The organism is Brevundimonas mediterranea, from assembly GCF_011064825.1.
In the GTDB taxonomy this organism is placed as follows: domain Bacteria; phylum Pseudomonadota; class Alphaproteobacteria; order Caulobacterales; family Caulobacteraceae; genus Brevundimonas; species Brevundimonas mediterranea_A.
Window position 1 is genome coordinate 1,346,628 of record NZ_CP048751.1, and the last position, 57,671, is coordinate 1,404,298.

At 66.0% G+C, this 57,671-nt stretch carries 47 protein-coding genes, 2 tRNA genes and 1 riboswitch (2 of these 50 cut by a window edge); of the genes, 30 read left to right on the plus strand and 19 right to left on the minus strand.

All coding sequences use genetic code 11. The annotated features are described in order from the left end of the window. The 3 genes in view from GYM46_RS06615 to GYM46_RS06625 are tightly spaced (at most 2 nt apart) and all read left to right on the plus strand, a layout consistent with a single transcriptional unit that may run on beyond the window. A protein-coding gene (locus GYM46_RS06615; RefSeq protein WP_040349180.1) for a TolC family protein crosses the window boundary here: on the plus strand, window positions 1-765 show its 3' portion. The gene continues 489 nt to the left of window position 1, outside the view; 765 of the gene's 1,254 nt are visible here — the last part of the coding sequence; its start codon lies off the left edge, out of view; the stop codon is at window positions 763-765. Continuing rightward, window positions 762-1,928 (plus strand): efflux RND transporter periplasmic adaptor subunit, encoded by a 1,167-nt coding sequence (locus GYM46_RS06620; protein ID WP_008260310.1) that lies wholly within the window; start codon window positions 762-764, stop codon window positions 1,926-1,928. The genes GYM46_RS06615 and GYM46_RS06620 overlap by 4 nt, the downstream gene beginning before the upstream one ends. 2 nt (window positions 1,929-1,930) lie before the next feature. Beyond that, window positions 1,931-5,158, plus strand: a complete 3,228-nt coding sequence (locus GYM46_RS06625) for an efflux RND transporter permease subunit (RefSeq protein WP_008263480.1) — start codon at window positions 1,931-1,933, stop codon at window positions 5,156-5,158. Between the two features lie 213 nt (window positions 5,159-5,371). On the opposite strand, the gene GYM46_RS06630 is transcribed toward GYM46_RS06625, so the two are convergent. Both GYM46_RS06630 and GYM46_RS06635 read right to left on the minus strand, forming a co-directional pair. Continuing rightward, a tRNA-Arg gene (locus GYM46_RS06630) sits at window positions 5,372-5,510 on the minus strand. 66 nt (window positions 5,511-5,576) lie between these two features. Then, window positions 5,577-6,299, minus strand: a complete 723-nt coding sequence (locus tag GYM46_RS06635; protein WP_164952626.1) for a hypothetical protein — start codon at window positions 6,297-6,299, stop codon at window positions 5,577-5,579. A gap of 76 nt (window positions 6,300-6,375) precedes the next feature. On the opposite strand from GYM46_RS06635, the gene GYM46_RS06640 reads away from it, so the two are divergent. The 5 genes from GYM46_RS06640 to GYM46_RS06660 all read left to right on the plus strand — a co-directional run bounded on the left by GYM46_RS06640 (window position 6,376) and on the right by GYM46_RS06660 (window position 15,801). Continuing rightward, the gene (locus GYM46_RS06640) at window positions 6,376-6,642 is read left to right on the plus strand and encodes a helix-turn-helix domain-containing protein (protein ID WP_164952735.1); all 267 of its coding nucleotides are present in this window, start codon (window positions 6,376-6,378) and stop codon (window positions 6,640-6,642) included. 102 nt (window positions 6,643-6,744) lie between these two features. Next, window positions 6,745-9,921: a helicase-related protein gene (locus tag GYM46_RS06645; protein WP_164952627.1), complete on the plus strand. Its 3,177-nt coding sequence runs from the start codon at window positions 6,745-6,747 to the stop codon at window positions 9,919-9,921. Next, window positions 9,918-10,682, plus strand: a complete 765-nt coding sequence (locus tag GYM46_RS06650) for a DUF4391 domain-containing protein (protein WP_164952628.1) — start codon at window positions 9,918-9,920, stop codon at window positions 10,680-10,682. The genes GYM46_RS06645 and GYM46_RS06650 overlap by 4 nt, the downstream gene beginning before the upstream one ends. Before the next feature lie 32 nt (window positions 10,683-10,714). After that, window positions 10,715-12,781, plus strand: a complete 2,067-nt coding sequence (locus GYM46_RS06655; RefSeq protein WP_208861706.1) for a site-specific DNA-methyltransferase — start codon at window positions 10,715-10,717, stop codon at window positions 12,779-12,781. Next, window positions 12,778-15,801 carry a type III restriction-modification system endonuclease gene (locus GYM46_RS06660; RefSeq protein ID WP_164952629.1) on the plus strand — a complete coding sequence of 1,008 codons (3,024 nt, stop codon included), beginning with the start codon at window positions 12,778-12,780 and terminating at the stop codon, window positions 15,799-15,801. The genes GYM46_RS06655 and GYM46_RS06660 overlap by 4 nt, the downstream gene beginning before the upstream one ends. Window positions 15,802-16,567: 766 nt before the next feature. On the opposite strand, the gene GYM46_RS06665 is transcribed toward GYM46_RS06660, so the two are convergent. Beyond that, the gene (locus GYM46_RS06665) at window positions 16,568-16,858 is read right to left on the minus strand and encodes an XRE family transcriptional regulator (protein WP_208861707.1); all 291 of its coding nucleotides are present in this window, start codon (window positions 16,856-16,858) and stop codon (window positions 16,568-16,570) included. A gap of 139 nt (window positions 16,859-16,997) precedes the next feature. On the opposite strand from GYM46_RS06665, the gene GYM46_RS06670 reads away from it, so the two are divergent. The 4 genes from GYM46_RS06670 (at window position 16,998) to GYM46_RS06685 (ending at window position 19,701) form a co-directional block, all read left to right on the plus strand. Next, window positions 16,998-17,573 (plus strand): hypothetical protein, encoded by a 576-nt coding sequence (locus tag GYM46_RS06670; protein WP_208861708.1) that lies wholly within the window; start codon window positions 16,998-17,000, stop codon window positions 17,571-17,573. Continuing rightward, the gene (locus GYM46_RS06675; RefSeq protein WP_164952630.1) at window positions 17,573-17,959 is read left to right on the plus strand and encodes a DUF406 family protein; all 387 of its coding nucleotides are present in this window, start codon (window positions 17,573-17,575) and stop codon (window positions 17,957-17,959) included. Before GYM46_RS06670 ends, GYM46_RS06675 begins: the two co-directional genes overlap by 1 nt. A gap of 340 nt (window positions 17,960-18,299) precedes the next feature. Continuing rightward, a complete protein-coding gene (locus GYM46_RS06680; RefSeq protein WP_164952631.1) occupies window positions 18,300-18,599 on the plus strand; it encodes a hypothetical protein in 300 nt (99 codons plus the stop codon). Continuing rightward, window positions 18,586-19,701 carry a tyrosine-type recombinase/integrase gene (locus tag GYM46_RS06685; protein WP_164952632.1) on the plus strand — a complete coding sequence of 372 codons (1,116 nt, stop codon included), beginning with the start codon at window positions 18,586-18,588 and terminating at the stop codon, window positions 19,699-19,701. Before GYM46_RS06680 ends, GYM46_RS06685 begins: the two co-directional genes overlap by 14 nt. A gap of 84 nt (window positions 19,702-19,785) precedes the next feature. Here the strand turns inward: GYM46_RS06685 and GYM46_RS06690 are convergent. Continuing rightward, window positions 19,786-19,862 (minus strand) — tRNA-Arg (locus GYM46_RS06690). Between the two features lie 147 nt (window positions 19,863-20,009). On the opposite strand from GYM46_RS06690, the gene GYM46_RS06695 reads away from it, so the two are divergent. Next, on the plus strand, window positions 20,010-21,758 hold the full coding sequence (locus GYM46_RS06695; RefSeq protein ID WP_008262175.1) for a gamma-glutamyltransferase family protein: 1,749 nt from the start codon (window positions 20,010-20,012) through the stop codon (window positions 21,756-21,758). A gap of 24 nt (window positions 21,759-21,782) precedes the next feature. On the opposite strand, the gene GYM46_RS06700 is transcribed toward GYM46_RS06695, so the two are convergent. Continuing rightward, a complete protein-coding gene (locus GYM46_RS06700) occupies window positions 21,783-22,646 on the minus strand; it encodes a lipid A-modifier LpxR family protein (protein ID WP_050771583.1) in 864 nt (287 codons plus the stop codon). 173 nt (window positions 22,647-22,819) lie between these two features. Beyond that, window positions 22,820-24,709 (minus strand): ribonucleoside-diphosphate reductase subunit alpha, encoded by a 1,890-nt coding sequence (locus tag GYM46_RS06705; protein ID WP_008260083.1) that lies wholly within the window; start codon window positions 24,707-24,709, stop codon window positions 22,820-22,822. Window positions 24,710-24,983: 274 nt separating this feature from the next. On the opposite strand from GYM46_RS06705, the gene GYM46_RS06710 reads away from it, so the two are divergent. The 5 genes from GYM46_RS06710 (at window position 24,984) to GYM46_RS06725 (ending at window position 29,370) form a co-directional block, all read left to right on the plus strand. Next, window positions 24,984-25,766: a phosphatase PAP2 family protein gene (locus GYM46_RS06710; protein ID WP_008260320.1), complete on the plus strand. Its 783-nt coding sequence runs from the start codon at window positions 24,984-24,986 to the stop codon at window positions 25,764-25,766. Between the two features lie 86 nt (window positions 25,767-25,852). Further along, entirely contained in the window at window positions 25,853-27,172 is a 1,320-nt protein-coding gene (locus tag GYM46_RS06715) for an acetyl-CoA hydrolase/transferase family protein (protein ID WP_008263305.1), read from the plus strand. A gap of 55 nt (window positions 27,173-27,227) precedes the next feature. Then, window positions 27,228-27,344: riboswitch (yybP-ykoY riboswitch) on the plus strand. 99 nt (window positions 27,345-27,443) lie between these two features. After that, window positions 27,444-28,007: a TMEM165/GDT1 family protein gene (locus GYM46_RS06720; protein WP_008262624.1), complete on the plus strand. Its 564-nt coding sequence runs from the start codon at window positions 27,444-27,446 to the stop codon at window positions 28,005-28,007. Window positions 28,008-28,059: 52 nt separating this feature from the next. Then, entirely contained in the window at window positions 28,060-28,377 is a 318-nt protein-coding gene (locus GYM46_RS16690; RefSeq protein ID WP_008262708.1) for a hypothetical protein, read from the plus strand. Window positions 28,378-28,452: 75 nt separating this feature from the next. Then, the gene (locus GYM46_RS06725; protein ID WP_232216268.1) at window positions 28,453-29,370 is read left to right on the plus strand and encodes a PQQ-dependent sugar dehydrogenase; all 918 of its coding nucleotides are present in this window, start codon (window positions 28,453-28,455) and stop codon (window positions 29,368-29,370) included. 15 nt (window positions 29,371-29,385) lie between these two features. On the opposite strand, the gene GYM46_RS06730 is transcribed toward GYM46_RS06725, so the two are convergent. Then, window positions 29,386-29,967: an NUDIX domain-containing protein gene (locus GYM46_RS06730; RefSeq protein ID WP_008258858.1), complete on the minus strand. Its 582-nt coding sequence runs from the start codon at window positions 29,965-29,967 to the stop codon at window positions 29,386-29,388. 24 nt (window positions 29,968-29,991) lie between these two features. Further along, a complete protein-coding gene (locus GYM46_RS06735; RefSeq protein ID WP_008263663.1) occupies window positions 29,992-31,230 on the minus strand; it encodes an argininosuccinate synthase in 1,239 nt (412 codons plus the stop codon). A gap of 194 nt (window positions 31,231-31,424) precedes the next feature. On the opposite strand from GYM46_RS06735, the gene GYM46_RS06740 reads away from it, so the two are divergent. From GYM46_RS06740 to GYM46_RS06750, 3 genes are all read left to right on the plus strand, one after another. Beyond that, window positions 31,425-34,280, plus strand: coding sequence for a M16 family metallopeptidase (locus GYM46_RS06740; protein WP_008264179.1), 2,856 nt, complete (start codon window positions 31,425-31,427; stop codon window positions 34,278-34,280). Window positions 34,281-34,740: 460 nt separating this feature from the next. Then, window positions 34,741-36,132, plus strand: a complete 1,392-nt coding sequence (locus GYM46_RS06745) for an NAD-dependent succinate-semialdehyde dehydrogenase (RefSeq protein ID WP_008262668.1) — start codon at window positions 34,741-34,743, stop codon at window positions 36,130-36,132. Between the two features lie 30 nt (window positions 36,133-36,162). Next, complete coding sequence (locus GYM46_RS06750; protein WP_008261590.1) at window positions 36,163-37,929, plus strand: oleate hydratase; 1,767 nt, start codon at window positions 36,163-36,165, stop codon at window positions 37,927-37,929. Window positions 37,930-38,048: 119 nt separating this feature from the next. Here GYM46_RS06750 and yihA read toward each other — a convergent pair whose 3' ends face one another. Genes yihA through rpmH form a run of 4 tightly spaced genes read right to left on the minus strand, consistent with a single transcriptional unit; the run spans window position 38,049 to window position 41,063 of the window. Continuing rightward, complete coding sequence (yihA, locus tag GYM46_RS06755; RefSeq protein ID WP_008261159.1) at window positions 38,049-38,702, minus strand: ribosome biogenesis GTP-binding protein YihA/YsxC; 654 nt, start codon at window positions 38,700-38,702, stop codon at window positions 38,049-38,051. Further along, window positions 38,699-40,498, minus strand: coding sequence for a membrane protein insertase YidC (gene yidC, locus GYM46_RS06760; RefSeq protein ID WP_008264320.1), 1,800 nt, complete (start codon window positions 40,496-40,498; stop codon window positions 38,699-38,701). The genes yihA and yidC overlap by 4 nt, the downstream gene beginning before the upstream one ends. After that, a complete protein-coding gene (gene rnpA / locus GYM46_RS06765; protein WP_008262129.1) occupies window positions 40,495-40,899 on the minus strand; it encodes a ribonuclease P protein component in 405 nt (134 codons plus the stop codon). Before rnpA ends, yidC begins: the two co-directional genes overlap by 4 nt. Window positions 40,900-40,928: 29 nt before the next feature. Next, on the minus strand, window positions 40,929-41,063 hold the full coding sequence (gene rpmH / locus GYM46_RS06770; RefSeq protein WP_003164000.1) for a 50S ribosomal protein L34: 135 nt from the start codon (window positions 41,061-41,063) through the stop codon (window positions 40,929-40,931). Window positions 41,064-41,189: 126 nt separating this feature from the next. Between rpmH and GYM46_RS06775 the strand changes: the two genes are divergently transcribed. Beyond that, window positions 41,190-41,939: a TVP38/TMEM64 family protein gene (locus tag GYM46_RS06775; protein WP_008261615.1), complete on the plus strand. Its 750-nt coding sequence runs from the start codon at window positions 41,190-41,192 to the stop codon at window positions 41,937-41,939. Then, window positions 41,936-43,420, plus strand: a complete 1,485-nt coding sequence (locus GYM46_RS06780; protein WP_008262244.1) for a sensor histidine kinase — start codon at window positions 41,936-41,938, stop codon at window positions 43,418-43,420. Before GYM46_RS06775 ends, GYM46_RS06780 begins: the two co-directional genes overlap by 4 nt. Before the next feature lie 17 nt (window positions 43,421-43,437). On the opposite strand, the gene GYM46_RS06785 is transcribed toward GYM46_RS06780, so the two are convergent. Next, window positions 43,438-43,701: a hypothetical protein gene (locus tag GYM46_RS06785; protein ID WP_008261527.1), complete on the minus strand. Its 264-nt coding sequence runs from the start codon at window positions 43,699-43,701 to the stop codon at window positions 43,438-43,440. Between the two features lie 154 nt (window positions 43,702-43,855). Here GYM46_RS06785 and GYM46_RS06790 point away from each other — a divergent pair, with 154 nt between their 5' ends. Next, window positions 43,856-44,374 (plus strand): hypothetical protein, encoded by a 519-nt coding sequence (locus GYM46_RS06790; protein WP_008263711.1) that lies wholly within the window; start codon window positions 43,856-43,858, stop codon window positions 44,372-44,374. A gap of 10 nt (window positions 44,375-44,384) precedes the next feature. Here GYM46_RS06790 and GYM46_RS06795 read toward each other — a convergent pair whose 3' ends face one another. Both GYM46_RS06795 and GYM46_RS06800 read right to left on the minus strand, forming a co-directional pair. Further along, a complete protein-coding gene (locus GYM46_RS06795; RefSeq protein ID WP_008259844.1) occupies window positions 44,385-45,434 on the minus strand; it encodes a ribonucleotide-diphosphate reductase subunit beta in 1,050 nt (349 codons plus the stop codon). 236 nt (window positions 45,435-45,670) lie between these two features. Beyond that, window positions 45,671-46,267 (minus strand): hypothetical protein, encoded by a 597-nt coding sequence (locus GYM46_RS06800; RefSeq protein WP_008260819.1) that lies wholly within the window; start codon window positions 46,265-46,267, stop codon window positions 45,671-45,673. 412 nt (window positions 46,268-46,679) lie between these two features. Here GYM46_RS06800 and GYM46_RS06805 point away from each other — a divergent pair, with 412 nt between their 5' ends. Both GYM46_RS06805 and GYM46_RS06810 read left to right on the plus strand, forming a co-directional pair. Next, window positions 46,680-47,078 (plus strand): hypothetical protein, encoded by a 399-nt coding sequence (locus GYM46_RS06805; protein ID WP_040349177.1) that lies wholly within the window; start codon window positions 46,680-46,682, stop codon window positions 47,076-47,078. 1,002 nt (window positions 47,079-48,080) lie between these two features. After that, window positions 48,081-50,453, plus strand: coding sequence for a TonB-dependent receptor plug domain-containing protein (locus GYM46_RS06810; protein WP_008259734.1), 2,373 nt, complete (start codon window positions 48,081-48,083; stop codon window positions 50,451-50,453). Window positions 50,454-50,459: 6 nt separating this feature from the next. Here GYM46_RS06810 and GYM46_RS06815 read toward each other — a convergent pair whose 3' ends face one another. After that, window positions 50,460-52,511: a response regulator gene (locus GYM46_RS06815; protein WP_008261684.1), complete on the minus strand. Its 2,052-nt coding sequence runs from the start codon at window positions 52,509-52,511 to the stop codon at window positions 50,460-50,462. Between the two features lie 308 nt (window positions 52,512-52,819). Between GYM46_RS06815 and GYM46_RS06820 the strand changes: the two genes are divergently transcribed. The 4 genes from GYM46_RS06820 to GYM46_RS06835 all read left to right on the plus strand — a co-directional run bounded on the left by GYM46_RS06820 (window position 52,820) and on the right by GYM46_RS06835 (window position 55,240). Then, the gene (locus tag GYM46_RS06820) at window positions 52,820-53,122 is read left to right on the plus strand and encodes a hypothetical protein (RefSeq protein ID WP_155988117.1); all 303 of its coding nucleotides are present in this window, start codon (window positions 52,820-52,822) and stop codon (window positions 53,120-53,122) included. Between the two features lie 80 nt (window positions 53,123-53,202). Then, a complete protein-coding gene (locus GYM46_RS06825) occupies window positions 53,203-53,835 on the plus strand; it encodes a hypothetical protein (RefSeq protein WP_008261259.1) in 633 nt (210 codons plus the stop codon). Window positions 53,836-53,913: 78 nt separating this feature from the next. Beyond that, window positions 53,914-54,564 (plus strand): LysE family translocator, encoded by a 651-nt coding sequence (locus GYM46_RS06830; RefSeq protein ID WP_035307645.1) that lies wholly within the window; start codon window positions 53,914-53,916, stop codon window positions 54,562-54,564. Window positions 54,565-54,661: 97 nt separating this feature from the next. Then, a complete protein-coding gene (locus GYM46_RS06835) occupies window positions 54,662-55,240 on the plus strand; it encodes a CC0125/CC1285 family lipoprotein (protein WP_008260529.1) in 579 nt (192 codons plus the stop codon). A gap of 74 nt (window positions 55,241-55,314) precedes the next feature. On the opposite strand, the gene GYM46_RS06840 is transcribed toward GYM46_RS06835, so the two are convergent. From GYM46_RS06840 to infB, 3 genes are all read right to left on the minus strand, one after another. Further along, window positions 55,315-56,406, minus strand: coding sequence for a serine hydrolase domain-containing protein (locus GYM46_RS06840; RefSeq protein ID WP_008258862.1), 1,092 nt, complete (start codon window positions 56,404-56,406; stop codon window positions 55,315-55,317). 74 nt (window positions 56,407-56,480) lie between these two features. Then, on the minus strand, window positions 56,481-57,290 hold the full coding sequence (locus tag GYM46_RS06845; RefSeq protein WP_008259275.1) for a helix-turn-helix domain-containing protein: 810 nt from the start codon (window positions 57,288-57,290) through the stop codon (window positions 56,481-56,483). Window positions 57,291-57,410: 120 nt separating this feature from the next. After that, on the minus strand, window positions 57,411-57,671 hold the final stretch of the coding sequence (infB, locus tag GYM46_RS06850) for a translation initiation factor IF-2 (protein ID WP_164952633.1). The gene runs 2,823 nt beyond the window's last position; 261 of the gene's 3,084 nt are visible here — the last part of the coding sequence; its start codon lies beyond the right edge, outside the window; it ends in the stop codon at window positions 57,411-57,413.

Below are 57,671 nucleotides of genomic sequence, written 5' to 3' on the forward strand. Positions count from 1 at the left end.
GCCGACGCGCGCGCTGCCCTCATCCTGGTTGAGGAGGGTCGCGAGCCAATGCTCCGGGGCATCCAGGGAGAAACGGAGGCCGCCGCCGCCCGCGCCGCCCGCGACGAAGCCGGGGCCGAACGCGACGCCGCCTTCGCCCGTCTGACCGCCGTCGCCATGTCGATCACGCCGCTGACCTCGATCGAGACCAGCTTGATCGACCGCACGCCGACGAGCGCCGAGACACCGGCGTCGGCGACACCGCAGGTGCGGGTCGCGGAGGCAGAACGCGCGGCGGCGGAGAGCCGCATCGCTGTCGAGCGGGTGCGCGCCGCGCCGGACGTCACGGCTTCCGTCGGAGTCCGTCGATACGAGGCGGAGGACGCAACGGCTCTGACGTTCGGGTTGAGCCTGCCCCTGCCGCTGTTCGACAGGAACCGGGGGAACATCGAGGCGGCCCAGGCCGATTTCCGGGCCGCCAGCGCCCGGCTGATGAGCGCTCGCCAGGACGCTGAGGCGGACCGAAATGCGGCCCAGGCGCGTCTTCGGGCCTCGGCCAGTCGGGTCTCGGCAGCCGACGCCGGGGTCACCGCCGGCGAGGAGGCTTATCGGCTTTCGCGCATCGGCTTCGAGGCCGGGCGCATCTCCCAACTGGAGCTGCGATCGTCCCGCGCCGCCCTCATCTCCGCCCGCAACGCCGCCGTGGACGCCCGCCTTGCGCGGGTCCGGGCTGAAATCGACCTCGCGCGCCTGCAAGGCCGCGCCGCGTTTGGAACGTCACAATGAAGCGCCCCTCGAAACTCAACAGGACCTGGCTGATGGCCGGGGCCGCTGTCGTGATCATCGCCGCCGGCGGCGTCTGGTTCACCGTCAGTAGAGCCCCATCGCCGGCCGCCGTGCCCGCCGAAGGCGACCATGCCGAAGAGGAAGCAGGCGCGCCCGAAGGAACGCTCGCTCTGAGCGACGCCCAGATCAGCGCGGCCGGGATCGGGGTCGTCTCGATCATGGGTGGAGGCGGCGGCGAGACGCTGCTTTCCGGCCGGGTCGAGCCCATGATCGACGCGCGCGCCGCCGTATCCGCCGTGGTAGGCGGTCGGGTCGAACGTGTGCTGGTCGCCCCCGGTCAGTCGGTTCGCGCCGGTCAGGCCCTGGCCGTTTTGGTCAGCGGCGACGCCGCCAGCCTTCGCGCCGATGCCGACGCTGCCCAGGCCAATGCCGTCGCGGCCCAACAGGCCCATGCGCGCGAGGAGAGCCTCGCCGACCAGGGCGTGGTCGCTCGTCGCGACGCCGAGGTCGCTCATGCCCAGGCCCTGGGCGCCGAAGCGGCGGCGCGCGCGGCGCGCGCGCGCGCCTCGGCGGCGGGCGCGCCCAATGCTTCCGGCCGCGTCAACGTCTCCAGCCCGATCGCCGGGGTCGTCACCAGCGTGCTGGTCGGACCGGCAGGCTTCGCGGCCCAGGGCGGCGTCATCGCCGAGGTGACCAACCCGGCGTGGGTCGAGATCGTGTTCAACGCACCTCCCGCCCTCGCAGTCCAGGTCCGGTCAGGCTCGACGATGCGGGTCCAGGGACCGGCCGGTGAGTTCGAAGCCCAGGTCACCGGCGTCGCCGCCGGCGCGGGGGCCGAGGGCGGAGCGGCAGTCATCCGCGCCCATCCAACCGGATCACGCCTTCCTCCGGCGGGCTCGGCGGTCACGGGCGCCGTCGTCACAGGCGAAGCCGTCAGCGGCATGACCGTTCCGTCCGAGGCGGTGCAGACTGTCGAAGGCGCCAATGTCGTGTTCGTCCGCACGGCCACGGGCTTCCGCGCCGCGCCGGTGCTCGTCGGTCGTCAGGCCGCCGGACGAACGGAAATCCTGAGCGGCTTGACCGCGAGCGATCGGGTCGCCGGATCGAACGCCTTCCTGCTCAAGGCCGAACTCGCCAAGGGCGAAGCCGAGCACGGTCACTGATCATGTTCAAAGCCCTGATTGAAACCTCCGTCCGCTTCCGCTGGTTCGTGGTCCTGGTCACGGCGCTCGTCGCCGCCCTGGGTCTGTTCGAACTGACGAGGCTTCCGATCGACGCCGTGCCGGACATCACCAACCGGCAGGTCCAGATCACCACCGTGGCCCCGGCGCTTGCGCCCGAACAAATCGAAAGGCAGGTCACCTATCCTCTTGAGACGGCGATGGCGGGCATTCCCGGTCTGACCTCGACCCGATCCTTGAGCCGCAACGGGTTCAGCCAGATCACCGTCATCTTCACCGACCAGACCGACATCTACTTCGCCCGCCAGCAGGTAGCCGAGCGGATGGCCCAGGCGCGCGAAAGCCTGCCCGAAGGCGTCGAGCCCAACCTGTCGCCGATCACGACGGGCCTCGGCGAAGTCCTGATGTGGACGATCGACTACAAGCCGTTCACCACGGCCAACCTCGCCAAACCGGGTCAGCCGGGATGGCAGACCGGCGGCGCCTATCTGACCCCTGAAGGCGATCTGCTGACCACGCCCCAGACGCGCGCCACCTACCTGCGCACCGTTCAGGACTGGATCGTCGCGCCGCAGATGCGGACGGCGCCGGGTCTGGCCGGCGTCGACACGATCGGCGGCTATGTGAAGGAATACGCCGTCCGGCCTGACGTCTCCCGGCTTTCGGCCTATGGCTTGAGCCTCGGTGACCTTATCCAGGCGCTGGACAGAGCCAACACCCAGGCCGGCGCCGGCTATGTCCAGCGGGCCGGTGAAGCCTTAACCGTGCGTACCGACGCCCTGGCCTCGACCATCGAGGACCTGGCCCAGGCGCCGGTGGTCAATCGCGGCGGTCTGGTCGTCCGGGTCGCGGACGTGGCGACCGTCGAGATCGGCCAGTCGCCGCGTCTCGGCGGCGCGAGCCGAGACGGGCACGAAGCCGTGCTCGGCACCGCCCTGATGATCGCCGGCGGCAACAGCCGCACGGTCGCTCAGGCGGCGGGTGAGCGTCTGGACGAAATCCGCTCGACCCTGCCGGCGGGCATCGAGGCGGTGACGGTTTTGGACCGCAGCGCCCTGGTCAACTCGACGATCCAGACGGTGGCCCGCAACCTCATCGAGGGAGCCCTCCTGGTTATCGTCGTGCTGTTCCTGTTGCTCGGGAACATCCGCGCCGCCTCCATCACCGCCCTGATGATCCCGCTAAGTTTCCTGTTTGCCGTTATCGGCATGAATCGGTTCGGCATCAGCGGAAACCTGATGAGCCTCGGCGCCCTCGACTTCGGCCTGATGGTCGACGGCGGGGTCGTGGTGATCGAGAACACCCTGCTGCTGCTGACCCAGCGGCGGGCGTCGCTCGGTCGGATGTTGACCCGCCGTGAACGTCTCAACGTCGCGGTCCAGTCGGCGCGCCAAATGGTCAAGCCGGCGGCCTTCGGCCAGCTGATCATCCTGCTCGTCTTCACTCCGCTGCTGATGCTCGAAGGAGTCGAGGGCAAGACCTTCGTGCCCATGGGGGCGACGGTCATGCTGGCCCTGGTCGGCGCGTTCATCTTCTCCTTCACCTTCGTGCCGGCGATGACGGCGCTCCTCGTCCGTGATCCGAAGTCTGCCCATGTGGACGAGAAGGGTCACGCCGAGGCGCATGAAACCTTCATCCTGAGGTTCGCAAGGCGCTGGATCGAACCGGCCATCCGCGCGGCGGTCGGCAATGCCCGTATCGTCATCGTCTCGGTCGTGGCGGCTCTGGTCGTCGGTGGCGTCGCCTTCACCACCCTGGGACGGGAGTTCATCCCAACCCTGGATGAGGGCGACATCGCCATGCAGGCGCTGAGGGTTCCCTCGGCTTCACTGGAGCAGTCCCTGATCATGCAGATGAACCTGGAACGGGCGATCTCGGCCCAGCCCGAGGTGGAGACCATGTTCTCGCGGACCGGGACGGCGGAGGCGGCGGTCGATCCCATGCCACCCAGTATCTCCGACAGCGTCATCGTGCTGAAGGACCGCAAGGACTGGCCCGATCCAAAGCTGGAGAAGGAAGTCCTGCTCGAACGGCTGGAAGAGGTCGCCGGCCAGCAGATCGGCAATAATTTCGAGTTCAGCCAGCCGATCGAACTGCGTTTCAACGAACTGATCTCGGGAGTCCGCACCGACCTGGCCGTGCTGGTCTACGGCGACGACTTCGACACCCTTCAAAGGGTGGCGGATCAGGTGGCGACCGCCCTTCGCGAGACAACGGGTTCGGCCGACGTTCGGGTCGAACAGGCGTCGGGCCTACCGACCTTGACCATCAGCGTCGACCGGTTCGCGGCGGCCAACTACGGCCTGTCCGCCGCCGACATTTCGGAGACGGTCTCGGCCGCCGTCGGGGGGGCGAAAGCAGGCCGCATCTTTGAGGGCGACCGTCGGTTCGACGTCGTCGTGCGACTGCCTGACGCGGCGCGCAACGATCCGGCGAGCCTGGCGGCCCTGCCGATCGTGTCATCGAACGGAACCGTCGTGCCCCTGTCTTCCGTGGCGCGGATCGAAACCGCCGAAGGTCCCAACCAGATCAGCCGCAACGACGGCTCCCGGCGGATGGTGGTTCAGGCCAACGTCCGGGGCCGCGATCTGGGCGGGTTCGTCACCGATGCGCAGAACAAGGTCGGGGAGATCGCCCTGCCGCCGGGTGTCCGCCTCGACTGGGGCGGCCAGTTCGAAAACCTGAAGCGGGCCGAGCAGCGCCTGGGTTTGGTCATCCCGATCGTCTTCGTCCTGATCGGGGTGCTGCTGTTCATGGCCCTGGGCTCGTTCGTGGAGGCCGGCCTAGTCTTCGTCTGCGTGCCTTTGGCCCTGATCGGCGGGGTGCTGGCCCTGCTGTTGCGCGGCATGCCCTTCTCGGTCTCGGCGGCGGTGGGCTTCATCGCCGTGTCCGGGGTCGCGACGCTGAACGGGCTGGTGCTGATGCAGGCCATCCGGGAGCGGCTCCAGAGCGGGCTGGACCCTCGTGAGGCGGCGAGGGAGGGGGCGTTCAGCCGCCTTCGTGCGGTGCTGACCACGGCGCTCGTCGCCATCGTCGGCTTCATCCCCATGGCCCTGGCCCATGGCGCGGGGGCGGAGGTGCAGAAACCCCTGGCCACCGTCGTCATCGGCGGCTTGCTGACGGCGACCGTCCTGACGCTTCTGGTGCTGCCAACCTTCGCGGCCAGGGCCGTCAGCTATCGATCGGCCGAAGGCATTGACCATCAAGCCTAGCCTTTGAGTCCGATCCGCCGCCAGGCGGGTCGGACTTATCAACGAGGTTCGCATATCCAAGCCTAAGAGCACCTGAGTGAGCCCCAGACTGAACTGGATTGGAATTGAGCAATTAAATCAGTGGCTTATTGAAAGATGCGATGGCCAGTTACAGTCACACGCGACAGCCGACCAAGTCGCTAGCCCAACAGCATACTGGATAAGAAGAAGAAATGGCGCACCCGGAGCGATTCGAACGCCCGACCCCCAGATTCGTAGTCTGGAGAAAAGCTATTGAATATGAAGGGCTTGGATTTCGCCTTCCGTAACGATCGAAGCTGACGCGGTCCTGGGGACTCGCCGTGTTCCATGCGTCACCGCAAACGCCCGCACCGCCCCTTTAGGTCCTCGCCACATAGGCGAATACATTATTCAGCGATCAAAACTGCACGGGGGTGCCGGCGATCCGACCGCAGAACTGGTTCCATGCCGTATTGAAGTAGGCCCCCACCATGCCGGTCTGGTCATCGACCTGCGCTGATGCCTCTCCACGGTTCGTCACCCCGGCTTCAAACCGCTTGAAGTCCGACACGCCGCCGTGTGCGTTACGGCCGCTCACCTCGCCGCAGAACATCGTGGTGCCATTGTCGTGCTGGATGCGCCGGACGTTGCGAAACTGCGCTGATGCGGGTTCTCGCAGTTTGCTGGTGACGGCGCGCCGTGCGGCGGCTCTGATTTGTGCGGGCGACCAGTTTACGGTTGGTGTCCGGGCGCGATCTGCCTCGACCTGCGCCGCATATTCGCCGGATGCGATCCGGCGCAGGCGCTCCGTGACTTCTGCGAGCGAGCCCGGAGGCGGAGCGGCCTGGGCGACCTGCTGATAGGGTTGAGGCTGCGGCGACAGCACGCCCAACAGCGCCTCTTCTTCTCCAGGCTCCCAGCCCCGGATGACCGGCGGCAGGTCCATGTAGGTCTCGACCCCGGCGTTGTCGGGGTCCCGCAGATAACCCCGAATGGCCGGATCAGTTCGGCAAGCCTGAACCAGTCGGGCGTCTTGGTAAGTGCAGGTGTTGGGATTGCCCCTCGCGCTGCTAGGGGATGTGATCCCCAGGGACGCGGCGGCGACGAAAAGCGCCGCGCTGAATATCACCACCATTTTCATCGATCTTGCCCTTCAGATTTAATCTGTAGGCTATAACCCGTGGTTTAACGACTGATGAAGCTGTCGCTTGCCCGGCATGAACGGACGGGCGCTGGTGGCGTGGAATCTCAGGCGGCTGCGGACCGAGCGAGGGTTGTCGCAAGAGCGGCTGGCTGCCGACACGGGCGTTGACCGGGCCTATGTCAGCGAACTGGAACGCGCGCAGGCAAACGCTTCGGTCGATCTGCTGGATCGGTTGGCGGAGGTCCTAACGGCACCTCTGGCGGAGTTTTTCATGGAGCCGCAGGACCCTGAGAATCCGCCGGCAGCTTTGCGCAGCGGGCGCCGCCCGAAGAATGGTTAGAGCCAGACAAACGCACACAACCGGCGGCCGAAGGGCAAGCTAGGAGTCGCTCAGCACGTCCAAGTCAAATAGAGTGCTAAGACTACATGGTGGGGGCGATGTTTGCGGATCATAGCCAACAAGGGGACTGATCGCGCCGTCGATCAGATCGCAGGAGCAGCCGTGCCGGCTGATGCCAGCGCTGTGACCACTAGCGTCTCAGTCTTTGGCATATCGGCGCTTCAGGGATTATTGCCCCGCAATCTCGCGCTGCGCCTGCTGCTGTCGGCGGACACCGCCTTGACTGACGACCTGCTAGGTGGCCGGTCGGATCGCTCGCTACGGAACAGTCTAACCGGTCGTCGGCTGGCGGCCGACGCGGCTCAGTGGGTGGCCAGCGCACAGGTCCGGGTTGCTCAGAGCCGCGTGCCCCAGTCCACATTCATGCTCCGAGACCAGGACGGCGCCCCAACGCTAGCAATGGTCGGGGCTTGCGCGCTGACGACATCTGGCTTGGGGGTGACGCCTGCTGATCCGTTCAGCCTGCTCCAGACAGCGGAGACAATGGCCGAACTTACGACGCTGGCCTCTTGGTTCGAAGAGCAGTGGCGGACGTTGGGTGATAAGTCGGTAGGCCGGGATGATTTCCTGAACCGGCTCAGCCTGCTCGCCGACCGCCGGTCTGCCTCAGAAGTTCACCTCCGCATCCTCGACGCTCTGTTCAACGAGATGGGCGAGGCTTTGGACGAAGAGCGGATCGTACGCTCGGCGACCGGCATCCGCGACACAACGGTCTGGTCGAAACTATACCGCTTCCAACGCGACGGCGTCGTCGGCGCCATCGACAAGCTGCAACGATACGGCGGCTGCATCATCGCTGACAGCGTAGGCTTGGGTAAAACCTTCGAGGCCTTGGCGGTCATCAAGTATCATGAACTGCGAAATGATCGCGTCCTGGTCCTATGTCCCAAACGGCTCAGAGACAACTGGACGCTCTGGAAAGCCAATGATCGACGCAACAGCCTCGCCGGCGACCGCTTCAACTACGATGTGTTGAACCACACCGACCTGTCGCGCGACGGAGGGATGTCGGGCGACATCCAATTGAGCCACGTGAACTGGGGCAACTACGACCTGGTGGTCATTGATGAATCTCACAATTTCAGAAACCGCGCTGCACATAAAGACAAGGAAGGCCGTTACGATCGGCTGATGCGGCAGATCATCAAGGCCGGGGTGAAGACTCGGGTCCTGATGCTGTCGGCGACGCCGGTGAACAACCGTTTGGCCGACATCAAGAACCAGATCGCCTTCGCGACCGAAGGCAACGACGCCGCCCTCGCCGCCCAGAACATCCCTTCGATCGAGGCGACGATCCGCTTCGCACAGGGCCAGTTCAACCGCTGGCAGGAGATGCCCGAGGCCCGGCGCACGTCGGCCAGACTGCTCGACATGTTGGGCTTCGACTACTTCCGGCTGCTCGACCTCATGACGATCGCGCGAAGCCGCAAGCACGTGGAGCGCTACTACGGGACCAGTGAGACTGGCACCTTCCCCACCAGGCTCGCTCCGCTGAACATCAAGGCTGACGTCGACAGCAGCGGCACCTTCCCGCCGATTGGCGAGATCAACAATGCGATCCGACGGCTCAACCTCGCGGTCTATGCGCCCCTCCGCTACGTGCTCGACTCCAAGAAGAAGGCTTACGACGAGAAATACAGCCAGCAGGTTCGTGGTGGCGGCGGCGTGTTCAGCCAGTTGGATCGGGAAGAAAGTCTGGTCCACCTGCTCAGGGTCAACCTGCTCAAGCGGATGGAGAGTTCCGTCGCCAGCTTCGCGATGACCTTGCGTCGTCAGCTTGAGGCCGTCGATGCGCTGATTGCGAAGATCGACGCACACGAAGTCGCCCTGGACGAGCCATCCATCGACGATCTGGACTTGGACGATCCCCTTTTCGAAGCCCTCGCCGTCGGACGCCGGGTGCGCGTGCTGCTGGCTGACGCCGATCGCGTCCGCTGGCGTCAGGACCTGGACGAGGATCGCGCAGGCCTGTCCGCCATGTTGGTCGATGCCGAAGCGATCATCCCCGACCGTGACGCCAAACTGGCGCGGCTGCGTTCGTTCATCGCCGAGAAGGTCGCAGCGCCGTTCAACCCCGGCAACCGTAAGATCATCGTCTTCACCGCCTTCGCCGACACGGCGCGCTACCTCTACGACGAACTGGTCAAGACCGGTGACGCCAATACCGCTCTGGTTACGGGATCGGGCGGCAACCGGACCACCATCAAGGGCTTGCGTTCCGATCTCGGCTCGATCCTCACGGCCTTCTCCCCCCGATCCAAGGGGCGGCCCGACGACATGGCTGACGAAGGCGAGATCGATCTGCTCATCGCCACCGACGTCATCAGCGAGGGGCAGAACCTTCAGGACTGCGACTGCCTGATCAACTACGACATCCACTGGAACCCGGTGCGGATCGTCCAGCGGTTCGGGCGGATCGACCGGATCGGATCGGTCAACGACACGATCCAGTTGGTGAACTTCTGGCCCAACGTCGACCTGGATACCTACATCGGCCTGGAGAAACGGGTTTCGGGCCGGATGAAGCTGCTCGACGTGTCGGCTACGGGCGAGGAGAACATCATCGAGCCGTCGTCAGGCGACGTGATGAACGATCTCGACTACCGCCGTCGCCAGCTTGAGGCGCTTCAGACGACGGTCATCGATCTGGAAGACCTGTCGTCGGGCGTGTCGATCGCCGACATGACGTTGAACGACCTTCGGGCGGATTTCGCGGCGCTTAAGCCGGAGGCACGCGAAGCCGTGGCACTCTTGCCACTGACGGCCCACGCTGCGGTGTGGGCGGACGACGAGGTTCCCGCTGGCGCCATCTTTTGCCTGCGCGCCGAAACGCCAAAGGCGCTGGCCGCCTTGTCGCCTAACGATCCTCTGCGGCCCCACGTCGTCGTCCACGTGGGACCGGACGGAGAAATACTGCTGACGCCGAGCCAGGCCAAGCGCGCGCTAGACCGGACGAAATATCTGGCTGATCGCGGCCAGACCCCCGACGACTCGGCCTGGGACCGGCTGGACGCCATGACCCGTCAGGGGCGCGTGATGAAGCCTTGGCAGGACGCCTTGGCCGCCGCCGTCGCCGCCGTCTCGGGCAAGGCTGAGGAGCGGGCCATCGACAGCCTGTTCAGCGCCGGTGTCCTGGCCGATCCAACCGGTTTCGCGGGCATGGAGGACTGGGAGGTCGTCGGCTGGTTTGCTGTACTGGAACGGCAGCCCGAAGAATGATGTCTGCACTTGAACGGGTGTTCGATGCCTTGGCCCTGCCATCGGCGACGGCGGTCGACAGGCGTGTGGCCAAGACCGTGTTCAACGAGCAGGCTGACCTGTCGGCGGCGGACAAGCGGTTACTCGACGGCGGTCTGGATCGGCTCGATTGGCGCGCGACCTTACGGCCGGCGTCGGTCGGATTGGCGGGCTATGCCGATGAGGTTCGGACCTATCCCCAGATCGTGGTGATGTCTGCGCGGTTGCGGACCGAGGCGGCGGCCGATCGACTGACGACCGTGATCCACCGGGCCATCGCCCATCCCCTGCTACTCCTGTGCGAAGCGGGCGGGTCCGTCGTTGTGTCCATCGGCCTGAAGCGGCATCATGAGCGAGAAGAAGGCCGGGTGGTGGTTGAGCGGATCGCTGCCTCGACCGCCATTACGGTGCCCTTCACGCCTGTGACCGAGACTTTTTTGAATAGCCTGAACCTGGCGGGTATCGGCGGCTACGACCTTTGGGCGCTCCACGTAGGCTGGGCGGAGCGTATCGAGGCTTTTGCGGTGGCGCAGGTCACCGGCGCCTTTCGCCTGTCCACAGACGAGGCCGACGCGCAGACGCGACGCGACAGACTGGCCGCGTACGAGGCGCAAATCAAAACGGTCGCCGCCTTGCGCAAGCGCGCCCAGACTGAGAAGCAACTGAATCGGCGTATCGATTTGGCGCGAGAGGTGACGCAGGCAGAACAACTGCTCGCCGACATCGTCGCCGCACTGACTTGACGCTGACTGAACTGACCTACCGGAGCCTGCCCATGTCCTCGCCGACAGCCCTGCCCCCCATCACGCCCGTGAGCGCCGACGAGCCGGAAGCCAGCAGCGCCGATCCCGTGGCGGCCAACATCGAGGCGCTGAAGGCCCTGTTTCCAGACGCGATCAGCGAGGGCGGTGTGGATTTCGACACCCTTCGACAAATGCTGGGAGACGCCGTCGATGATGACGAAGAGAAATATGGCCTGACCTGGAGCGGCAAACGTCAGACGCGTCGTCTAGCACTCACGCCTTCCTTAGGCACTTTATTGCCGGCACCGGGGGATAGCGTCGATTGGGAAACGACGCAGAACCTTATGATTGAGGGCGACAATCTGGAAGTTCTGAAATTGCTCCAGAAGAGTTACGCAGGAAAGGTGAAGTTGATTTACATCGATCCTCCCTACAATACAGGGAGTGATTTCGTTTACCCTGATGACTACAGCGACAGCCTAGGGAACTACCTTCGCCAGACCCGACAAATAGATGCAAATGGAGTGAGATACACGTCAAATCCCGAGGGAAGCGGCCGATATCATACTGAGTGGCTGAATATGATGTATCCACGCTTGCTGATGTGCCGATCCCTTCTCGCTCAAGATGGTGCGATTTTCATCTCTGTTGACGATCATGAAGTCAGCAATCTTCGACTTGTTGCGGATAGTGTCTTCGGACAAGAGAATTTCGTCTGCGTCATTGCCGTCGTGAACAATCTCAAAGGACGGAATGACCGGCGCCACATCGCCACCGCTCATGAGTCGATGCTATTCTATGCGCGCCCGGAGTTCATCTCCTATGGGCTGCCTCTTACACCGGAGCAGAAGGCAGCGTTCAAATTGGTGGATGAACTTGGGCGCCCTTATGCCTTGAGGGACCTCAGAAAGAGGGGCGGGCCGGATCGCCGAGAAGACCGACCCAATATGTATTTCCCCATCTATTGGGACCCAAACACCGGAGACTGCAGCCTCGTCCGCGAGGGACGCTACACCGACACAGCGTTACCTCTTCGAGGTGACGGTTCTGATGGCCGCTGGCGGTGGGGAGTGGAAACAGTCTCCCGTCATCTATCTTGGCTGCATGCTCGCCGCTCCAAGAAGACGGGCAAGGTTGACGTGGAGCATCGCGTTTATCTCGACGCTTCGATTAGCGTTGGCGAAGGTAAAGATGCGGATGATGATGAGGATGAAGGCGGGTTTGAGAGATCAGCTAAGCCGAAATCAATATGGCTTGGTGGATCGCTCTCCAGTGACACAGCAAAAAGAGTGGTGAAGGACCTCGGCTTCGGTGACGCTTTCGATACGCCGAAGGCTTTGGATCACATACAAAACATTGTCACTCTGGCTAGTCGAGACAACGCCATCATTCTCGACTTTTTCGCCGGCTCAGGCACGACAGGCCACGCCGTCATGTCGCAGAACGCCGCCGATGGCGGCAACCGCCGCTACATTCTTGTTCAGCTGCCCGAGCCTCTCGACCCGGAGAATAAGGACCAAAAGGCTGCGGCCGACTTTTGCGACTCCATCGGAAAACCGCGCAATATCGCCGAACTCACAAAGGAGCGGCTTCGTCGCGCTGCCTCGAAAGTCAAAGCCGACAATGCAGATACGACCGCCGATTTAGGCTTTCGCGCTTATAAATTGGCGACGTCGAATCTCAAGACTTGGGCGCCCGGCGACAATCTGGAGGCCGACCTGCTCTCCGCCGCTGACAATCTGGCCCCCGGTCGCACCGAGGACGACCTGCTGGTAGAATTGCTGCTCAAGCGCGGAATCGACCTGACCGAACCCAGCCAGACCCGCCAGATCGCGGGGCAGACCGTTCATGCCTTCGGTGGTGGCGTCATGCTCGCCTGCTTGGGCGATGTGAAGGTGGCGGACGCCGAAGCCTTAGCCGACGGCATCGGCGACTGGGTCGAGACCCTGTCGCCGATCACCCCCGTCATGATCTTCTTCAAAGACGCCGGTTTCGAAAACGACGTGGCCAAGACAAACGTCGCCAAGATTTTGGATCAGCGACTGAACGATCGCGGCCCCGGCGAAGCCCACCTGCTGGAAGCGGTGCGCAGCGTATGAAACTGCGTTTCGAATCTGACCTGACCTTCCAGAAGCACGGCATCGACGCCGTCTGCGATCTGTTCAAGGGTCAGGAAATCAACCGCACCGAGTTCACCGTATCACGCGTCAGCACCGACGACGCCCAGGCGCAACTCGGTCTCGACGACGACGGTTTAGGGGTCGGGAACCGCCTGACGCTTCTGGACGACGAAGTGCTGGCCAATCTGCGCGCGGTGCAACTGCGGCATGCTCTGGCGCCTGCTGACAGGCTGAGCAGCATGGACTTCACGGTCGAGATGGAGACCGGAACCGGCAAGACCTACGTCTATCTGCGCACCATCTTCGAACTGAACCGGCTCTACGGCTTCACCAAATTCGTCATCGTCGTGCCCTCGGTCGCCATCCGCGAGGGTGTGGCCAAAACACTTGAGATGACTAAGGAGCACTTCCGCGCCCTTTATGCCGGGCAGCCGATCAACTGGTTCGTCTACGACAGCGCCAAGCTGGGCCAGGTGCGCGACTTTGCCACCTCGTCCACCATCAACGTGATGGTCGCCACGATAGGCTCGCTGAACAAGCTGGACACCAACGTCTTCTACACCCCCCACGAACGCACCGGCGGCGAACGCCCCGTCGATCTGGTCCGGGCGACCCGGCCTGTCGTGATCGTCGATGAACCCCAGTCGGTCGATGGCGGCGAGAACGGCCGGGGCAAGAAGGCGCTGGACGAGATGCGCCCCCTCTGCACCCTGCGCTATTCGGCCACGCACGCCACCAAGCATCACATGGTCTATCGGCTCGACGCCGTGGACGCTTACGAGCAGAAGCTGGTCAAACGGATCGACGTCGCTGGCCTGGAGATCACCGGGGCCAACAACACCCCCTATGTGCGGGTCACCGACATCAAATTCTCCAAGACCAAGCCCCCGGTAGCCTCGGTCGAGATCGACATGCAGGGCCAGGGCACGGTCCTGCGTCAGATCAAGACTGGTTTGACCGACGGGCGCGACCTGGCTGACCTGACCAAGCGTGAGGTCTATCGCGACATCTCCATTGGGACGATCGAGAAGTCTGCGTCCGGCGAGGCGCTGATGCAGTTGAACCTGCCCGGCGACGTGAAATACTTGCGCATCGGAGAGGCCCACGGCGACGTCGACCGCGGCAGCGTCGTGCGCCGCATGATTCAACGCACCATCAAGGAGCATTTCGACCGCGAGCGCGTGCTGAGGCCCTTGGGTATCAAGGTCTTGAGCCTGTTCTTCATCGACCGCGTTGATCACTATCGCGTCCATGGCGAGGACGGGTCCCGCTCGCTCGGCCCCTACGGCGTGATGTTCGAGGAAGAGTATCGCAAGCTAGCGGCCCATCCCGATTACCGGGCCAGCCTGTTTGGCGATGGACCGATCGAGCCCGACCGCGCCCACGATGGCTACTTCTCCCGGGACCGTAAGGGCAAGGTCACCGAGCCCGAGGTCAACGCATCGGGCGACCTGAAGAACGCGGCCAGCCGTGAAGACGCCGAGCGTGGCTTCCACCTGATCATGCGCGACAAGGAGAAGCTGCTGGATGAGAAAGAGCCGCTGCGCTTCATCTTCTCTCACTCGGCCCTGCGCGAGGGCTGGGATAATCCCAACGTCTTCCAGATTTGCGTGCTGCGCGAAATGGGCGGTGACCGTGAGCGTCGTCAGACCATCGGTCGAGGCCTGCGTCTCTGCGTCGACAGCAAGGGCGAACGCCGCCGCGACGAGGGCCTAAACGTCCTGACGGTCATCGCCGAGGAAAGCTACGCCAGCTTCGCCCAGGGCCTTCAGAACCAGATCGAGCAGGATCTCAAGATCGAGTTCGGCACAGTCGCCAAGGACACCTTCGCCCACCTGCCTGTCGAGGGCGAAGATGGCGTGATGGAGCCCTTGGGCGTGGCTGCATCGACGCAACTGTTCGAGCACCTTCAGGCACAGGGCTATCTGACTGCCAAGGGAAAAATCGAGGACAGCCTGAGACGCGAACTGAAGGCGGGCACCCTGACGTTCCCTGATGCGTTCCACGCCGTGGCGGCCCACGCCCGTGCGCTCCTGACCAAGCTGTCAGGTCGATTGGACGTCCGCAACGCCGACGACCGCGTGCCCATCGGCATGAACAGAGAAGTGTTCCTCGGGGAGGATTTCCGCGCCCTTTGGGATCGCATCCGGGCCAGAACGACCTATCGTGTCGCCTTCGACAACGACGCTCTGATCCTGGCGGCGGCCGAGCGCCTCAAGACGTCGATTCAGGTCGCCCCGGCTCAGGCCCGGTGGCGCAAAGGTGAGATGGAAATCTCGAAAGCCGGCGTGACCGGCGTACACGAGACCACGTCGCAGTTCATGACGCTGTCTGCCGAGAACGCGGCCGTACCTGACGTACTGGGCGAACTCCAAAACCGCACCGAACTGACCCGCCGCTCCCTGGCCCGTATCTTGGTCGATAGCGGCCGGCTGGACGACCTGCGCGAGAACCCAGCTTCTTTCATCGACCAGGCCGCTGACCTGATAAATCGTGCCAAGATCAACGCCTTGGTCGATGGCATCCGCTACCAGGCTATCGGCCCCGATAGCTTCTATGCGCAGGAACTCTTCGAGACCGAGGAACTGAATGGCTATCTCGACAAGATGGTCGAGGTTCAAAAGTCCGTCAGCGACGCAATCCGCTACGACTCGACGATCGAGCGCACTTTTGCCGAGACCCTGAACGACAGCGAGGCGGTGAGGGTATTCGCCAAGCTACCCGATTGGTTCAAGATTCCGACCCCGCTCGGCTCCTACAATCCCGACTGGGCCGTGTTGCTGAGCGGAGAGGCTGGCGACAGGCTCTACTTCGTGGTCGAGACCAAGGGCAGCCAGTTCCTTGAGGACTTGCGAACGTCAGAGGCGGGAAAGATACAATGTGGTCGCGAGCACTTCCGCGAGATTGCCCGCTCCGAAGGTGAGCCAGGATTCTTGCAGGCTGTGGTGGCCGAGGAAGTGCTTAGGCTGGCAACGACGAGATTCTCACACTCACGATAATCTCACCGTTTATTGCCATCTCGGGCAACAGCGCAGCGTCGAACGCCTTCTCCAGGCAGAGGGGCGCTAGCTGACACAACGCCTTCTCGGGCTTTACATGAAAATCGGCAAAGGCCTGCGGGTATATAAGACGGTTCAGCGGGTGGGTGCTTTCGCTGATCAAGCAGTTCCAATTTGGCCGGCGCCGGGCTGACGGCTGTTCAATCCCACCAATCTTGCGAGCGCATCGGGTCTGAGCCCATTTTGCCGTTGGAGACGAAACTTCCTGGGGGCGCGGCTGGGGGTGAACCCCCCAGCCCCTGCCGCGCCCCCACCTTCGGTCCCCTGAGGCCATCTAGAAAACTGACTGACGGAGTCATCGTTCGTGCGTAGTGTGACTCACTTCGAAATCGCCAAAAAATCCCCAATGATCTCAATGACCTATGGAAACGTGACTCCGTTTCCACCACCGCAACCAGCCCCAGATCGCCCGCATTGCTGCACCGCACAACGGCAACCGTGACTCGAAAACGGCCACCTACGCCGAAAATCCTCAACAAAATCAACACCACCTCGGTCGGCTCTCGGCGGCAAACGTGACTCCAGCGTTTTCGCGCTGTTCGCCCCATTCACGACACATTGTGTCCTGGATTGACACAACGGCTGACACTCGATCGCCCCACGCCGCCCATCTTGGCGCTCCGGCAAACGTGACTGCCCAATGCCGGCCATTTCGGCCCTCGGAGTCACAGTTGGTAGCTAAAGTGACTCAAAATTTCAGGCTGGGTCAGGGTTTGGGCGACACGGATGAATTTCGTGACTCCTCTAGGGGAGTCATGTTTGCCGTTTTGGCGCCCGTCCGCCGACGCGCCAACGCGGGCTGTTCAGGTGACGCCAATCGCACACCGGACCCCATGTCGCCCCAGGCGGGGATGAAGATCACTCCCGCTGAATGAAGGGTCGCCACCATCAGCTTGGCGTTTGCGGCATTCACCGGCGCCGGGCCGTTGCCTCCCTCAGCACGCTTGATCGTGTTCGGCGCCAGCCCGGTACGCTCAGCTAGGTCCAGAACGGACATGTTCACCAATCCTCGGGCGGCCCGCAACTGCGCGCCAGTAGGGTGATCTGCGGGTTTCGTTCTTGGTGCACTCATGATTCAATTTGACTCTTTAGACCAAGTTTGAATTCGTAGACTCATTCTGATGAAGGAGTCTTACATGACTGTTTACGATCCGCCCAACCCCTCTTGCCCGATCCACGGCGAACGCCTTCAGCGCTCGACCTGCGCAATGTGCAACGCCGCCTATATGCGTCGTTATCTCAAGATTCAGCGGCGAGTGACCCCCGCCGTCGCGCTCCATAGCCGCGCCCGCCAGCGTGCAGCCCGTCGCGGGCTGCCGTTCGATCTGGATGTGAGCGACGTCATTGTGCCTCCGATCTGCCCCGCGCTCGGCGTGCCACTCGTCATTGGCGAGATGCGGTCGCCCTATTCGCCATCACTGGATCGTATCCGGCCCGCCCTCGGCTATGTTCGCGGCAATACCCGCGTGATCTCCGACAAAGCGAACCGTTTGAAAGGCGCCCTCGACATCGAGGGGCTGATCAAGCGCGCTGTGGCTTCGGTCGATCAGCGCCGTGAAGACTATGCGCGCCTGGCCGCGTACCTCGACCGGGAACTCCTGCTTGCAGACGTGCGGCGCAAGGCAGCGCAGACGGGGCGCGCGGGCGAGGAATGGGCAAAGGTGGCCAACTTCCTGGAGGCGGCGTTCGTGCGCGCTGATTGGAAGCGCTGATGCCCAACCGAATGGGGCGCCACCAAGGGCTGCGACGGCATTTAACGGGAACCGAGGTTACTCCAGGCCACCAGCGCGTCCTCGTCGGCACCAAGCCGCTCGACGACGGCTGGGTCATGGCGATCATCAGGATCGATGGGTGCACTAACGATGTCGAAGCCGCCTGGCTCGGCCAGCGCATTCAGTCTGACCTGATCGAGTACATCAGCATCGCCAACGACGAGGTCACGCCGGTTGAGGCGGTCGGGGTCGAGTCCGGCCAGATTGCCCTAGACGCCGGCTGGACTGTCGCCGTCTACGTGATCTTGGCGTCGCGCGAGGAGGCGGCCGCGATGTTCGACTTCCTGACAGCCTACGCCACAGAAGCCGCCACATGGACGCACTGAGCAGCAGCGACGCATAACGCAGAATATTCCTTTACAATAACAAAGAGTTAAATCCGTTTTTCGTTGCAATTCCAGCCATCTGTGCTATCATCCGCTTCAATCCACGTTCTCCCTCGGCAGTGACGACAACCGAGGGGGGACCGCTCAATCCCGAGCCCAGACATCTATTGCCTGTCGTCAAATGCGTCCTCGTCCCTCCTCGTCCGCCGACAAGGCGTCAACAGACTGGTCCCGACTTAAGGCCGTCGCCTTCCACCTGCTGCCCCCCGGACAGATCGGCCAAGAGGGCAGGCCGTCCGCATCCCCAGCGTCTTGGCCGCTGCTGCTCACGAAGGAGCAGTTGAGCGCCTACCTGGCGCTGTCGTGGTCTACCATCTCCAAGATTTGCACGGTGGCTCCTGTTGATGTCGGCGCCAGCGTGATCCGGTACAACCGTCTTCAGATCGACGAATGGGTTGCGAGCCTGCCGCCCAAGGCGATCAAAAACGCTGCACTGGTGGCGCCGACCCTTCCGGACCTCGAAACCGAACGCGAGGAACGGCGGAACGCCGCGCTGGATAAGGTTCGAGCACGCACCAGCCTGCACCATCATGGCCGCCGCCCCCGTTTGAGCGACGGAGGGCGCAATGGACAAGGTTAAATACGTCCAGCGCATCCGACGCCCGAACGGCGCCGTTGATCTCTATTTCCGCAAGGGAGACCATCGTGAAGGCCCCCTGAAGTCGCTTGATGGGTCTCCAGAACTGAAAGCCGAGGTCGATGCAATTCTCGCTCGACTCGCTAGGGCGCAAGCTGCTCAGACGCCAAGGGCGGGGACCGTGGGCGGTGCTATCCAGCGCTACAGGAAGTCCGCCGATTTTATCCGGCTCGCCCAATCGACGCAGAAGGAATACGAGCGCCTGCTCAATGAAATCGCAGCTGACGTGGGTGAGGTCCGCCTAGTTGAGGTCGATAAGCCTTGGATCAAGGACTTGCGCGATCTCTGGGCGCCGCGCGGTCACAAGGCGACAAATGACCGAGTGCAGGTCCTCAGGAACGCCTTGATGCCGGCGGTGGAAGACGAACGTATAAAGACGAACCCCTTTTTGAAGCTGAAGAAGTTGGCGCCGCCTCATAACGCCGATGAGGTCAATCTCGCCTGGACAGACGAGGAAGTGGACGCGTTCATCGCGCTGGCCCTCCAGCGCAACATGCCGGGCTTGGCCCGTGCCGTGGCTCTAGGGCGCTGGGGCGGCTTCCGTCGGGGTACAATCTGCAACATCCCGCTGAACGCTCGGGTCATCGCGCAAGATGATGACGGTTTGTCCCAGCGTCGGCTCTACTGGACGACCGAGAAGCGCAAGGTCTTGTGCGACAAGCGAGAAGACAGCCGCCTCTCCGCCTTTCTGGAAAGCACGCCCACCAAGGCCCTTACCATCGCATACGACCAGCGAGGTCACCCTTGGAAGGAGCGATCTCTGAACCAGGCCGTCGCTCGTCTGGTCGACACGCTTGCTCTAACCAAGCGCGCCCGTCCCAACCTCACACCTCATGGCCTACGCCATGCCCGAGGGCTTGAACTAGCGTACGCAGGTGCATCTGATGCCGAAATCATGGCGCAGCTTGAACACACCACCGAACGGGCGGCGCGGATTTACCGTCGGCAGGCGGAGCGTCGCCGCATGGCGGACAGCGGGCAGGACCGAGTCGATAATGTCGTAGCGCTCAAGGCAGAGAGAAAACGGTCTTCGAACGGGGCGTGAACGCCGACTGTAACGAAGGGTGTAAAACGACTGTAACGGCGCGGCTAAAAACACGCGCATCGACCACTAAGTCATTGAAAAGGATGGCGCACCCGGAGCGATTCGAACGCCCGACCCCCAGATTCGTAGTCTGGTGCTCTATCCAGCTGAGCTACGGGTGCGGCTGCCTTGCGGCGAGGGCGGGTCTTTAGCCGTAGAAACCGGCGGGCGCAAGCGGCGGAATGCAGTTTCTGCGTGGTCGGCGGTTGGCGCGGACGCCGGGACGGCCTAGGTCGGGAGGCGACGTCCTCCCTCGTCCGGATTTTCTCATGCATTTCATCCGCCGTCGTCTCGCCGTCCTGCTCATTCCCATTGTCATCGCCGGCTGCCAGACGGCGGGCGGGGGCGCCCCGACAGCGGCCGAGACACCGGTTCAGGGTCAGGCGACGGCGCCGGAGGCCGGGACGCCTGCGCGCGGCCCCTTCGTGGCGGCGGCCAATCCGCTGGCGGTCGAGGCGGGGATGAAGGTGCTGCGGCGGGGCGGGTCGGCGGTGGACGCCGCTGTCGCCGTACAGGCGGTGCTGGGCCTGGTGGAGCCCCAGTCGTCGGGTCTGGGCGGCGGGGCCTTCCTGATGAGCTATGAGGCGGCGACCGGCCATGTGACGGCTTATGACGGGCGCGAGACGGCGCCGGCCTCGGCCACGCCCGAACTGTTCTATGAGGACGGCAAGCCGCTGGCCTTCATCGACGCCCTGTTGTCGGGGCGCTCGACCGGCGCGCCGGGCGCGGTGGCCATGCTGGCGATGGCGCAGAAGGATCACGGCCGGCTGGAATGGCGCGACCTGTTCGGCGAAGCCGAACGCCTGGCGCGCGACGGCTTCGTGGTCAGCCCGCGCCTGGCCGGCATGATCAACGGCCCCGCGCCCCAGGCGAGAACCCGGTGGGCCAAAGCCTATTTCACCCGGCCGGACGGCGAACCCTATCGGGCCGGCGACGTGATGCGGAACCCCGCCTATGCCCGAACCGTGGCGGCCCTGGCGAACGAAGGGCCGGGCGTTCTGTACGGCGGCCGCATCGGGCGCGAGATCGCCCAAACGGTGTCCGAGGCGCCGCGCCCCGGCGGCCTGACCGAGGCGGACATCGCCGCCTATCGCCCGCTGCGGCGCGACGCCCTGTGCCGTCCATACCGGATCTATGTCGTCTGTGTGCCCCCGCCGCCGTCCAGCGGGGTGGCCCTGCTGCAGTTCCTGGCCATGGCCGAACAGACGCCCGATATCCGCCAGGGTCCCGACAGCCCGGCCGCCTGGGTCGCCTTCGGCCGGCTGCAGCGTCTGATGTACGCCGACCGCGACCGCTATGTGGGGGATGCGGACTTCGTCGGCGTGCCGATCGCCGGCCTGCTGGATCCGGACTATGTCGCCGCGCGCGCGGCCCTGGCGCCGACCCTGAACGGTCCCGCGACGCCCGGCGCCCCCACGGGCTCGCCCCCGCGCGGCGCGGACCGCACGGCCGAGCCCGGCGGCACCTCGCACATGGTCATCATCGACGCCGAGGGAAATGCGGTCAGCATGACGACCACGGTCGAGAGCATCTTCGGCAACGGCCGGATGGTCGAGGGTTTCTTCCTGAACAACCAGCTGACCGACTTCTCCTTCACCCCGAGCGAGGACGGCCATCCGGCCGCCAATGCGGTGGCGGCGGGCAAGCGGCCCCGGTCGTCAATGACGCCGGTGCTGATCCTGGACCGTCAGGGCCGTCTGGTCGGCGCCATCGGCTCGCCGGGCGGGTCCAGCATACTGGCCTATGTCGCCAAGGCCTTGATCGGGGTGATCGACTGGGGCCTGCCGATGCAGGAGGCTGTCGCCCTGCCCAATCTGGTGGTGCGCGGCGAGATGGTCGGCGCCGATACGGCCCTGATCGCGCCGGACATCCGCGACGCCCTGGGGGCGGCGGGCATAAGCTTGAGACCCAATGCAACCGAGACCTCGGGCCTGCATGGAGCGATGTGGCGCGACGGCCGGTGGGACGGCGGCGCGGATCCGAGGCGAGAGGGCGTGGCGGTGTCGGAGGTTCGCTGATGCGCGACGACCCGAAGGTGCGGGTCAGCGGCGCGGCTTGATCGACAGCTGGAAGGCGATCAGGCCCTCGTCCAGATCGGTGTCGAGGCCGTTCATGCCGCGCAGCCCCTTGCCGGCGTCGATCTCGCGATAGACCAGCCCGACCGATGTCTGAACATCGCCCCGGCGATAGGCCACCCCGACCGAGGCGTCGCCCAGGAAGCCGCCTCGATCCTGGGTATAGCCGGAGCGGGCGTAGTCGCCGTCGCGGGTGCGGGCGAAATTATAGCCGACCGCCCGGCCGGACCCGGCGGCGTAGAGATACCACCGGGGACGCTCGCCGAAGCGCGCGGTTCCGTCGGGGGCGAGACGATCCAGGCCTTCGCCGATCTTCAGGGTGGCGCCGGCCTCGGCCGATCCACCGTCGCTGCCCAGGCCGAAACCGGCGTGGGGCGTCAGACTGACTTCCAGGCCGGACGGCGTGTGTCCGACGGCGCCGCGGAAGCCGCGAACATAGCGCAGGTCATAGGCTTCCGCGTCCAGCTCGGCCCGGTCGATCGGCGTGACCGGCAGGGGCGAGCCGTCGGCGCGACGCAATCGCCCGGCGGTTTCAAGCGTGACCCGGTCGGTGAAAGCCCTGCGGTCGATCCAGATATCGTTGCGGGTGGCGGCGGCCAGACCCTCGGTTTCGGCCGGCCGCAAGGGCGCGCTCATCTCGATTTCGGATCCGAAGCGGGCGTCGGGCGTGACGCGGAACCCGCCTTGCTCATTGAGGCGCGCGGTCAGGGTTTGAGCCGTCGCGTGAGTTTCGTCGAAGGCGCCGGGGATCCAGGCCTGGGCGCGCGAGTCGGCGAACCCGGCTGCCGCCAGGACGATTCCCACTCCAACGCTCCACACCGCAACGCGCATTCGGTCTCCCCACCGTCCGCTGTTCTCCAGCTTGCACCAGGCGCAACCAGACTCCAACAGACATTTTCAAGACACTGTTTCGTCCCTTTTGAACGACGCCGCCGCGCCGGAGTTCCAGTCGTGAAAAAGGGCCCCGCCTGCGCGGAGCCCTTTCAGGTCTGGCGTCCGACCGCCTACTGGCAGGCCAGGCACTCGTCGTAGTCGGTCTTGGGCATGGAGAAGAGGTCGGGCTGGTTCGGATCGATGACCGCCTCGGCCTTGTCCTCGGCGCCGGCGAAGGCGGCGCGCTGCACCGACTTGGAGCGCAAATAGTACAGCGACTTCACGCCGCGTTCCCAGGCGGACCAGTGCAGCATGTGCAGGTCCCATTTGTTGACGTCGCCCGGAATGAACAGGTTCAGCGACTGGGCCTGGCAGATTTCCGGCGCGCGGTCGGCGGCCAGTTCCACCACCCAGCGCTGGTCCAGTTCGAAGGCGGTCTTGTAGATGCCCTTCTCGTCCTCGTTCAGGGCGTCCAGGTGCTGGACCGAACCCTCGTGCTCGAGGATCGAGTTCCAGACCGCCTCGGTGTTGATCCCCTTCTCGTCGAGCAGGCGCTCCAGATAGGGGTTCTTGACCGCGAACGAGCCCGACAGGGTCTTGTGGGTGTAGATATTGGCCGGGATCGGCTCAATGCCAGCGCTCGTGCCGCCGCAGATGATCGAGATCGAGGCGGTCGGGGCGATGGCCAGCTTGTGGCTGAACCGCTCCATGACGCCGCGCTCCTCGGCGTCCAGGCAAGGGCCCTTCTCTTCGGCCAGCAGGCGGCTGGCCTTGTCTGCCTCGCGACGCAGGTGCTTGAACAGGCGCATGTTCCACGACTTGGCCATGGCGCTTTCGAAGGCGACGCCCTGGCCTTGCAGGAAGGAATGGAAGCCCATCAGGCCCAGGCCGACCGAACGCTCGCGCTTGGCCGAATAGACGGCGGCCTTCATTTCCGGCGGCGCGCGGCGGATGAAGTCCTCCAGCACATTGTCCAGGAAACGCATGATGTCTTCGATGAAGCGGGGCTCTTCGCGCCACTCCAGGAAGGTCTCGGCATTGACCGACGACAGGCAGCAAACGGCGGTCCGGTCCACGCCCAGGTGGTCGCGGCCGGTGTGCAGCATGATCTCGGCGCACAGGTTCGACTGTTTGACCTTCAGGCCCAGGTCGCGCTGGTGCGGCGCCATCTGGCGGTTCACCGTGTCGGAGAAGATCATATAGGGCTCGCCGGTCTGCATCCGGATGTCGAGCAGCTTGGTCCACAGCGAGCGGGCGTCGACGGTCTTGATGACCGCGCCGTCCTTGGGGGACTTCAGGTCGAATGTGGCGCCGGTCTTCACCGCCTCCATGAATTCGTCCGTGACATTGACGCCGTGGTGCAGATTCAGGGACTTGCGATTGAAGTCGCCCGAGGGTTTGCGGATCTCGAGGAACTCCTCGATCTCGGGGTGATGGATGTCCAGATAGACGGCGGCCGAGCCGCGACGCAGCGAGCCCTGGCTGATCGCCAGGGTCAGCGAGTCCATCACGCGGATGAAGGGGATGATGCCCGAGGTCTTGCCCGCGCCCTTGACCTTCTCGCCGATGGAGCGGACGCCGCCCCAGTAGGTGCCGATGCCGCCGCCGTTCGAGGCCAGGGCGACGTTTTCGTTCCAGACGCTCTGGATGCCGTCCAGGCTGTCGCCGACCGCGTTCAGGAAGCAGGAGATCGGCAGGCCGCGATCCGCGCCGCCGTTCGACAGGACCGGGGTCGCGGGCATGAACCACAGGCGGCTCATATAGTCGTACAGGCGCTGGGCGTGGTCGGCGTCGTCCGAGAAGGCGGTCGAGACGCGGGCGAACATGTCCTGATAGCTCTCGCCCGCCAGCAGGTAGCGGTCTTCCAGCGTCTTCTTGCCGAAGTCGGTCAGCAGGGCGTCGCGCGAACGATCCACCTGGACCGATTTCACGACAGTCAGATGGGGCTTCTCGAGGGTCGCGTTCGTCACAACACCTTGGAATTCCGTCGTCTTCAAAGCCTCGCCGCCAGCCATGGTCATCTGCGTCCTGAACAATAAACAGCCTAGAGCCACCTGCGCCGTGACCACATCATCTAGTGGTCTCAACGCTCCCTGAGCCCACATATAGGGCGCACATGCCTAATAACCCGTCAACGTCTTGACGGTCGCTTTGTAAGCGAATCGGTCGGACAACTCGTCCACGCCTGGGGAAAATCCAGCAAGCAAGCCAGCAAACCCCTCCCAGGCCTTCGCAGTTGCGATATCACGAACGCGTGATCGGAACATAGGGCGAGCTTGGCCGTTTGGCCCGTCCATGACCGTTTCAGATTTCCGTCCCTTTTTGATACGCGCCCTGACGGTTGCGCGAACAGAGATCGCCGCTCTGACGGCCCTGTTCGTCGCCGCGATCGGCGTCATGACCTTCGTCGAGATCGCCGACGACATGACGGAGGCCGACGGCCAGGCCTTCGACCATCAGGTTCTGGCCCTGCTGCGCCCCTATGCCGACGATCCCGGCCGGCCCTGGGGGCCGTGGTGGCTGAAGGAGGCGGCGGCCGACATCACCTCGCTGGGCGGCATATCGGTGCTGGGCCTGTTCGCCCTGATCGTCATCGTCTTCCTGTTGAGCCAGAGGAAATGGCTGTCGTCCGTCCTGCTGGCCCTGGGCCTGATCGGCGGCGTGATGCTCAGCGAGGGGCTGAAGGCGGTGTTCGAGCGCGAACGCCCGCCCCAGGCCCTGCAGGCGGTCGAGACGATCAACGCCAGCTTCCCCTCCGGCCACGCCCTGCTGGCGACGGTCTTCTATCTCAGCGTCGCGGTCATGCTGACGCGGGCCTTTCCGCGCCAGAGGTTCAAGATCTTCGTCCTGGGGGTCGGCATTCTGATGGCCCTGCTGGTGGGGCTGACCCGCATCTATCTGGGCGCCCACTGGGCGACGGACGTCTTCGCCGGCTGGGCCGTGGGCTCGGCCTGGGCCATGGTCCTGTGGCTGGTCGCCTATGGGATTGCGCGCTGGCAGAAGCGTCATCAGGCGCCCCTGCAGGACGAGCCGTCGCCGATGGAGCCTGAAACCGGGGACGATCCGACCAAAGTCTAGCCCCGCCTTGGCGTCGGACGCAGGATAGTCTGTCTTGAGACGCCGCCTCGATCTGAACAGAGCGGCGCGCAGACGGGAGATACGCCATGGACCACGCCGCCCTCTATGCCGAACGGCTGAAAACACCGGACCAGGCTGCGGCCCTGATCCGGTCGGGCGCCAAGGTCGCCATGGGCCTGGGCGTGTCCCAGCCCCCGGCCCTGCTGAAGGCCCTGGCCGAACGGGCTGAGCGCGGCGAGGTCGAGGATGTGAACCTCTATTATCTGCTCTCCACCGCCATCGCCGGCGACACGGTGCTGCGCTACGAGCTGATGGACCGGATCCGGCCGTGGAGCCTGTTCCACAGCGCCGTCGAACGCCGGCTGGAGCAGCGCGCCTTCGAGGAGGGGCGGCCCAATCCGGTCCAGTTCATCCCGACCGGCTTCCAGCAGTCGCCGCGCCTGCTGTGCGACGAAGTCGGGGTGGATGCGCTGGTCTGCACCGTCTCGCCGATGGACGCCGACGGATTCTTCTCGTTCGGGACCAACACGGACTACGCCAAGCCGGTGTCGGACACGGCCCGGACCATCGTGGTCGAGGTCAATCCGCACATGCCGCGCGTGTTCGGCGACTGCACCGTCCATGTCTCCAGGGTCGCCGGGATCGTGGAACACGCCGCCCCCCTGCTGGTCGTGCCCAGGGCCGAGCCCCAGCCGGCCGACCTCGCCATCGGTCGGATCATCGCCGATCTGGTCGAGGACGGGGCGACGCTGCAGATGGGGATCGGCGCCCTGCCCAACGCCGTCTGCGACGCCCTGAAGGACCACCGCGACCTGGGCGTCCATACAGAAATGCTGACGCCGGGCCTGGTCGAGCTGATGCAGGCCGGGGTGGCCAACCACGCCCGCAAGACCCTGCACCCCGGGGTCGGGGTTTTCGCCTTCTCGATGGGCGACCAGAACACCTACGACTTCCTGGACGGCAATCGCGGCCTGGAGGCCCATCCGGTCTCCTATGTGAACGATCCGGCCGTGATCGCGCGCAATGCGAAGATGGTCTCGGTCAACGCCACGCTTCAGATCGATCTGAGCGGCGCCTGCTGTTCGGAATTCCTGAACGGCCGCCAGTTCACCGCCTCGGGCGGACAGCTGGACTTCGTGCGCGGGGCCTATGGCTCCGACGGCGGCAAGTCGATCATCGCCTGCCATGCGACGGCGGCCAGGGGGACCTGTTCGCGCATCGTCGCCCGGCTGGACGGCCCGGTCACCACGCCCCGCAACGACGTCCACATCATCGTCACCGAACACGGCTGGACCAACCTGAAAGGCAAGTCGACCAGCGAGCGGGCCCGCGCCCTGATCGCCCTGGCCGCGCCCGAGTTCCGCGACGACCTGACGGCCGAGGCTGGGCGGCAGGGTCTGATCTGAGGCAAATCTTGCGAGTCGTTATCGACTTTTCATTTCCGGCGGCGCGTCCTAAACCCCGGCCCGTCATCGGGGAGTAGCCGCCCGCAACAATCAGCGGGGCTCGCGTCAACATGCTTCCTCTCCCGGAGAGGATGGCGCGGGAACGGTCCGGGACCCTCTTGGGGTCCGGATCACGGCAAGACCGGCGGCTTTCGCAGGGATGTCCACGCGGGGCCCGGCTGCGAACGCCACAGGTCCGTCCGCCGAGGCTCCCGCGCACACAGGTTCCTTCTTGGAAGCCTTTCTGATCTCGACCGGCCTGGTCTCCATCGCGGAGATCGGGGACAAGACCATGTTGCTGTCCATCGTCATGGCGGCGACCTGGCGACGGCCCGCGCCCATCATCCTGGGCATTCTCGCCGCCACCCTGCTGAACCACGCCTTCGCGGCCCTGGCCGGCACGGTTCTGGCCCATTTCATCACCGGCGACTGGATGCGCTGGATCGTCGGCGTCGCCTTCCTGGGCTTCGCCGCCTGGACCCTGATCCCCGACACCCTGGACGAACAGAAGGGCGAGGTTCAGCGCGGTTTCTGGGCCATCTTCTGGACCACCGCCTCGGCCTTCTTCCTGATCGAGATGGGCGACAAGACCCAGGTCGCCACCGCCATGCTGGCCGCCCGGTTCGAGAACCTGCCCCTGGTCGTGGCCGGATCGACCCTGGGCATGATGCTGGTCAACGGCCCCGCCGTCCTGCTGGGCGAGACGGCGGCGAAGAAGCTGCCGCTGAAGTGGATCCGGCTGGCCGCCGCCGTCGGCTTCGCCGCCACGGGCCTCTGGATCCTGTTCGCCCCCTAGGGGCTGCTCCCCGAGGCTCGCAATCTGTTCGGCCTCGCCTTACCAAGAGGCCATGCGCCGTCCCATCCGTCCCCTGCTTACGCTCCTCGCGCTCGCCCTGCTGGGCCTCCCGGCCGGCGCCAAAGCCGCCTCGCGCGCCTATGCCGTGGACGGCGACTGCGGCGGGCGGCCCGCGACCACGGTGCGGATGGCGCCGGGCTATTGTCTGGGCCTGATCTGGCAGGGCGCGGGGACTGACGGACCCCGCATGCCGCGCGGCCTGCTGCCCCTGCCCGGCGGAGATTGGCTCGTCACCGACCTGGGCGGGTGGGAGGCGGGACGCGGCGCCGTCTGGCGGCTGTCGTTCGGCGCCGACGGTGCGGCGCGCTAGCGCAGGCTCGCCCAGGGGCTGTCCACGCCGCACACGGTGGCGCGGGGCCCGGACGGAAGAATCTATGTGTCCGAGATGAACCGCATCCTGACCCTGGACCCCGATGCGGCCGATCCGGCGGCGACGGTGCGGACGGTGATCGGCGACCTGCCGGACAACCGGCTGCACGACAATCGCCACCCCCTGTCCAGTTTCGTCTTCGACGGCGACGGCGCTCTGCTGGTCAATGTGGGAGCGCCCAGCGACCGTTGCCTGGACGCGCGGGGGCGGGCGCGCGCCAATGGCTCAGGCGGATGCGCCGACAGCGCCGAAACGGCCCAGGTGCGGCGCCACGCCTATCTGGGCGACGGACGGTGGGCGCAGGACAGCACCGTCTTCGCCTCGGGCCTGCGCAACTCCATCGCCCTGGTGCGGCATCGGTCAGGGACGATCCTTCAGGGCGAGAACTCCGTCGACCTGACCACGCCCGACCATCCCTATGACGAGATCAACGTCCTGCGTCAGGGCGGCCATTACGGCTGGCCCTATTGCGTGGATCTGACGACGCCCCTGCCGGGCTGGAGCGCGGCCCAGGCCCGCTGCGACCGGCGCGACCGGCCGGTCGCCCTCTTGCCGCCGCACGCCGCGCCGCTGGACCTGATCTATTACGAAGGGGCGATGTTTCCCGAACTGCGCGGCCGGCTGTTGATGAGCTGGCACGGCTATCGTCGCGCCGCTGGACGGATCGTGGCGGCGGAGACCGACGCGCAAGGCCGTCCCCTGACCGACATCGGCGGACGCTACGCCATCTACCCGCGCGGCGCCCTGCCCTATCCGGCCGGCGCGCCCAGCGTGCGCGGCAAGGTGCTGACGCCGGGTTGGGACGCGGTCGCGGGTCGCCAGCCGCGCGGCTCGCCCGTGGTTCTGGCGGTCGCCGCCGACGGATCGATCTGGGTCACGGACGACCGCAGCCGGGCGATCCTCAGAATCGCCCGGTCGGAGATCGCCGACTAGGCCGAAACCGGGCGCCTACTTCGGAAGCGTCAAAGCCAGATGCTGCAACAGCATGATGGTCTTGGCGTCGCGGATGCGGCCGTCGGCGATCATGGCCAGGGCCTCGTCCAGCGTTGGCTCCAGCACCTCGATGTCCTCGCCCTCGTCCGGATGGCCGCCGCCGTCGCCGATCTTCATCGACGGATCGTACTCGGCGACGAAGAAGTGCAGGATTTCGGTGACGGAGCCGGGGCTCATGAAGGCCTCGAACACCTTGCGCACCGCGCCGAGCCGATAGCCCAGCTCTTCCTCGACCTCGGCGCGGATCCGCACCTCGGGCTCGGCGTCGTCCAGCAGGCCGGCCGCCGCCTCGATCAGCAGGTCGTCATAGCCGTTCAGATAGGCCGGCAACCGGAACTGCCGCACCAGCAGCACGGTGCGCGCCGCCGGATTATAGGGCAGCAGCACCGCCCCATTGCCCCGGTCGTAGTGTTCCCGCTCCTGGGTCTGCCAGCGTCCGTCGCGCCGTTTCCAGTCGAACCGGGTCGTCTTCAGCACATACCAGTTGTCCGAGAGAAGCCGGGTCTCGTGGATCCTGAGACGGTCCTTGACGGTCATCGGCTTGCCTCGGGCGGTCTGGCGCTAGGCCTTGCGGGCGTCACGCTTGGCCAGGACGCGCAGGCGGAGCGCATTCAGCTTGATGAAGCCGGCCGCGTCCTTGTGGTCATAGGCCTGGACGCCTTCCTCGAAGGTGACGAGGTCCTGATCATACAGGCTGTAGGGGCTCTCGCGGCCGATGACCGAGACATTGCCCTTGTACAGCTTGACCTTGACCGTGCCCGAGACTTTCTCCTGGCTCTTGTCGATGGCGGCCTGCAGCATCTCGCGCTCGGGCGAGAACCAGAAGCCGTTGTAGATCAGCTCGGCGTATTTCGGCATCAGCTGGTCCTTCAGGTGCATGGAGCCGCCGTCCAGGGTGATGCTTTCGATGCCGCGGTGGGCCGCGATCAGGATGGTCCCGCCGGGGGTCTCATAGACGCCGCGCGACTTCATGCCGACGAAACGGTTCTCGACCAGGTCCAGACGGCCGATGCCGTTGTCGTGGCCGTACTGGTTCAGGGCGGTCAGGATCGTGGCCGGGCTCATGGCCTCGCCGTTGATCGAGACGGCGTCGCCCTTCTCGAAACCGATCTCGATGACGGTCGCCACATCCGGCGCGTCCTCGGGCGAAATGGTGCGCTGGTGGACGAACTCGGGGGCCTCGACCGCCGGGTCTTCCAGCACCTTGCCCTCGGAAGACGAGTGCAGAAGATTGGCGTCGACCGAGAAGGGCGCCTCGCCGCGCTTGTCCTTGGCGATCGGGATCTGGTTCTTTTCGGCGAAGTCCAGCAGGGCCTCGCGGCTGCGGAACTCCCACTCGCGCCAGGGGGCGATGACGCGGATGTCGGGCTCCAGGGCGTAGTAGCCCAGTTCGAACCGGACCTGATCGTTGCCCTTGCCGGTCGCGCCGTGACAGACGGCGTCGGCGCCGACCTGGCGGGCGATCTCGATCTGGCGCTTGGAGATCAGCGGGCGGGCGATGGAGGTGCCCAGCAGATAGTCGCCTTCATATTGGGCGTTGGCGCGGAACATCGGGAAGACGAAGTCGCGCACGAACTCTTCGCGCAGGTCGTCGATGAAGATGTTCTCGGGCTTGATGCCCAGCTTCAGCGCCTTCTCGCGCGCCGGGCCCAGCTCCTCGCCCTGGCCCAGGTCGGCGGTGAAGGTCACGACCTCGGCGTTATATTCGGTCTGGAGCCATTTCAGGATGATCGAGGTGTCCAGCCCGCCCGAATAGGCGAGGACGACTTTCTTCACGGGCTTGTCGGCGGGGGCGGACATGGCGGCTCTTTCGATAAACTCGGCAGCAGGGATCGGGGAGTTGAGGCGCGCATAAGACCGGGGGTCCGGGGATGCAACCTTTTCCGGGGCTGAGGCGGGCGAACATGAAGCTTTGTTCATGTTCAATGGGTCGCGTTGCCAGCAGATCGACCGTCGTTATGGTCCGATCCAGCTGCAATCAAGGATGTCATCCCATGCGTCGTGCCGGTTCTCTTGTCGCCGCGGCCGCCCTGCTGGCGGTCTCCAACCCGGTCTGGGCCTCCGTCGCGCCCGCCCAGGCTCCCTCTCAGGCCTCCGCCCCCGCCTTCCAGGCCGCGCCGGTGTCCGAACTGGTCGCCGAAGTCGATATTCCCTACACCAAATTCACCCTCGACAACGGCCTGACCGTCCTGGTCCACGAGGACCACAAGGCCCCGGTCGTGGCGGTGTCGGTCTGGTACAATGTCGGCTCCAAGGACGAACCAGCCGGCAAGACCGGCTTCGCCCACCTGTTCGAACACCTGATGTTCGGCGGCTCCGAGAATGCGCCGGGCAGCTATTTCACCCCGATGCGCAACATGGGCGCGACGGACATGAACGGGACCACCTGGTTCGACCGCACCAACTATTTCGAGACCGTCCCGACCCCGGCGCTGGAACAGGCCCTGTTCATGGAAAGCGACCGCATGGGCTATATGCTGGGCGCCATCTCCCAGGAGACGCTCGATCTGCAGCGCGGCGTCGTCCAGAACGAGAAGCGCCAGGGCGACAACCAGCCCTACGGCCTGAACCAGTACAAGCAGCTGGAGGCCCTGTTCCCCGAAGGCCACCCCTATCGTCACTCGACCATCGGCTCGATGGCCGATCTGGATGCGGCCTCGATGGAGACGGTGCGCGACTGGTTCCGCTCCAACTACGGCCCCAACAACTCGGTGCTGGTCCTGGCCGGCGACATCACGCCCGCCAAGGCGCGTGAACTGACCGAGAAATATTTCGGCCCCATCCCGCGCGGTCCGGTCAACACCCCGGCCCAGGCCTCCGTCCCGACCTTGCCGGCGCCGATCAGCGAGACCACCCGCGACCGCGTCTCCAACGCCCGCGTCGAGATCAGCTGGGCCGTGCCCGGCATGCTGGATGCAGACGCCGTGCCCCTCAGCGTCGGCGCCTCGGTGCTGGGCGGCCTGGCCAGTTCGCGCCTGGACAACGCCCTGGTGCGCGGCGAGCAGAGCGCCGTCTCGGTCAGCGCTTCGAACAGCGCCTTCCACCGCGTCGGCATGTTCGACATCACCCTCGATGTGAAGCCGGGCCAGGATCCCGCCGCCGTCGAGGCCCGCGCCCGTGAGATCCTGAACGGCCTGATCGCCGACGGCCCAACCGCGGCCGAGGTGGAACGGGTCAAGACCCAGTATGTCTCGCGCACCGTCCAGGGGCTGGAGCAGGTCGGCGGCTTCGGCGGCAAGGCCGTCGCCCTGGCCGAGGGCCAGCTCTACGCCGGCGATCCGGAACACTACAAGAAGGAGCTCCAGGCCTATGCGGCGGTCACACCCGCCCAGGTCCAGGCGGCGATGCAGAAATGGCTGACCCGCCCGGCCTATACGCTGACGACCCTGCCGGGCGAGCGCGAAGCCTATCAGGAGGCGGCCGAGGCGCCGTCGGGCGCCAACCACACCCCCGCCCCGCCGATCGAGCGCGTGGCCCGTATGCCCAAGCCCGAAATCGCCGCCGTCGCCAACGTCGACTTCCCGGCGGTCCAGCGCACCCGCCTGTCGAACGGCGTCGAGGTGGTCTACGCCCAGCGTGACGCGGTGCCGGCGACCAAGATCGCCATCGACTTCAACGCCGGCCTGGCGGCGGACGACGCGTCGAAACTGGGTCTGCAAAGCCTGATGCTGGACCTGATGGACGAGGGCACCCGCACCCTGAATGCGACCCAGCTGGCCGAGGCCCAGGAAACCCTGGGCGCCAGCATCTCGACCGGCGCCTCGATGGACCGTTCGGTGGTGCAGCTGTCCGCCGTGACGCCGAACCTGCAGCCGTCGGTGGCCCTGCTGGCCGATGTGGTCAAGACCCCGGCCTTCGCCGCGTCCGAGCTGGAGCGTCTGCGCGCCACCCGCCTGTCGCGCATCGCCGCCGAACGGACCCAGCCGGCCGCCCTGGCCAGCCGCGCCCTGCCGGAACTGATCTACGGCGCGTCCAGCCCCTATGGCCGCCCCTTCAGCGGCAATGGCGATGAAGCCAGCGTCAAGTCGATCACCGAAGCCGACATCCGCGCCGACTACGCCGAATGGATCCGGCCCGACAACGCCAAGATCTTCGTGGTCTCGGACAAGCCCCTGTCGGAGATCACCCCGGTTCTGGAGGCCGAGTTCGGCCGCTGGACCGCCCCGGCCGTCGCCAAGGGCGTGAAGGACTTCTCCGGTTCGATCCCCGCCACCACGTCCAGGATCGTGCTGATCGACCGGCCGCAATCGCCCCAGTCCTACATCATGGGCGGCGAGGTTCTGGCGGCGCAGGGCACGGACGACCTGCTGGTGTTCAACGCCGCGAACAATGTGCTGGGCAACGACTTCCTGTCGCGCATCAACTCGGATCTGCGTGAAACCAAGGGCTGGTCCTATGGGGTCAACGCCTCGGTCGCCGGCTTCGCCGGCCGCGTCCCCTATCTGGTCACCGCCCCGGTCCAGGCCGACCAGACCGGCCCCGCCATCGAAGCCCTGAACCTTCAGTTCAACGACTTCCTCAAGGGCGGCAAGGGCGTGACCCCCACTGAGCTGGAACGCACCGTCAACGGCAACACCCGCCGCCTGGCCGGCAGCTACGAGACCTCGGCCGCCGTCCTGGGCGCGATGCGGACCAATGACCTGCTGGGTCGTCCGGACGACTATCCGGAAACCGTCGCGGCGCGCACCAACGCCCTGACGGCGGCTCAGATGGACGCCGCCGCCAAGGCGGCGCTCGACCCGTCGCGCTTCGTCTGGGTGGTCGTCGGCGACGCCTCGGTGGTCAAGCCCCAGCTCGACGCGCTTGGCCTGCCCGTCGAAGTCCGCTCGGCGGCTCCGACCGCCCAATAGGGCGGGCGACAGGCTGAAACGATTGAGGCCCGGAGAGCGATCTCCGGGCCTTTCTTTCGTGATCCTCCGGCAAGCCGCGTCTTCGGGGGGCAGACCGGGGCCCAGCGGCGCGCGTGAGCGAACCAGTCGCGCCTGAAACCAGAAGGCGGAAGCCGACGGGCTGAGCCTTCGCCCATGTCCCCCGGCGGCATTCGAAATGCGCTGCGGAAAGTCGCTGCGAACTGATCTGTGTCAAGGCCGCTCGTACGGCAAGCGCCCACAGCGACGGGGTCGGCGACGACATCGCGCAAGGCGGGCTTCCGTTATGGCCATCAAGATATCGATCCTGAGCGAGACCCGGAACGGCCAAGGCCGGGCCGTGACGACGCCCCCCGCCGGACCGGCGCCGGTCGGCGATCTCCCTCTCGGCGGCTGACGGTCCCTCCGACACATTTGCATCGCATTGAGAAGAGAACCGATCGTGGCCTATCAAACGACAAATCCATTTACGGGCGAAGTGCTCAAGACCTTCCCCGACGCGACGGACGCGGAGGTGTCTCAAGCCATCGAGCACGCGCACGCCGCGTTCCTGGCTTGGCGCGAAACGTCTTTCAGCGAGCGCGCCAGAGTGATGCGGAACGCCGCCAGCCTCCTGCGACAGGACGTCGACGCCTTCGCCGCGATCCTGACCACCGAGATGGGCAAGCTGCTGTCCGAGGCGAAGGCCGAGGTCGAGCTTTCGGCGCAGATTTTCGACTACTACGCCGCCAACGCCGAAAATCTGCTGGCCGACGAAATCCTGCCCGTCGCCCATCCGGCCGAGGGCGAGGCGCGGGTGACGCACGAACCGCTCGGCGTGCTGCTGTGCATCGAACCCTGGAACTTCCCCTACTATCAGATCGCCCGGATCATCGCGCCGCAACTGTCGGCCGGGAACACCATGCTGCTCAAGCATGCCTCCAACGTCCCCCAGAGCGCCGAGGCTTTCGAGACGCTGATGAAGGCGGCCGGCCTTCCCGAGGGCGCTTTCAAGAACCTGTTCGCCACGCGCTCGCAGATCGAGTTCATCCTCAATGATCCTCGCGTTCAGGGCGTGGCCCTGACCGGTTCGGAAGCCGCCGGATCGGTCGTCGCGGCCCAGGCCGGCAAGGCCTTGAAGAAGTCGACCCTGGAGCTGGGAGGCGCGGACGCCTTTGTCGTGCTGGCCGACGCCGATCTTCAGAAGACCGTCGACTGGGCGGTGTTTGGACGCCACTGGAACGGCGGACAGGTCTGCGTGTCGTCCAAACGGATGATCATCGTCGATGAGATCTATGACGCGTTTCTCGACCTTTACCGCCAGGGCGTGGCGGCCTTGGTCGCCGGAGACCCCTTCGACCCCCAGACCACCCTCGCGCCGCTGTCCTCTCAGGGCGCCGCCAATGAGGTGAAGGAAAAGATCGCCGAAGCGGTCAAGCTGGGCGCCAAGGCGGAAGCCGTTGGACCAGCCGCGCCTGACCGGGGCGCCTTCGTGCAGCCGACCATTCTGACCGAAGTCGGTGACGACAACCCGGCGCGGCACTGGGAGTTTTTCGGGCCGGTCTCAATGCTGTTTCGAGCCAAGGACGAGGCCGACGCCATACGTATCGCCAACGACTCCCCGTTCGGGCTCGGCGGCTCGGTCTTTACCAGCGATCCCGCCCATGGCGCCGAGGTCGCCAGGAAGATTTCCACGGGCATGGTGTTCGTCAACCATCCAACCATGGTCAAGGCCGACCTGCCGTTCGGGGGCGTGCGGCGCTCCGGCTATGGGCGCGAACTCATCGGCTTGGGCATCAAGGAATTCGTCAACCACAAGCTTATCGACGTCGTCGACATAGACGCGCCGTTCTAGCGCACTGAGATCACCGGAAAGGACGTCGCCATGTACTACAGCAGCGGAAATTACGAAGCCTTCGCCAGGCCTCGCAAGCCCGAGGGCATAGAGAACAAGACGGCGTTCTTCGTCGGCTCGGGCCTGGCCAGTCTGGCCGGCGCGGCCTTCCTGATCCGCGACGGGCACATGTCCGGCGACAGGATCACCATCCTTGAACGACTGGCGCTGCCGGGTGGCGCGCTGGACGGGATCAAGGATCCGGAGAAGGGTTTCGTGATCCGCGGCGGTCGCGAGATGGAAGAACACTTCGAGTGCCTCTGGGACCTCTATCGCTCGATCCCCTCGCTTGAGGTCGAGGGGGCCAGCGTGCTCGATGAATTCTACTGGCTGGACAAGGACGACCCGAACTTCTCCCTGCAGCGCGCGACCCAGAACCAGGGCCGGCCCATTGAGGATGTCGCTCTCCTCACCCTGAACGACAGGGCGCAGAAGGACCTCATCACCCTCTTCCTGGCGACCCGCGAGGAGATGGAGAACCGGCGCATCAACGAGGTGATGGGCGAGGACTTCCTGAAGAGCAATTTCTGGCTCTACTGGCGCACGATGTTCGCCTTCGAGGAATGGCACTCGGCGCTGGAGATGAAGCTCTATGTCCACCGCTTCATCCACCACATCGGCGGTCTGGCCGATTTCAGCGCCCTGAAGTTCACCCGCCACAATCAGTATGAATCGCTGGTGGAGCCGCTTTACAAGTGGCTGACGGATCACGGCGTCACGTTCCGATACGGCGTGGAGGTCACCGACGTCGACTTCGACATCACGCCCGGGCGTAAACAGGCCACCCGCATCCACTGGCTGCAGGACGGCGCGGTCGGCGGCGTGGATCTTGGCCCCGACGATCTGGTCTTCATGACCATCGGCTCCCTGACCGAGAACTCCGATAATGGCGACCATCACACGCCCGCCCGGCTGAACGAGGGTCCCGCTCCGGCCTGGGATCTCTGGCGCAATATCGCCGCCAAGGACCCCGCCTTCGGTCGCCCGGACGTCTTCGGCGCCCATATCGCCCAGACCAAGTGGGAATCGGCGACGGTCACGACGCTGGACCCCCGCATCCCCGCCTACATCCAGAAGATCGCCAAACGCGACCCCTTCAGCGGCACGGTCGTCACCGGCGGCATCGTCACCGTCAAGGATTCCAGCTGGTTGATGAGCTGGACCGTCAGCCGTCACCCGCACTTCAAGCAACAGCCGAAAGACCAGGTGGTCATCTGGGTCTATTCGCTGTTCGTCGACACCCCCGGGGATTTCGTCAAGAAGCCGATGCAGGACTGCACGGGCGAGGAAATCACCCAGGAATTGCTCTATCACCTCGGCGTGCCGGTCGAGGACATCGCCGACCTGGCCGCGACAGGCGCCAGGGCCGTGCCGGTGATGATGCCCTACATCACGGCCTTCTTCATGCCGCGGCAGGCGGGGGATCGTCCGGACGTCGTGCCCCAGGGCGCGGTCAATTTCGCCTTCATCGGACAGTTCGCCGAGTCGGCCGAGCGCGACTGCATCTTCACCACCGAATATTCGGTGCGCACGCCGATGGAGGCTGTCTATACGCTGCTGAATGTGGAGCGCGGCGTTCCCGAGGTCTTCAACTCGACCTATGACGTGCGCAAGCTGCTGGCCGCCGTCGGGCACGTTCGTGACGGCAAGGCCCTCGATATTCCCGGGCCGGCGTTCATCCGCGATTTTCTGCTGAAGAGGATCGACGCCACCGAGGTCGGCGAGCTTCTTCGGGACGCGCATCTGATTTCACAGTGAGGCAGGCCCCGGCCTCGCCCCTGGCGTCGCGCCAGGGGCGAGGCTTGCGGTCGCCGACGTGAATATCCGCCTGGCCTTGCCGATCCCGGTGGATTGCCGCCGGAGGATGACGACCGGCGTCAGTCGATCGTCGCGCCGGTGGTGCGCATGATCTCGGCGCGCAGTTCGGGCAGGCCCAGGCCCTTTTCCGACGAGGTCAGGGCCACGACCGGGAAGGCGGCGGGGCGTTTGGAGATGGCCTTCAGCGTGGCTTCCTGAACGGCCTCGCCTTCGCCCTTCTTCAGCTTGTCGGCCTTGGTCAGGACGATCTGATAGCTGACGGCGGCGAGGTCCAGGGCGTCCAGCGCCTCCTTGTCCACGCTCTTCAGGCCGTGGCGGCTGTCGATCAGCAGATAGACCCGCTTCAGCGTCACCCGCCCGCGCAGATAGTCGCGACCCAGGTCCTGGAACTTGCGCACCGTCGTCTTGGAAGCCTTGGCCCAGCCGTAGCCGGGCAGGTCGACCAGACGCATCCGGCCGTCCAGGTCGAAGAAGTTGACCTCGCGCGTCCGCCCCGGCTCGTTCGAGGCGCGGGCCAGCTTGTGCATGCCGACCAGGCCGTTGATCAGGCTGGACTTGCCGACGTTCGAGCGGCCGGCGAAGGCGATCTCGGGCAGGTCGGGATCGGGCAGTTGCTCGATCTTGGCGGCGCCCATGATGAAGGTCGCCGGCCGCGCGAACAGGATCCGCGCGGCCTCGATCTCTTCGGGGGTGAACTCGGTTTCGTCGATCACGCGGCCTTCGTCTTCCGGATGCGCGCGATGAAGTCGTCGATCGGGTTCTCGGCCTTGTAGCGGTGCATGATGTAATACTGCTGCAGGATGGTCAGGATGTTCGACCAGGCCCAGTAGACCAGCAGGCCCGCCGCGAAGGGCGCCATGATGAAGGTGAAGACCAGCGGCATGAACTGGAAGATCTGGCGCTGGACCGGATCGGCCGCCGGCGGGTTCATCGCCGTCTGCAGCCACATGGTCAGGCCATAGGCCACCGCCAGCAGACCGATGCCCAGCGGCCCGACCAGCAGCCCGCCCAGCAGGGGCAGGGTCGCCGGATTCCAGGGGATCAGACCGAACAGGTTCCACACCACCGAGGGGTCGCGCGCCGACAGGTCGTGGATGAAGCCCAGGAAGGGCTGGTGCCGCATTTCGATGGTGACGGTCAGCACCTTGTACAGGGCGTAGAAGACCGGGATCTGCAGCACGAGGGGAAGACAGCCGGCGACCGGATTGATCTTCTCCTTCTGGTACAGGGCCATCGTCTCCTGCTGCTGCTTCTGCGGGTCGTCTTTGAACTTCTTCTTGATCTCCTCCATCTTGGGCTGGAGGTTCCGCATCTTGGACATGCTGGCGTAGGCGTTGTTGGCCAGCGGGAACATCACCAGCTTGACGATGACGGTCAGGGCCAGGATGGCGACGCCGAAGCTGCCGACCAGGCCATAGACGTTCTCCAGGATCCAGAAGATCGGGCGCGTCAGGAACCAGAACATGCCCCAGTCGATCGCATAGACGAAACGCGGCAGGTGCAGGGTCTCTTCATAGGTCTTCAGCACCTCGGCCCGCTTGACGCCGGCGAACAGGCGCTGGGTCTCGGTCGCGGTTCCACCGGGCTGGATGGTGCGGGCCGCGCCCAGGATATTGGCTTCCAGCTGCTGGCCGCCGTTGACGTCGCGAACGCGGAATTCGGTCTCGACCGCCTCGTTCTGCTGGGGCAGCAGGGCCGCCAGCCAGTATTTGTCGGTGATGCCCAGCCAGCCGCCGGTCGAGGCGTTCTCGATGCGGGGCTCCTTCAGCCAGTCCTTGTACTTCTTCTGCTCGGTCCGATAGTCGCCCGGCTTGCCGAAGGTGCCGATGGCGCCCTCGTGGACGATATGGGACGAACCGGCCAGCGGCGGCACGCCCTGGCGCTGGACGCTGCCGTAGGGGGCGATGGTGATGGACTGGGTTCCCAGGTTCTGGACCGTGTCCAGGATCGAGAAGACATAGCGATCATCGACCGACACCAGGCGGGTGAAGCGCAGGCCCTGGCCGTTGTCCCAGGTCAGGGTGACGGGCGTCGTCGGGGTCAGGGTCGAGCCGGCGGTCAGGCGCCAGACGGTGTTGGGTCCGGGAACACCGCCGACCACATTGGGGCCGGTCCAGCCGAACTGGGCGAAATAGGCGTTCTGCATGCCCTGCGGGCGGAACAGTTCGACCGGCTCAGGCTTGTCCTGCGTCTCCTTGTAGTCAGTCAGGAACAGGTCGTCGATGCGGCCGCCCTGCAGCGACAGCGACCCCTTCAACGTGCCGGACTGGATCGGCACGCGCGCGGCCGTGCTCAGCGCCTGGCTGCGGTCGGTGACGAAGGTCGGCCCCTGCGGGCTCAGCGCCGTGCGGGCGGCGTTCTCGGCCGTCTGGGACTGTTCAGCCTGGGCCTGCTGCTGGACGGCGCGGCGCTCGGCCTGCGGCCGCAGCACGGCGAACCAGTAGACCCCCAGGATCAGGGCCGAGCACACGATGAAGATGATCGTGTTGCGCGAGTTCTCGTTTGTCATGGATTCGGGCGGTCCTGGCCGGAGGGGGCGCGGGCGGGCGAAGGCCGATCAGCCTTCGGTGTCGCCAGCCTTGTAAGCGTCGATTTCACGTCGTCAAGCAGACGGTCCCACGCGCGCTCGGTCGTGCCCATGCGGGCGATGAAGACATAGTCGCTCCCGGGCAGGCCATGAACGGGCAACATGGCCCGCGCCGCCTCGCGCAGACGGCGTTTGGCGCGGTTGCGCACGACGGCGCCGCCGATCTTGCGGGTGGCGGTGAAACCCACGCCGATATGCGGCGATCCGTCGCCGCGTTCCAGCCTCTGGATCACCACGCCGCCGCGCGCCTCGGAAACGCCTTTGGCGGCCGCCAGGAACTGGGGCCGCCGCAACAGACGTTTGATCTGTAAAGGGTCGCTCATGCGTCCTTGGCTCCGGACGCGAGAGCCGCTTACGCCGTCAGGCGCTTGCGGCCCTTGGCGCGACGGCGCGCAACAATCTTCTGGCCGTTCTTGGTGGCCATCCGGCTGCGGAAGCCGTGACGGCGCTTGCGCACGAGTCGCGACGGCTGATAGGTCCGCTTCACGGTCGGCTCCTGACGTTAAAAGGTTGGGCGACGGGGCAAGAGGCGTCCGTCGCAGGAAGGGCGGGCGTATAAGTCGCATGACCGCGCGAGTCAACGCTCGGTCGGCAATTCGGGAATGACGAGCGTATGGCGAAACGAACGGCGAAGGACTGGGCCCTGCGGTTGGCGCCGCTGGCGGTCATCGCCGGCCTGGTGGTCGTTTTCTTCGCCCTGGGCTGGAACCGCTATCTGTCGATGGATCTGATCCGCGAGCACGGGCTGAACCTTCGGGCCTATGCCCAGGCCCATTGGTGGATCGCCCTGGCCGCCTTCGTCGCCGTCTACGCCGTGGCCACCGCCTCGACCATTCCCGGCCCGGTCTTCCTGACCCTGCTGGGCGGCATGATGTTCGGCCCCTATGTGGGCGCCCTGGCCCAGGCGAGCGGGGCCACCATAGGCTCGGTCGTCATCTATTCCGTCTATCGCACCTCGATCGGCACCTGGCTGCGCGCCAAGTTCGAGGCCGACGCCGGCTTCATGGATCGGGTGGCCAAGGGCATCGACCGCAACGCCTTCACCACCCTGTTCACCCTGCGCGTGATCCCCAGCGTGCCCTTCGTCCTGGTCAACGCCACGGCGGGCATGATGGCGGTGCCGCTGCGGCCCTATGTGATCGCCACCTTCATCGGCCTGCTGCCGTCGACCTTCATCTACACCTGGATCGGATCGCAACTGGGCGGCCTGCTGCGGGCCGGGGTGCGCCCGGACCTGCCGATGCTGCTTCACCAGTTCTTCTGGCCGCTGATGGGGGTGGCCTTCCTGTCCCTGCTGTTGCCCATCGGCATCAAACTGATCCAGATGGTCCGCGCCCGACGTGCGGAGACCGCCCCGACATGAGCCCCCTGTTCGACAAGGCGGCGGCGATGCTGAAACTATCGCCCGAGGCGGTGGAGACCTGGCGCGAGCGTTTGCGGCCCCGCGCGCCGGACGGCCTGTCGGCGCGGCTGCTGCTGCTGACCGTGGCCTTCACCCTGGCGGTCGAGGCCCTGATCATGGGGCCCAACCTGGCCGCCTTCCACGAACGCTGGCTGCGTGACCGGCTGCAGGCGGCCGAACTGGCCTCGGTCGGGGTCGAGGCCCTGCCCTATAGCGCGGTCGAGGACGACACGGCGGCCGAGCTGATGCGGATCGGCGGCGTCCAGGCCGTGGCCCTGACCGAACAGGGGGTGCGGCGGCTGCTGCTCCAGGCCCCCAATCTGCCGCGGGCCCCCGAACTGATCGACCTGCGCCAGCAGAACAGCTGGGCGCGGCTGACCGACCCCTGGCGCACCCTGTTCGGCCATCCGGACCGGTCGCTGCGGGTCCAGGCCAAGCCCCGCTATCGCTCGGGCGACTTCATCGAGATCGTCACCCCGGCCCAGCCGTTGAAGCTGGAACTGAAGTCCTTCCTGCTGAACAGTCTTCTGGTGTCGCTGCTGGTGTCGGTGACGGCGGGCGCCCTGCTGTATGGCGGCCTGGCCCTGCTGGTGCTGCGCCCCCTGCGGCGCGTCACCCGATCAATGGAGCGGTTCGCCGCCGATCCCGAGAGCGAGGCCGAGCCCCCCTCCGACCGGCATGACGAGATCGGCCGGGTCGAGCGCGAACTGTCGCGGATGCAGGAGGAGGTGCGTCAGTCCCTGCGCTCGCGCGCCCGTCTGGTCGCCCTGGGCGAGGCGGTGGCCAAGATCAACCACGACCTGCGCAACATGCTGACCTCGGCCCAGATGGCCTCGGAGCGGCTGGCCACCTCGGCCGACCCCCAGGTGGCCAAGGCCCTGCCCCGGCTGGAGCGGGCGCTGAGCCGCGCCGCCGGTTTGTCGCGCAATGTGCTGGAGTATGGCCGCAGCGAGGAGCCGGCGCCGCAGAAGACCCGCGTGGTCCTGACCAAGGCCCTGACCGTGGCGGCCGAGGACGCGGGGCTGGAGCCGGACGGCGTGCGGCTGGTCAAGCAACTGCCCGCCCGGTTCGCGGTCGAGGCCGACCCGGACCAGCTCTATCGCATACTGGTCAATCTGATGCGCAACGCCCGCCAGGCCATCGAGGCCGACGGGGGACGTCCGCCGGAGCGGCGCGGCCGGGGGGCCGTCACCGTCAGCGCCTTCGGCGAGGACGGGGTCTGCGTGGTCCGCATCGCCGATGACGGGCCGGGCATTCCGCCGCGTCTGGCCGAGCGTCTGTTCGAACCCTTCGTCAGCTCCAAGAGTTCGGACGGATCGGGCCTGGGCCTGACCATATCGCGCGAACTGGCGGCCCTGCACGGCGGCGACCTGAGGCTGGTCCCCGGCGAAGGCGCCAATGAGGGAAGCGGCGCCGTGTTCGAGCTGCGCCTGCCCGCCTAGAGCTTCAGATCCGGCGCCTATTCCAGACCGTCGTCCGAGACGATGAAGGCGCGGTTCGCCGCCTTGGCCTGGGCGGCCAACTCATCCTGCACCAGATGCCAGCGCCGCAGCCGTTCATAGTCGATGGCGTGCTCGGGCGAGGCGTCCAGCCAGTGGCGGAAATCCTCGATCTGCAGCCGCGCGTTCGGCGCGGCCGGATCGGGCAGGGCGGGTACGTTCGGCAGTTGACGCGCGACGTCGGCGGGGATCGGATAGTCTCCGGACGAGGTGCTTAGGATCATGAGGTCTGCTCGGTGTCGGGCTGGGCGATCGGAACGACCGCGACCATGACGTGAAGCGGCCCCGCGCGCCACCTTTTCGTCACGACTGCGTTATTGCGGATCGACGCCGTTACGGCGAAGGTCGGGCGACGAGCCTTGAGCGAAGGATAGCTGCATGACCATCCGAATGTCCCTGTTCGGCGCCCTGCTGGCGACGATCGCCCTGACCGGCGCGGCTCAGGCCCGGACGGCGCCGCAGACGGCCCCGGATCCCTATAGCGCGCCGGACCCCTATCGCGATCAGCGCGCCCTGCCCGACTCCAATGACCCCGCCGCGCGCGAGGCGCTGCTGCGGGCGAAGGGCGAAGCCTACCACCGGGCTGAGGATTCCCGACAGACCGAGGAAGAATTGCGTCTCACCCGAGCGCTGAACGACGAGATCGCCGCCCAGAACGCCCTGGCCGACAAGGCGGACGAGGCCGCCCGGCTGGACTATGACGCCGCCGTGGCCCGTCATCAGATCGAGGTGCGTCAAGCCGAGGAACAGGCGCGAGCCGCCGCCGAGGCGACCCGCGCGGCCCAGGACCAGTACGACCGCGACTATGCGGCCTGGCGCGAACAGGTGCGGCTGTGCCAGTCGGGCTTCCGCGAGGCCTGCACGGCCCGACCCGCCTGGGTCAGGCCGCAGCCGTAGCCAACAGGGCTCAGCCCGCGACCAGGCTCATGTCGCGGCGGGCCATCATCCGGTCGAACTCGGTCCAGACGCCGTCCGAACCGTGCCAATTGCCCTGCGTCGCGGCCTTCGAATATTCGGTGGCGCGCGCCTCGAAGAAGTTGGCGTGTTCGACGCCCGACAGCAGGGACTGCAGCCAGGGCAGCGGGTTTTCCTTGACCCCATAGACTTCCGGCAGCTTCAGCTGGCGCAGGCGCCAGTCGGCGATGAAGCGGATGTACTGTTTGATGTCCTCGGGCGTCATGCCCTGGACCGAGCCCATTTCGAAGGCCAGGTCGATGAACCTGTCCTCCATGTTCACCACGGTCTTGCAGCAGTCGACGATATCGTCGGCCACGGCCTTGGTGACGGCCCCCGTCTCCTTGTTGAAGGCGTGGTAGAGCTTGATGATGCCCTCGCAGTGCAGGCTCTCGTCGCGCACCGACCAGGACACGATCTGGCCCATGCCCTTCATCTTGTTCTGGCGCGGGAAGTTCATCAGCATGGCGAAGCTGGCGAACAGCTGAACCCCTTCCGAGAAGCCGCCGAACATGGCGAGCGTCCGGCAGATGTCGGCGTCTGAATCCACGCCGAACTGGCCCATATAGTCGTGCTTGTCCCGCATGGCCTCATATTCCATGAAGGCGCCGAACTCGCTCTCGGGCATGCCGATGGTCTCGAGCAGCAGGGCGTAGGCCGCGATATGGATGGTCTCCATATTGCCGAAGGCGGCCAGCATCATCTTGATCTCGGTCGGTTTGAACACCCGACCGTAGCGTTCCATGTAGTTGTCCTGAACCTCGATGTCCGCCTGGGTGAAGAAGCGGAAGATCTGGGTCAGCAGGTTGCGTTCGTTGTCGTTCAGGGTCGAGGCCCAGTCCTTGACGTCCTCGCCCAGCGGCACCTCTTCCGGCATCCAGTGGACCTGCTGCTGCTTCTTCCACATGTCGAAGGCCCACGGATAGCGGAACGGCTTGTAGGCGGCGGAGGGGGTCAGAAGACCGGCGCGGTCGGCGCGGATGATCGGGGTGGTGGCGTTCATCGAACTGGACCTGAAAAGAGCGATTCCGGAGAGGGGCTCACCATGCGACTCGGCGTGCCCGGCGCCAAGTCGGAAATCACCTATTTGGTGATCACAAATTGTCCTACCCGCTACATCTTGTGGTTTGGATTGAGGAAACTGGGGACGGGCCTGGGGATGGTCCGCCGCCGGCACGGACCCGACTGGCGCAAAAACAGGGTGACAGGGCGCCAAAGGCGCCAAAAGCGCCAGGCCGGTCACCGGGCGTCCGCCGGGGACGGGGCGCGGCCCGCCCCCGCTCCCGCCTGAGCCGCCTCTTCTTCCGCCTTGATCGCAGCCCTGATCCGGTCCGAGGCGGTCAGCCCGGCGAGGTCGTTCAGGAAGGCGGCGCGGATATGATCGGCCTCGCGGAAGGGCTGGGACTCGTCGTCCAGCCCGGCCCCGGTGCGCTGGGCCAGCTGGACCAGCCGCATCCAGGCGACCGCCTCGGCCGGACGACGCAGGGCCGCCGCCTCGCACGCCTGTTTGAAGGCGTAGCGACGCAGTTCCACCGGAGCGGGATCGACCAGCAGGTCGAACAGGTCGTTTTCGTTGGCCGTAACCATGGCCGCCAGTTCAGGCCGCGCCTGCAAAGCCGCCTGGCGGTCCTGGCCGTCGCGAGTCCAAGCGGGCATGTCGGCCATGGGCCCGATGTCGCGGTCGCAGCGTCGCCAGCCCGCCGCCGCCGCGCGGCGGCGCAGGCTGCGCACGGAGATCCGGTAGCGTTCGGCGACCAGGGCGGCAGGTTCGCCCGCCTGATAGTCGCGGCGGACATGGACCCAGAGGTCGGTTTCGGTGTTCTGTGCATCGGTCATGGGCCGATTGTAGGCACGGTTTCGAACGCGGATATTCAAAGGGCGTTTTTTGGGGGCAAGCCTTTGAAATCCATGCCGCCCGACCGTCAGCAATAAAATTTAGCCTGACATTCAGGAGGGATCGGATGAGTTTCACCGCCCATGGCGCCGCCGGGTCCGGATCGGTTCCGGTCGAGGCGGCCCCTGACCCTGCTGGGCCTACACCGTCATGGCGCATGAAGGTCAGCAAGCAGCATTCCCGGAAGCACAGAATCGGAACATCGCTTTCTCTCGCTCAATTCGGCCTATCAATATGGGAGGGTTCGGCAAAGCGCAGTTTTTATCTTATTGAATAAAAAGGGAAATCTATTTTCTCTTTTTCACTTGTCGAAAGCACTTGCCCCGAAAGATCGATTCGTGGCAACAATCGGCAATGTCCATCACCCGCATCAGAGCCGAAAGGGAAGAAATCGCCCGCCAGCGCGCCGCTTTAGACAAGCGGGACGCGGATCTCGCCGTGGCCGAGAAGGTACTGGTGGAATTGGAAGGCGTGGATGCGTCGAGCGCTCCCGAAGCGCCATACGAGCTAAATCTGTCGCCCCAAGCCACAACGCGCCGTGAGAAGATCATTGAAGCGCTAAAAGGCCCGAAGCTTTGGATGACCTCGGGAGAAATCAACAAAGCCATCTACAAACGGCACGGCGTGATGATCAAGACAACGTCCCTTTACCCCATGCTCACCCTCATGACGAAGGAGGGTGTGCTTATGCGGAGTAAGGACAAATTGGCTCTCGAGAGCCGTATCGGGGAGGGTTCTCAAGTGAACGATTAATGCGAAAAAGCCCGCCATGCGGCGGGCTTCCCCGAAAATAATCGGGCCGGATGACCCAACAAATTCGTCTCTTGACACAGCGAATGTAGGCGAACCCGGCCCCGATTTCAAATTGAAATCCAGAAAGGCTGGAAATGACTACGCACGTCACTAGGCGGCGCAAGAAGCGCTGCCATTTAATCAACTGCCCCTTCCGATGCCCTCAAAGGTACCGGAGGCCAAAGCCGAGGCCTCATCCCCGGCGATAGTAGCTAGTCCGTCGAGGCCGCCAGATCCTTACTCGGACCTGGCGATTTCCCCGAGACCCGCTTTGCCTTGTCTAGCTGTACACAACCAGGCTCAGTCAACCGTCGCGGAAACGGGTGGCCGGCTAGATCGTCAAGGCCGCGCTTGCTTCTACAAGGTCGCGCCGAAGATGGCGGAGGTGGTGAAGCGGGTGGACGAACTGCGGGAACTCAAGGCCTTCGGGGCGAAACGGTTTCCGTTCGACGCCGGCTGATCGAGGGTCACGCTCACCTCCCCGTCGGCGAAGGCCGGCGGGGAGGACAGGCGGGAGCGTCAGCGAACGCCAGGTGGGGGCGACTCGGTGTCTGACGCTCTTGAGGTCATCGTCGCCGTCGGAGTCGCCCCCTCCTGGTCGCAAGCGCGACCTGTCCTCCCCACGCGCCTTCGCGCGCGGAGAGGTGAGCCGGCCTTTACCTGCTCATCGTGAAGACAATAGATTTTCTGCACCCTGCCCTCAGCAAACATGGCCCCTTCCGCGCATTGACCCGCCGCATCTTCGCCCTGATATGGCCATGACCGCGAGGCGCTCCCCCTGACCGCGCGGTCGGAGACGACGATGTCCAAAGTCCTGACAAAGGCCGGCCCTTATCGGCGCGGCGGACGATGTAGCGGCTGAAGCCGCCCGATCCGTCACATCCAGCCCCCTAGGCCGGACGTCGAAGACGCCGGCTCCGCGCGCCTAGACGCGCCAAGAACAATCATCAGGAAATCTCTCAAATGCGCACCGCCTTCCGAGCCGCCTCGCCGGCGCTTCTCGCCACCGTCTCCGCCGTCGCCCTGCTGAGCGCCGCGCCCGCCTTCGCTCAAGACGCCGCCGTCGATGAGGCCGCGACCGTGGACGAGATCGTCGTCACCGGCACCCGCGTGGCCAATCGCTCGCGTCTCGACACCCTGGCGCCGGTCGACGTGGTCACGGCCCAGAGCCTGCAGAACCGGGGGACGACCGAGTTCGCGACGGCCCTGGCCCAGTCCGTGCCGTCCCTGACCTTCCCGCGCCCCTCGGCCAATGACGGCAGCGACTCGATCCGGCCGGCGACCCTGCGCGGCCTGTCGCCCGACCAGACCCTGGTCCTGGTCAACGGCACGCGCCGCCACGCCTCGGCCCTGGTCAACACCAACGGCGTCGTCGGCCGCGGCTCGGCCGCCGTGGATCTGAACGCCATTCCGACCGCGGCCCTGGACCGGGTCGAGGTGCTGCGCGACGGGGCCTCGGCCCAGTACGGCTCGGACGCCATCGCCGGGGTGGTGAACCTGCGGCTGAAGGCGGCCTCCAGCGGCGGCGGGGCCAGCGTCACCTATGGCCAGTATCTGACCACGGTGAAGACCGCGCGCGGCGAGCGCGACGAGGAGGACGGCGCCACCACCACCGCCTCGGCCTGGCAGGGGTTCGCCCTGGGCGACGACGGCTTCCTGACCCTGTCGGCGGAATATCTGAACCGCGAGTCGACCAACCGCTCGGACTATGATCCCCGCGCGGCCGCCAATGGCGCCGTCACCGCCCGGTTCGGCGATCCGGACGTCGAGCAGTGGACCGTCTTCGCCAACGCCGGCAAGGGTCTGGGGAACGGCTGGGAGGCCTATGGCTGGGCCGGTTATCAGGACCGCGACAGCTCCGGCGCCGCCTTCCCGCGCCTGTCGGACAACGTCAACAATGTCGCGGCCCTCTATCCGAACGGCTTCCTGCCCAAGGTGGCGGTCAATTCGCAGGACGCCTCCCTGGCCGGGGGCCTGCGCGGCGTCATCGCCGGATGGGACGCCGACGTCAGCCTGGTCTATGGCCGCAACGCCCTGGATTTCCGCACCGAGGATTCGCTGAATTCGACCTATGGCGCCGCGTCGCTGACCAGTTTCGATTCCGGCAGCCTGATCTATGACCAGTTGGTGCTGGGGGCCGACTTCAGCCGGCAGTTCGAGGCCGGCCTGTCAGGCGGGCCGCTGAACCTGGCCTGGGGCCTGGAGCAACGCTGGGAGAATTATCAGATCGAGGCGGGCCAGCCGGAAAGCTACAACCGCGGGCCGCTGGGGTCGAACACGGCCCTGTCGGGCGGGGCCCAGGGCTTCCCCGGCTTCCAGCCGTCGAACGAAGTCGACGTCGATCGCGATAATTTCGCCGCCTATGCCGATATCGAACTGCCGATCACCGAGAAACTGACCCTGGCCGGGGCGGTGCGGTTCGAGGACTATTCCGACTTCGGCGACACCCAGACGGGCAAGCTGTCGGGCCGGTATGACTTCACGCCCAACTTCGCCCTGCGCGGCTCGGTCTCGACCGGCTTCCGCGCCCCGTCGCTGCAGCAGTCCTATTTCACCTCGACCTCGTCGGTGATCCAGGACGGGGCGGTGGTGGAGACCGGGACCTTCCCGTCGGTCAGCCCGGTGGGGACGGCCCTGGGCGGACGGCCGCTGAAGCCCGAGACTTCGACCAACTATTCGCTGGGCGCCGTGGTGCGGCTGGGGGCCTTCGACCTGACGGTGGACGCCTACAAGATCGAAATCGAGGACCAGATCGTCCTGTCCGAGCTGATCCGCGACCCCGCCCTGCTGACCCCGCTGGGGGTCCAGGCGGCGCGCTTCTTCCTGAACGGGGTCTCGACCACGACGGAAGGGGTGGACGTGGTCGGCCGCTATCGCCTGCCGACCGAGACCGTCGGCGATTTCGACTTCACCGTGGCGGCCAACTTCAACGACGTGTCGCTGGACACCGACCTGGCGCCCGGCCTGTTCGGCCGCCAGCGGATCCTGACGATCGAGGAGGGCACGCCGGACGTGAAGGTCTCGGCCGGCGCCGACTGGCGGCTGCAGAAATGGGGCGCCAGCCTGCGGGCCACCTATTACGGCGACGTGCTGCAACCGGGGTCGGTCGCGGCCAACGACTATCGCACCGGCGAGAAGACGGTGATCGATCTGGAGGGCCGGTATCAGCTGACCGACCGGGTCGGGCTGGCGGTCGGGGCGGATAATGTCTTCGACGAATATCCGGAGGCGACGCCGGCGTCGCTGAACTCGAACGGGGTGCTGGGCTACCCCTACAACTCGCCGTTCGGCTTCAACGGGCGGTTCGTCTATGCGCGGGTCAACCTGACCTGGTAGGCGGCTTTATGCAGCTCGGACGTCGTCGATCCTGTGTTCGGCGGCGTCCATGGCCTGGTCCATGGCGGCGTAGAGCCGGGCCTGGGTGACGGGCTTGGCCACATGAGCGTCCATGCCGGCTGACAGGCAGCGCGCCACGTCCTCGGGCATGGCCTCGGCGGTCACGGCCAGGATGGCGGTTCCGGCCGCCGGCCCCTCCAGCGCGCGTATGGCCCGGGTGGCGGCGACGCCGTCCATCACCGGCATGCGGATGTCCATCAGCACCAGGTCGAAATCGCCCGTCCGCACGGCCTCGACCGCCTCGCGCCCGTCGCAGGCCTCGGCGGTCTCGCAGTCGACGGCCTGCAGCATGATCCGCAGCAGATCGCGGTTGGCGGGATGGTCATCGACGACCAGGACCCGCATGCGTCGCGCCTCCAGCAGCGGCGTCTCGACCGCAGGGGCGGCCGCGGCCGCCACGGCCTTGGCCGGGATTTCCACCGTGAATGTCGTCCCCCTGTGGGGCGTGCTTTCGACGGTCACGGTTCCGCCCAGCCGGTCGATGTGGTTCTTGGCCAGGGCCAGACCGACGCCGGCCCCCTCATGGGCGCGGCTGGTGGTGGCGTCCGCCTGTTCGAACAGGCTGAAGATTCCGGCGAGAACCTCCTCGGTCATGCCGCAACCGGTGTCATTGATCGCGAAACGCAGTCGGTCGCCCACCCGCTCCACCCCGATGCGCACCCCGCCCTTGCCGGTGAACTTCACGGCGTTGCTGCCCAGGTGGTGCAGAATCTGACGCAGGCGTCGCCCGTCGGTCAGGACCAAGCCTTCCGTACCGGGAGCGAAGCCTACAGCGAAGTTCAGGCCCCGGACGGCGGCCCATTCGCGCGCCGGCCCGACGGCCTCGTCGATCAGGGTGGAGAGGTCCTCCGGCTTCAGGTCGAGCGCAGAACAGCCGTTCGACACCTCCAGCAAATCCTCGATCAGGCGCAGCATGGCCTCGCCGCACTGATGCACGGCCTCGACCTGACGTCGGCCCTCGGCGTCCAGTTCGGGATGTCGCGACAGCAGATCCGCATAGCCGGTGATCCCGGTCAGGGGCGTGCGCATCTCGTGGCTCATCATGGCCAGGAACCGGGACTTGGCCGCGTCCGCCTGTTCAGCGCGTTTCAAGGCGGCCAAGGCGGCTTCGGTGCGCACGTTCAGGCGGGCGACCAGACGACGCCGTTCGGTCGACAGGGCGGTGATCGGCAGGGCCGTGATCACCACGGTCAGGAGAAACAGATGAAGCACGTTCATCTGCCGCATGACGGCGGGAACCCCCTCCAGAGCCGGGTCGAAGGCCAGCCGGGTCAGAATCACGGGTCCATGGCCGGTGACGGTGGCGCCGGCCCCGATGACCGCGACCAGGATCACCGCCCCCGCCGTCCACGGCGGGGACAGGCGGAAGGCCAGCAGGATCAACGGCGGGAAGATGATGAACAGAATGGGCGCCTGATTCTGACCGAAGGCCCACAGGGCTGCAACGGCCACCAGGCTCATCAGAATGACGAACTCGGAGCGCGACGCCAGGGCGTCCTTGCGGAAGCGGTGATTGCGCGCGACCAGCAACAGGGTCGGCGCGACGATCATCATCGCCAGCAGTTCCATGTCGAACAGGTGGCGCATGCGGAAGCCGAGGCTTTCCAGCGGCGGCCGCCCGGCGATGACCGCGATCAGGCCCGCCAGCAGGGTGGTCACGGCGACGGCCGGAACCGCTGCCCCGACGGCGAACCGGAACAGGCGAAGCGGACGCCGCATATCGAGGGCCGCCCCGCAAAGGCGACGCGCCAGCAGGGTGGCGATCCCCACCTGCAGCAGGTTCAGGGCGACATTGGTGATCGCGAACAGAAGGATGTCGCCCCGGACGATATTGCTGGCCAGATTGATCAGGACGCAGCCGACCATGACCCCCATGGCCTTGTCCCGGCGCAACTGCAGCACCGCCGCCAGCAGCACGGCGTTGGCGGGCCACATCACGGTGGCGTGCAGGGCCGCGATGCTCCACTGGCCCAGCAACTGACTGGCGATGAACAGCAATACGTAGAGCCAGGGCGGCGGGCCTGCCTCCCGACCGGCGTCATGGCGGAAAAACCGCCAGCGCCCACGCCCCAGACTCGATCTGCTCCGACCCATACCGGCAGGCTGGGCCAAAGCCCTTAGAATTCCATTGTTTAAAATCTAGGTAGAATTGCGCACCCCGAGGATCCCGACAAGTAACGGCCAAGGTTCAGGCGTTTTCAGAGATCCGCCCGCTCTTTCCCCCGTTGCAGTTCGGCGGCGGCAAGCCTTATCGTGTTCTGGGTCTGGCGCGGGAACGGCTTGCCGGCGCCCTTGTCGGAACAATTGTGCGGCGACCTGCCGCCTTCGAGGCCCGCGCCGAGGCCTTCGGCAAGAGCATGGAAGCCATGTCCGCCGAGATGGAGGCCGCCGCGACCCAGGCGGACAAGGCCAAGGCCGCGACCGACCTCGCGGCCATCCAGGCGCGTTACGATTCGGAGGCCGCGTCCTTCGCCGCCGAGGTTCAGACCTTCGCCGTCGCCCAGGGCGCGCCGGCCGAACAGGTCGCTGCGGCTGTGGAGCAGATCAAGTCCGTTCCGGCCATGGTCCGCGCCGAGATCGCCGCGAAGACCGCCCCTGCGCCGCAGTAGCGCCGCGTCTTACCGCGATTTCACTTGAGGCGGGGCGGCCTTGGGCGGAGTTTGCACGGGTCATCAACGGGGAAGCTCCCATGATCCGCGCGCTCAGCCTGACGGCCGCCCTGGCCCTTCTGCCCCTCTCCTCGGCGCTCGCCCAGAATGCGGCGTCCCAGAATGCGGCGTCCCAGGCGGCGCCGGCCCGGGGCGTGGCTCACGATCCCGACTCCGCCGAAGCGCGGCTCGAAGCCGCCGCCGACGCCTTTGAGGCGCGGATGGAGGCTTTCGGCAAACGGGCCGAGGCCATTTCCGAAGACCCGAATCTGAGCGAGAGCGCCCGCGGCCAGAGCATCGCCGCCCTCTGGTCCGCCTATGCGCCGGACGTCGCCGCCTTCACCGCCGAAGCCACCCGACACGCGTCCGAACTGGCCGCCGAGGCGTTGAAGGACATCGACGTCGACGCCCTGGTCGAAGACGCCCTGAACGACCCCGAGGTCAAACGCGCGATGGAAGAGGGGATGCAACAGGGCGTCGCCGCCGGAACCGGCATCGCCCGCAACAGCGCCTGGACCAATCCCGATCCCGAACAGATGGTGACCTATGGTCTGATCGCCCAGTACGCGATGGACCAGGCGGCGGACGCCGTGGTCGCGGAGGAAGAGGCGGAGGATGTGGCGCCCATCGCGCCGCCTGAACCGCCGCAAGCCCCCCAGCCGCCGGCGACCTGACCCGGTTTCGCCGTCCGCGTCTGATGAAGGCGTCGCCCGGCCTTGACCGCCGCCGCCATTACAGCGACATCGCGCCGCATGTCCGCCCTGCCCGTCGATCCGCACCTCTATTCGACCTTTCTGGGGGTGATGGTGGTGATGGCCATCACACCGGGCCCCGCCAATCTGTTCGCGGTCGCGACCGGGGTGGAGAAGGGCCGCGCCTCGGCCTTGGTCGGGGTGGTGGGCATGAACTGCGCCACCCTGGTCTGGTTCGCCGCCGCCGCCCTGGGGCTGGGCGCCCTGGTCAAGGCCTTTCCCGACGCCTTTCACCTGATCGCCATAGGGGGAGCCCTCTATGTCGCCTGGCTGGGGATCAAGGCCCTGCGCGGCGCCTGGCGCGACGCCGCCCCCGCCGACCCCCAGCAGCCCGATCACGCCGTCGCGGTGCGCAAGGGCCGCAGCGCCTTCGTCGACGGTTTCGCGGTCCAGATCGCCAACCCCAAGGCCATCCTGTTCTTCACCGCCGTCCTGCCGCCGTTTCTGGACGTCGAGCGGCCCGTCGCGCCGCAGCTGGCCCTGTTCGCCCTGGCCGTCATCGGCATGGATATGATGTCGATGAGCGCCTACGCCCTGTCCGGCGCCGCCTTGTCGCAGCGCATGCAGCAACCCCGGTTCCGGCGCGGTTTCGGCCTGTTCGTCGGCGTCCTTTTGCTGACGGCGGCGGTACTGATCGTATTGCGGCTCTAGACGCAGCCCGGCTTCGTCCTAGATTGGTGGGGAACATGGCCGTTCATGCGCCGTTCAGCCGCCAGCGCGCCCGAATGGGCGATCAAGGAGTCGATTCATGAAAGCCCTATCCAGAAAGACGCCGGCGCTCAGAGCCCTGGCGATGACGGCTGTCGCGGGACTGGCCCTGGCCGCCTGCGCCACCGCCACCCCCTATCAACCCGCCGGCTTCAACGGCGAACGCGGCGGCTATGCCGAACAGCGGGTCGAGAACAACCGCTATCGCGTCAGCTTCGCCGGAAACTCGGTGACCTCGCGCGAACAGGTCGAGATGTCCCTGCTGCTGCGTTCGGCCGAACTGACGGTCGAGAGCGGCTATGACTGGTTCGCCACCGTGAACCGCGCCACCGACCGCGACACCCGCTACGTCACCACGCCGGACCCCTTCTACAGCCGCTACAACAGCTTCTACGGCCCCTACTGGGGTCCGTCCTGGCGCTATTACCGCGGCGGTTTCTGGAGCCCCTGGGACAGCTGGAGCAACGACTTCGACACGCGTCAGATCGACCGCTACGAAGCCAACGCCGAGATCATCATGGGCCGCGGTCCCAAGCCCGCCGGCGACCCCAACGCCTTCGACGCCCGCGAAGTGGTCCAGAACCTGTCCTCGCGCGTCACCCGGCCGCCGCTGCGCTGAGGCGCAGACGAGCGCAAAAAAGGAAAGGCCCGGAACTGCGGTTCCGGGCCTTTGTCGTTTCAGGGCGCGCCCGACTATTTCATGGCCGCCAGGGCGTGGCCGGCGATCAGGGCGTCGGCCAGGCCGTGCGGATTGCGGACATTGAAGTTCTCGGTCGTCACCACCACGACCGTGTCCAGGTCCGGAACGATCACCACCTTGTTGCCGCCGGTCCCCGCCATCGCCCAGGCCGGATGCGGCCTTCCCCCGACCTGATAGGTCGGCAGCCAGACCAGATAGCCATAGTCGCCCCGTTCGGGATCGACCGTGGAATGCGGGGCGGTCATGGCCTTCGCAAAGGCCTCCGGCAGGACTTGGCGCCCGTCCCAACGCCCCTGGTTCAGCAACAGCTGGCCCAGGGTCAGCAGGTCGCGGCTGCGCAGGCCCAGGCCGCCGCCGCCCTGGGCCAGGCCCAGGGGCGAGGTCTGCCACTGCTCGCCCTCGATCCCCAGCGGACCGAACAGGGCGTCGCGCGCAAAGGCCTGAAGCGGTTCGCCCGTCGCCGCCTGGACCACGGCGCCCAGGGTGGTCACGCCGGCGGTGCAATAGCTGAAGGCCCGGCCATAGGGCTGGTCCTCGGGCTTGGGAATCCAGGCCGGAAAGCCCCGGATCGGCAGGTCCAGGGCGAACTTGACCCAGTCCTCGATCAGATACATCCGCTCCTCGTTGCCGCGCGAGAAGGAATTGTCGTCGTCGCATTCCAGCAGCGAACTCATGGTCAGCAGGTCCTCGACCGTGATCGCGGCCTTGCGCGGGTCGGGATTGTCGAACGGCCCATGGTCGGCGACGAAGGGCAGGATCGGGGCGTCGACGCTGGCGATGTCGCCGCGCGCGACGGCGGCGCCGACCAGCATGGCGGTGACGGTCTTGGTCACGGAGCGGGTGTTGCGCCGGCTCTCACGGCCCGCTTCATCGAAATAGACCTCGTGCACCAGCCGGCCGTGGCGGGCGATCAGGACGCTGGTGATCTTCTGGAAGGTCCCGGCGCGGACGGCGGCGTCCATGGCCGCCAGCCCCTCGGCCGAGACCCCCTGGCTTTCAGGCGCGGCGACGGGCCAGGCCGGATCGGCCGCGACGGGGGACGAGACGAGAGCGAGCCCGAGGGCCGCGACAAGCAGGGAACGCATGACAATCCTTGAGAGAGGCGAGACCCGAGGTGTGGCAGGATGCGCGCGCCGGGTCTTGAACAGGTGAAACCGGCTCAGGCGAACAGGGCGCGATAGCGGCCGGGCGTCAGGCCGTAGATATGACCGAACTCGCGGGTCAGATGGCTCTGGTCGGCATAGCCGCCGAGCGCGGCCAGTTCGGCCAGGTCCACGCCCCGAGCCAGACGGCCCGCGGCGCGATCAGCCCGCGCCTGGCGAATGGCGGCCGCCGGCGAACGGCCGAAATGGCGACGATAGCGGCGCGCCAGTGAAACGGCGTGGACGCCGACGATGCGGGCCACGGTCGCCACCTCCAGCCCTGGCTGATCCGCCAGGTCGTGCAGAACCTCATGGGCCCGCAGCAGCCACTCCGGCGCCGGATCCTCGTTCAGGTCGCCGGGGGTCAGCACCGCCGCCGCCAGATCCAGGGTCAGCCCCTCCATCACGACCGCGTCTCCAGCCGCGAACCGGCCGGCCACCCCGATCAGACGTCGCGCCGCGCCTTCGGCCAGGGCGCCGCGCAACCGCATGGGGTCGCCGCGCCCGGCGCTCTTCGGGGGATCGAAACTGATGGACAGGAAGCGGCCGCCGGCGGCGGTGAAACAGTCGCGATGTTCGACGCCCGGCGGATTCCACACCAGGGCGCCGGGGCCGAAGGCGGCGCCCCTGGGCGTCAGGGGGTCGTGCGCCAGGCTGCAATAGCCGTCGTCGAGCGCCAGGATGAAATGGGCGTCGTCATGGGCGTGAAACACGACGCTCTCGGGCGGACGGTCGGCGATCCACAGGCCGACGCGGAACCCCCCGGCCTCGACCGTCCGCGAGGCGGCGCCGAAGAAGTCGCCCGACGACAGATGTGGTCTGGCCATGAACCGATCCCCGCGCGGCCTCTCCCGCCACGCTTGGCATCATGCGCGGGACTGACGCAAAGAAAAAGGCCCGGAACCTGGGTTCCGGGCCTGTCTCTTTCGATGCTTGCGAACCCGGACCTAGTCCAGGGTGCGCTTGATCTCTTCGACCGTGAAGCACTCGATGTAGTCGCCTTCCTTGATGTCCTGGAAGCCCTGGAACTGCATGCCGCATTCCTGGCCGGCCGTGACTTCGTTGACCTCGTCCTTGAAGCGTTTGAGCGTGTTGAGCACGCCCAGCTCCAGAACCACCACATCGTCGCGGATGATGCGGACGCGGGCGCCCTTGCGGACCACGCCTTCCGACACCCGGCAACCGGCGATCTTGCCGATCTTGGAGAT

Coding starts and splice junctions, on each gene's coding strand:
- GYM46_RS06635 (WP_164952626.1), bottom strand. CDS start 6,299: ATGAAAATGGTGGTGATATTCAGCGCGGCGCTTTTCGTCGCCGCCGCG.
- GYM46_RS06725 (WP_232216268.1), top strand. CDS start 28,453: ATGAACCGCATCCTGACCCTGGACCCCGATGCGGCCGATCCGGCGGCG.
- GYM46_RS06840 (WP_008258862.1), bottom strand. CDS start 56,406: ATGCGTTCCCTGCTTGTCGCGGCCCTCGGGCTCGCTCTCGTCTCGTCC.
- GYM46_RS06785 (WP_008261527.1), bottom strand. CDS start 43,701: ATGATCCTAAGCACCTCGTCCGGAGACTATCCGATCCCCGCCGACGTC.
- GYM46_RS06620 (WP_008260310.1), top strand. CDS start 762: ATGAAGCGCCCCTCGAAACTCAACAGGACCTGGCTGATGGCCGGGGCC.
- GYM46_RS06625 (WP_008263480.1), top strand. CDS start 1,931: ATGTTCAAAGCCCTGATTGAAACCTCCGTCCGCTTCCGCTGGTTCGTG.
- GYM46_RS06825 (WP_008261259.1), top strand. CDS start 53,203: ATGATCCGCGCGCTCAGCCTGACGGCCGCCCTGGCCCTTCTGCCCCTC.
- GYM46_RS06810 (WP_008259734.1), top strand. CDS start 48,081: ATGCGCACCGCCTTCCGAGCCGCCTCGCCGGCGCTTCTCGCCACCGTC.
- GYM46_RS06675 (WP_164952630.1), top strand. CDS start 17,573: ATGCCCAACCGAATGGGGCGCCACCAAGGGCTGCGACGGCATTTAACG.
- GYM46_RS06700 (WP_050771583.1), bottom strand. CDS start 22,646: ATGCGCGTTGCGGTGTGGAGCGTTGGAGTGGGAATCGTCCTGGCGGCA.
- GYM46_RS06800 (WP_008260819.1), bottom strand. CDS start 46,267: ATGACCGATGCACAGAACACCGAAACCGACCTCTGGGTCCATGTCCGC.
- GYM46_RS06640 (WP_164952735.1), top strand. CDS start 6,376: ATGAACGGACGGGCGCTGGTGGCGTGGAATCTCAGGCGGCTGCGGACC.
- GYM46_RS06795 (WP_008259844.1), bottom strand. CDS start 45,434: ATGAACGCCACCACCCCGATCATCCGCGCCGACCGCGCCGGTCTTCTG.
- GYM46_RS06790 (WP_008263711.1), top strand. CDS start 43,856: ATGACCATCCGAATGTCCCTGTTCGGCGCCCTGCTGGCGACGATCGCC.
- GYM46_RS06835 (WP_008260529.1), top strand. CDS start 54,662: ATGAAAGCCCTATCCAGAAAGACGCCGGCGCTCAGAGCCCTGGCGATG.
- rnpA (WP_008262129.1), bottom strand. CDS start 40,899: ATGAGCGACCCTTTACAGATCAAACGTCTGTTGCGGCGGCCCCAGTTC.
- GYM46_RS06805 (WP_040349177.1), top strand. CDS start 46,680: ATGTCCATCACCCGCATCAGAGCCGAAAGGGAAGAAATCGCCCGCCAG.
- GYM46_RS06735 (WP_008263663.1), bottom strand. CDS start 31,230: ATGTCCGCCCCCGCCGACAAGCCCGTGAAGAAAGTCGTCCTCGCCTAT.
- GYM46_RS06775 (WP_008261615.1), top strand. CDS start 41,190: ATGGCGAAACGAACGGCGAAGGACTGGGCCCTGCGGTTGGCGCCGCTG.
- GYM46_RS06730 (WP_008258858.1), bottom strand. CDS start 29,967: ATGACCGTCAAGGACCGTCTCAGGATCCACGAGACCCGGCTTCTCTCG.
- GYM46_RS06670 (WP_208861708.1), top strand. CDS start 16,998: ATGACTGTTTACGATCCGCCCAACCCCTCTTGCCCGATCCACGGCGAA.
- GYM46_RS06665 (WP_208861707.1), bottom strand. CDS start 16,858: ATGTCCGTTCTGGACCTAGCTGAGCGTACCGGGCTGGCGCCGAACACG.
- yidC (WP_008264320.1), bottom strand. CDS start 40,498: ATGACAAACGAGAACTCGCGCAACACGATCATCTTCATCGTGTGCTCG.
- GYM46_RS06780 (WP_008262244.1), top strand. CDS start 41,936: ATGAGCCCCCTGTTCGACAAGGCGGCGGCGATGCTGAAACTATCGCCC.
- GYM46_RS06710 (WP_008260320.1), top strand. CDS start 24,984: ATGACCGTTTCAGATTTCCGTCCCTTTTTGATACGCGCCCTGACGGTT.
- GYM46_RS06655 (WP_208861706.1), top strand. CDS start 10,715: ATGTCCTCGCCGACAGCCCTGCCCCCCATCACGCCCGTGAGCGCCGAC.
- GYM46_RS06695 (WP_008262175.1), top strand. CDS start 20,010: ATGCATTTCATCCGCCGTCGTCTCGCCGTCCTGCTCATTCCCATTGTC.
- GYM46_RS06685 (WP_164952632.1), top strand. CDS start 18,586: ATGGACAAGGTTAAATACGTCCAGCGCATCCGACGCCCGAACGGCGCC.
- GYM46_RS06705 (WP_008260083.1), bottom strand. CDS start 24,709: ATGACCATGGCTGGCGGCGAGGCTTTGAAGACGACGGAATTCCAAGGT.
- GYM46_RS06650 (WP_164952628.1), top strand. CDS start 9,918: ATGATGTCTGCACTTGAACGGGTGTTCGATGCCTTGGCCCTGCCATCG.
- GYM46_RS06845 (WP_008259275.1), bottom strand. CDS start 57,290: ATGGCCAGACCACATCTGTCGTCGGGCGACTTCTTCGGCGCCGCCTCG.
- GYM46_RS06750 (WP_008261590.1), top strand. CDS start 36,163: ATGTACTACAGCAGCGGAAATTACGAAGCCTTCGCCAGGCCTCGCAAG.
- GYM46_RS06660 (WP_164952629.1), top strand. CDS start 12,778: ATGAAACTGCGTTTCGAATCTGACCTGACCTTCCAGAAGCACGGCATC.
- GYM46_RS06830 (WP_035307645.1), top strand. CDS start 53,914: ATGTCCGCCCTGCCCGTCGATCCGCACCTCTATTCGACCTTTCTGGGG.
- GYM46_RS06715 (WP_008263305.1), top strand. CDS start 25,853: ATGGACCACGCCGCCCTCTATGCCGAACGGCTGAAAACACCGGACCAG.
- GYM46_RS16690 (WP_008262708.1), top strand. CDS start 28,060: ATGCGCCGTCCCATCCGTCCCCTGCTTACGCTCCTCGCGCTCGCCCTG.
- GYM46_RS06740 (WP_008264179.1), top strand. CDS start 31,425: ATGCGTCGTGCCGGTTCTCTTGTCGCCGCGGCCGCCCTGCTGGCGGTC.